The following is a 57,502-nucleotide window of genomic DNA, read 5'->3' as shown; positions in this document are numbered from 1 at the left end:
TGACCGGCAGCGGGGCCGAAAAGTCGACGAAGTTGCGATTGAGGTCGACATTCTCATGCGTGGCCCGCCGCGAGTATGAAAATCCGTACGGATTGACCGCGTGGACATACAGCACCGCGGTGTGCGCCGCATGCGTGGCGCCCAGGCCGAGCAGGCCGGTCTGGATGGCGGAACCGCAATACCCTTCCACGCCGTGGACGCCGCTGATGACGATGAGCAGGTTGCGGGCGTCGGCCGGACCATCGAGCACGACGTCCGTGGCCAGCGTCTCGCCATCGGCACCGCGGATCGGCAGTTCGAACGCCTCCGCGGCCAGGCCGCGACGCGCCGCGGCGCCGAGGAATTTTTCGCGCGCTTCCGCGTAGTTGCGGCTGAAGAGCGATCGTAGGTCGAGGATGTGCATGGATACTGCGCTGTCTACAGTGGGGTCGGGTGTTCAGATACCGGCGTCAGATACCGGCGTCAGATACCGGCGTCAGTTACCGGCACGGGCACGAGCGCGCTGCGCGCACGCTTCGCCGAACGCGGCAAAGATGCGGCGCGACAGGGCGCTGTCATCGACGCGCATTTCCGGGTGCCATTGCACGGCCAGCGTGAACTGCGGCGCTGCATCGACCGACACGGCCTCCACCAGCCCGTCGGGGGCCGTGGCTTCGACACGCAGGCCGTCGCCCAGCCGCTCGATGCCCTGGTGATGCAGGGAGTTGACCAGGCAGGAGTGGTCCGGCGCGAGCGCCTCCAGCCGGCCGCCGGGCACAACCTGGATCGCATGGCGATCCTCGTACCACTGCGCGATCGGCCGTGCGTGGTCGCCTTCCCGGTGGTCGAGCCGGCCCGGCTGGGCGTGCACGGCCCGCTCCAGGGTGCCGCCGTAGACCACGTTCAGTTCCTGGAAGCCGCGGCAGATGCCAAGGAGCGGCATGCCCGCGGCGATGAGCCGGGGCAACAGCGGCAACACCGTGGCGTCGCGGGCCGGGTCCTGCCTGGTGGTGGCCGGCAGCGGCGCAGCGCCGTAGCGCTCCGCGGCCACGTTGGACGGGCTGCCGGTCAGCAGGATGCCGTCTACCGCCTCGGTCAAGGCCTCGCTGTCCAGCGCTTCCGGGCAGGCCGGCAGCAACAGCGGCAGCGCGCCGGCCGCCGATGCCACGGCACGCACATAGCCGTCCAGTGCCGCATAGGCGACATGGTGGTGCAGTTCGATGCGGTCTGTGATGATGGCCACCACCGGTCGACGGGCGGGGCGAATATGTGCGGCTGGCATGGCTTGGCCTACAAGGGAAGACGAGCGCAGTGTAGGCAGCCGCCATACTTCTGTATATTGCAACTAAATTGACATTAGCTTGCAAGATCTGCAATTCATCATGAACACGCGGCAACTACGTCACTTCCTGGCCGTTCTCGACAACGGCTCGCTGATCGCGGCGGCGGAAACCGTTCACCTGAGCCTGCCGGCCCTGTCGCGCAGCATCCGGGCGCTGGAGGACAATCTCGGCGTACCGTTGTTCGACCGCACCGACCGGCGACTCCAGCCCACGGCGTATGCGCATGCCTATGCACCGCGCGCGCGCAGGATGGTGCTGGACGAAAAGGAAGCCATCAGGACGCTCGACCTGATGCGCACCGGTGAACTGGGGACGGTATCGATGGGGATGGGTTCGTCGCTGGCGGAGCCGGTACTGCGCCCGATGCTCGCCGAACTCCTCAGGACGGCTCCCGGGGTGCGATTGCGCAGTCTGATCGAGACTTCCGACCGCCTGCTCGATGCGCTCCTGGCAGAGCGCCTGGACTTCTTCGTCGGCGATATCCGCGTGGCGCAGGGACACCCGGAACTTGCCATCGAGCCGGTTCATCGCAGCACATTCGGCTGGTATGCCCGTACCGGCCATCCGCTGGCGGGGCGGCAGGGCATCGACAGCAGGACACTGCGCCAGTATCCGCTGATCGCGACCGGCTATGTAGAGCCATCCCTGTTGCTGAGCCTGGGGCGAGACTATGCGTTGCCGTCCCCGGTGCTCGACCACTTTTCGCTGATTACCGACGATCTGGGCACCGTCCGCGAGATCGTCGCATCCAGCGATGCGATCGTGCCGGCCACTGACATCTCCATGTTCGCCGCAGCGCGCTCGGGCGCCGTGACGGCGCTCGATGTCGCGCCGCCGCTTGCGCTGGACATGACCCTTGGCATCGTCCGGCAGGGCCAGCGGACGCTGGCCCCCGCGACCGAGAAGGCGTTCGGGCTCGTGCGCAGCCTGTTTGCCACTGCCGCAGCGGAGATTGCTGCGGTGAGGCGAGTCACGCCTCGCCCCGCGCGGGGGCGCGGCCAAGCGGCATCGGCTGCAGACCTTCGTCCGCAAGCGGGCGATTGAGGCGCGCCGGCCAGCGGCGCCGGCGTGCTAGCGCCGCCCGCCGCCACCTCGACCACCAAACCCACCGCCACGCGCGCCGCCGCCATATCCGCCACCCCGGCCTGCACCCGAACCCAGGCTCGAGTTGCCCCGGCTGACGTCGCGCTGCACGGCACCGCCGCCACCGCCCACGCCCTGGAAGCCATTGTCGCGGCCGCCGGTCGCTTCGCGCCCGCGAAAGCCGTTGCGGCCCGCCGCGCCGGCCGTGCTCCGGCCGAATTTGTCGCGCGTGGCATTGTCGCGGTAGGCAACGCCCTGGCGGTGGCGCGCGTCATGCTGCCAGCGGTCGCCCTGGAACTTGCTCGCGTCGAAGTTGCGGTCGATATTCCTGGCCTTGTGGTGCTCGACATGAACGCCGCCATTGTTCCAGTCGCAGTTGCCGAAGATCGCGGCGGCCGCGACCAGGCCGATGCCAAAGGCTATGCCGCTGCCAACGCCTGCGCCGGGATAATAGGCGCCATAAGGAGGCCAGTAGTAATACGGATAACCCGCATAGCCCCAACCGCCGTAGACAATCGCCGGATCGTAGACCGGCACGTAGATCACCTCCGGATTGGCCGGTTCGATGCGCACGATGGTCTGCGGCGCGCCGGCCGCGCCGGCCGTCTCTACGGTCACGGTCTGCTGCGGTCCCGACTCCAGGTGGCCGGCCTGCCGGGCGCGTGCGCGCAGGCGCTGCACCGCATCGAACACGTCCTTCTGCTGGGCCAGGAAAGCATCCCCGAGCTTCTGGGTCCAGTCGAGCTTGTCGTTCATCGGTTCCAGTATCTGCGGGAACGCCACCAGCGACTTCACGCTGACATCCCAAGTTTCGCCCTGCACCGCCTTGATCGCCGCGTCGCCCGTGAGGTTCGGATGCGCCTTGACCCAGCGCGCGGCGAGCGTGACTTCCAGCGGGTAAGTCGAGGCCATCAGGACCTGGGAGAGCAGGGGATCGGGGTAGAGCGCGATCGGCGCGACCATGGCCTCGATCTCTTCCGCCTTGTAGGGCGCGGGCTCACCTTGCGCCTGCGGCGCGGCCGCGCCAGGCATCGCGGGCGCCGGCCCCGTCGTGGGTGGCGCTGCGGTCTGGCATGCGCCGAGCGCAAGCACCGCGCAACACGCCGTGGTCAGGATGCGCGGCTTCATGGCGACACCTTCTTCCAGCCTGGCGCCGGATCGAAGGACTTCGTTGCCGCGGCCTTGCCCGCGCTGTCGGGGCCAAGGTCGCGCTGGTAGACCTGCCCATTGTGGTTGACGATGAAACTCATCACGCCGGTGTCGCCATAGCGGACCGGCCACGCCATGACCGCGAAGCCGCCGAACAGCCTGCCGTCGACCACGTAGTTCAACGCGCCGCCGTCGCCGTGTGGCCCTTGCGCGGTCAGCAGTTTGTACCGGTAGCCGTGGTAGCCCTCCGGGCTGGCGTTGCGCGCGCCGGCATCGCGGAAGGCGGCGCCAAGCGGGCTCGGGCGCTCGTTCTGACCGGTCGGCCAATAGAGGCCGTCATGCTTGCCGGGGGAACTGGACAACATGCTGGCATAGACCATCCGCTTCTCGTCGTCGTGGGTGGTCTGGGCGTACTCGTCTTGCGCGTCGCAGATGGCCTGCATGGTCTGGATCACGGCAAGTTCGTTGCGGCCGATGCGGCGCACGCGCATTTCGCGGGCGCCGGCCTGGGTGTCGAACTGCCATCCCCGGGCGGACTTGACCAGCGGCACGGGCAAGGTCCAGCCGTCGTTGCCCACGGCGATCGTCGCGCGCTTGCCGGATTGCTGGACGCGGTGCGAGACCGCCCAGGCACTATTGAAGCGGCTGCGGACGCCGGAGTCGACCGGCGGGATGACGTCGCGATAGTTGGCCCCCAGCAGGCCCTTCATCGCAGCTTCGTCATTGTCGCGGATCGCCTTGCCGAAGGCGTTCATGGCGGCGTCGGGCGTGTCGAAATACTGACCCGCCACGGCATGGGTCGCGGCAAGGCCAAGCACGCAGGCACAGCCCAGCGCGGCGATGGATTTCCTCAGGTTTCCCGATGGTCTTTTCATAGTCCAGTCTTTTGACGCGAAGCTCTGTCAGGCGCGGTGCGGCGCCAGCGAAGGGTGCCGGCTCAAAGCAGCAGGGGCACGCCGATCAGCAGGAAGACGACGATGTAGATGACGCCAAAGATGGCACCGAGGCGCCAGTAGTCGCCGGCCGGCAGGTAGCCGCTGCCGAAGTACACGGGGCTGGGACCGGTCCCGTACGGCGTGAGGATGCCCATGATGCCGAGCGTCAGCGCCAGCATCAGCGCGTAGGACGGCATGTGCATGCCGGGGATGGTGGTGCCGACGCTGAGCATGACCGGAAGCATCGCGGTCGCATGCGCGGTGACGCTGGCGAACATGTAGTGGGTGAAGAAGAAGATCAGCACCAGAATGATTGCCGCGGTCAACGGCGAAAAGCCGCTCATATGGGTCGACATGGTGTCGGCAAACCACTTGACGAAGCCGGTGCGGCTCAGGCCGTCGGCCAGCGCGATCAGCGTGGCGAACCAGGCCAGCGTGTTCCAGGCCTGCTTGTTGGCGAGCATGTCGTCCCAGGTCACGACGCCGGTGATCAGCATGATGCTGATGACAAGCATCGCCGCGGTGGTCGCGTTCACGTGCTTGTCCCCGAAGATCCAGAGCGCCAGCGCGATCAGGACGAGCACGGCCAGCACCAGTTCGTTGCGGCTCGGCGGCCCCATTTTCTGCAACTCTTCGGCGGCCCAGGCCGGCACCTCGTTCCCTTCCTTTACCTCCGGCGGATACAGTATGTAGGCGAGCAGCGGCACCGCCAGCAACAGCACGATCCCGACCGGCGCGAAGGCCAGGAACCACTGCATCCAGTTCAGGTCGACCTGCACCGTCTTGCGGATCAGCTCGGCCGCGAGCAGGTTGGGCGCCAGCGCGGTCAGGAACATCGAGCTTGTCACGCAGGTGCTGGCAATGGCGGTCCACATGATGTACGAGCCGATCCGCCGTGCCGAAGGATCGTTCGGCTTCGAGTCATAGAGCGGCGGCAGGTTGCGGATGACGGGGAAGATGGTGCCGCCGCTGCGCGCCGTATTGGACGGCGTGAACGGCGCCAGCAAGGCGTCGGCCATCATCACCGCGTAGCCGAGCGTGAGCGTCTTGCGCCCCATGGCGCGCACCAGCAGCAGGGCAATGCGCCTGCCCAGGCCGGTCTTCTCGTACCCGAGGGCGAACATGAAGGCTCCGAAAATCAGCCATACCGTGCTGTTGGCGAAGCCGGAAAGCGCCCACGCCAGGGAGGCATTGCCCGGATTGAACCCCGGCTTGGCGAGCTGTTCCGGACTGAAGAACACCCACTCGTCCAGGACCGCCACCAGCGTCACGGCGATCAGCCCGATGGCTGCGCCCGGAAGGGGCTCCAGCATCAGGCCGACAATCACGCCGACGAAGATCGCGAAGTAGTACCAGGCGTGCTGTGCAAGGCCCGCCGGGGCGGGAATGAGGGCGATCACGATCGCCGCGAGCACGGGTGCAAGCGGTTTCCAGTAAGCACGCATGCGACGCTCCCTTTGCAAAAGCCTCGGCTGTGCTAAGGTTTATATGACCTTTTCGGCGGAAACGCCAGTATGGCGCCGACGGCGCCTGCGACAGGGGCGAGACGATGGGACTGGTTCGCATGAGCATCGAAGGACGCCCGGTCGAGGCGCCCGCCAATTGCTCCATCCTGCAGGCGTTCCTGCATGCAGGCGAAACGCTGGTCGAAGGCGTCGGCTGCATGGGCCAGGGCGTATGCGGCTCATGCCGCGTCATGGTGCGGCGTAGCGGCGATCCCGACGTGAAGACCGCACTGGCCTGCGAGACCCTGGTCGAGGACGGCATGCAGGTCGCCTTCCTGGACTACTTCACGGAGTCGGAGCGGCACGTCTACCGCATCGAGGAGACCAGCGACAGCTGGGAGGCCATGCGGACCATCGCCGAGGTATTTCCGGAGGCGGCGCATTGCCGTCACTGCAGCGGCTGCGACCGCGCCTGCCCGAAGGGACTCGAGGTGCAGGAAGGCGTGCGCGGCGCCGTGGAAGGCAGGCTGACCGCGGCGAGCCGCGTCTTTGACGAATGCGTCATGTGCAATCTGTGCACGCTGGCCTGCCCCGAGCATATCCGCCCCAACCATCTCGGCCTGTTCGTGCGGCGCATGATCGCCGCGCAGACGCTGCGCCCGGCCAACCTGATGTTGCGCCTGCAACAGATCGAGAGCGGCCAGATGACGATCGATTTCGACGCGCCCGGCGCGCGGCCACCGGCCTGAGGGGAACGCGATCATGCCAGCGGGCATTCCTTACGAAGACGCGCGCAGCCGCTACCGCCCCGGCGTGGCGCCGAAGGTGCGCAGCGACGATATCGCCGTCGATGAACTCCTCAAGGGCTACCACCCCGATCACGGGCCCAATGCGCGCGTGGCACTGGCCGTCGGCGTCAACCGGGGCGACCCCTGCCAGCCCGATCTCGCGCGCTGCCTGCAGGCCAATGCGCTGATCGATGACGTCGACATGGCCGGCGCGCAGCTGGTCTCCACCGATGTGCTGATCATTGGCGGCGGCGGGGGCGGCTGCGCCGCGGCGCTGACCGCGGCCGGGCAGGGTGCGCGGGTGATCCTTGCCACCAAGCTGCGCCTGGGCGACAGCAATACCGTGATGGCCGAAGGCGGCATCCAGGCGGCCATCGGCGAGGACGACAGCCCTCAGCTGCATTTCGAAGACACCTTGCGCGCGGGGCACTTCTGCGGCGATCCCGAACTGGTCGCGCAGATGGTGATGGACGGGCCCGACGTGGTCCGCTGGCTGATCCGGCTGGGCATGATGTTCGACCAGGAAGAGGAGCGGCCCTTCGGCGGCAACCTGTTGCGCAAGAAGCCGGGCGGTGCCTCTGCCGCGCGCATCCTTTCCTACCGCGACTACACCGGCCTGGAGATGATGCGCGTGCTGCGCGAGGCCGTCGACATGGAACCCGGCGTCGCGGTGTGGAACCGCTGCCCGGCGGTCGAGCTGCTGTCGGATGAGCGGGGCCGCTGCGCCGGTGCCGTGGTCTACAACCTGGAGTGGCGCACCTTCGTGCTGGTGCGCGCGCGCGCCGTGATCCTGGCTACCGGTGGAGCGGGGCGCCTGCACCTGAATGCGTTCCCGACCTCCAACCACTACGGCGCCACGGCCGACGGGCTGGTGCTCGCCTACCGGCTCGGGGCGCGCCTGCGTGAACTCGACTCGTTCCAGTACCACCCGACCGGCATCGCCTATCCGCCGCACCTTGCCGGCGGCCTGATCTCGGAAGCGGCACGCTCGGCCGGCGCGAAGCTGCTCAATGGCGAGGGCGAGCGCTTTGTCGACGAACTCAAGCCGCGCGACGTGGTGGCCTCGGCAATCCTGCGCGAATGCGCGCAGGGGCGCGGCATCGTGCGCGGCGAACAGGTCGGGGTGTTCCTCGATACACCGACGCTGGAAATGGAGAATCCCGGCATCCTTGCCAAGCGCCTCGTGACGCTGCGCCACCTAGCACACAAGTGCGGGCAGGACGCCGCGCAGGAGCCGTTCCTGGTCTATCCGACCCTGCACTACCAGAATGGTGGCGTTGCCATCGACAAGACCGGCGCGACCAGCGTGCCGGGGCTGTACTGCGTCGGCGAGGTCACGGGCGGCATCCACGGCCGCAACCGGCTGATGGGCAATGCATTGCTCGACATCCTGAGCATGGGCCGGCGTGCCGGTGCCGACGCGGCGCAGGCGAAGGGGAGCCTGATGGCTGCGCGCGCGGGGATCGGCCATGTCCATGCGTGGCAGCGCGAACTGACGCTGGCCGGGCTGCCGCTGCACGTCAAGGCGCCCCGGCTGTTCCCGGGGTATGCGCATTTCGACCTGCGCGTCGACGCCGGACTGAACGCCGGCACCCGTGGCCGGGCGGTCGGCGGCACGCGGTGAACGGTCCACGGAGCGTGCCATGGATAGCGTGAATCAGGTACTTCTCAACGAGCACATCCTGGTCGGCGCGGACCTGGAGGCCTGGCTCGCACAAGGCGGCGGAGAAGGCCTGGCCGCGGCGCTGCGCGATCCGGGCGCCATCCTTGCCGTGATCGAGCAGGCGGACCTGCGCGGCATGGGCGGCGCGGGCTTCGCCACGCATCGCAAATGGGCGCCGGTGGCGGCCGCGCCCGACGGCGACAAGTACATCATCTGCAATGGCAACGAGGACGAGCCCGGCACATTCAAGGACCGGTTCCTGCTGGAGCACACGCCGCACCAGGTGATCGAGGGCGCGTTGATCGCCGCGGCCGCCACACGGGCCAACCATGTGGTGCTGTACGTCAACCCCCATCAGCCGCTGGCGCTCGCCATGGTCCGCAAGGCGGTGGAGCAGTGGCACGCGCATCCGCAGTTCGCGGAGCTTGCGCAATGGGTCGGCGGACCGGTGTCACTCAGCGTGGTGCCGAGCTCGGGTCTGTATATCGGCGGCGAGGAAACCGCGGTGATCGCGAGCGTCGAGGGCGGGTTCCCGTTCCCTCGCCGCAAGCCGCCTTTCCCCGCCCAGCACGGCGTGCACGGCGCGCCCACGGTGGTGAACAACACCGAGACGCTGGCTCATGTGCCCGGCATCCTGCGTCACGGGGCGCAGTGGTACCGGGACCTGGGGCTCGGCAATGCCGCGGGCACCAAGCTGTATTCGCTCTCGGGCGATGTCCTGCGGCCCGGCCTGTATGAACTGCCGATGGGCACCAGCCTGGAGACCCTGGTGTTTCGGCACGGCGGCGGGATGTTGCAGGGCAAGGAATTCAAGGCGGTGTTCACGGGCGGCCCGTCCAATACCCTGCTGACCAAGCGCGACCTGGACGTGGCGCTCGACTTCGACTCGGTCCGGCAGCGGCGTTCTCGGCTGGGGACCGGGGCCATGATCGTGGTCTCGGAAGGCACCAGCATCGTGCGCAAGGTGGCCGAGTACGTGAGCTTCTTCGCCCAGGGTTCATGCGGCCAGTGCCCGCCGTGCAAGGGCGGGACCTTCCAGCTGATGCGGCTGCTCAACCGGATAGATACGGGCCGCGGCGTGCGCGCGGACCTGGAAGCGCTGGAAAACCTGTGCCGCATCCTTCCCGGCAGCGGGCGCTGCGGACTGATCGACGGCGCCGTGACGGTGGTGGACAGCTCGCTCCATCAGTTCCGGGAGGAATACGACGCGCTGCTGATGGCTTAGGGAAGAGGGCAGGTTAGCGCACCGGCGGCAATCCGCGGCCGGCAGCCTGTTGCGCCAATGCAATAGCGTCTAGAATTCGCCAATCATCAGCCACGAAGCGAAGGCGGATCATGAGTCTCCTCCTCGACGCCGTGCTATTCCTTGGCGCTGCCCTGATCGCGGTGCCCATCTCGGTAAGGCTCGGGTTCGGCTCGGTGCTGGGCTATCTCGTAGCCGGCGTGGCATTGGGGCCCTCCGCTCTCGGCCTGGTCAAGGAGGTGGACCCGGTCTTCCATGTTTCCGAACTCGGTATCGTGCTGATGATGTTCGTCATCGGTATCGAAATGGACGTCCGCAAGCTGTGGAAGATGCGCCAGTCCATTTTCGGCTACGGCGGGCTCCAGGTGTTGCTGTGTGCGGCGCTGCTGGCGATTGCCTTCATCGCCTTCGGGGTGAACTGGCGCGTCGGCATTGCCGCCGGATTTGCGCTGTCCCTGTCGTCGACGGCGATGGTCATTGCGATTCTGGAGCAACAGGGCCTGATGCATACGCGCCTTGGCCAGACCAGCTTCGGGATACTGCTGTTCCAGGATATTGCCGCGATTCCGATGATCGCGCTGTTGCCCTTGCTGTCTCCGGTGCCGGCCGCCGACGCATCGAATGACGGCTGGAGCCTTGCCGTCGGCGCGCTGGCCATGCTCGCCCTGGTGATCCTTGGCGGCAGTTTCCTGTTGCGATACCTGCTGCCCTTCATCCGGCGCAGCGGCACGCGCGACACGCTGACGGTATTCGCGCTGCTCTGGGTGATTGGCATTGCACTGCTGATGCACAGTGTGCACCTTTCGATGTCGCTGGGTGCGTTTCTGGCCGGTGTGCTGCTGGCGGGTTCCGATTGCCGCGAGGAGATCGAGGCCGATATCGCGCCGTTCAAAGGCCTGCTGCTTGGCCTGTTCTTCATGGCGGTCGGCATGTCCATCGATTTTGGCGTGCTGGCAAGAAACCCGCTGCTGGTCGCGGTACTGGTTTTCCTGCTCGTCGGCACCAAGCTGGCGGCCTTGCTGTACCTGGCAAAGCGGTTCCAGGTGCCGCAGCGGGAACGCCTGTATTTCGCGATCCTGATCTCCCAGGGCGGGGAGTTTGCGTTTGTCGTCATGGCTGCCGCCGAGGGCGCGCGCCTGGTCAACAGCGAGCAGTTGTCGATCGTGACCGCCGTGGTGGCGCTATCGATGGCCGCCACGCCACTCCTGCTGATGGCCCAGCGCGGCATGGCGCGACGCAGACCGGGCGAGCCCTACCTGCCCGCGGAGAGCCCGCCCAACGAAGCCCGCGATGCTGATTTGCATTGATACAGCGGGCTGCCGCGGGCAGACGCGTGAGGCCTGAGACGCGACTGTTCGCAACGGACTACGCTCCGGAAGGGGGCGTAGTCCACAAGAGCGCTCTCAGGCAGTCAGCACGGCGGAGGGATCCACGTAGGCGTAGCCAAGATCCTGCGCGACTTCCCGGCAGGTCACCCGGCCGAGCGCCACGTTCAGGCCGTTCGCCAGATGGGCGTTATCGGAAAGGGCTGCCTTCCATCCCTTGTCGGCGATCTGCAATGCAAACGGCAGCGTGGCGTTGTTCAGTGCATAGGTAGAGGTACGCGGAACCGCGCCCGGCATATTGGCCACGCAGTAGTGCAAGACCTTGCCAACGGTGTAGGTCGGCTCCGCGTGCGTGGTGGCGTGCGCCGTTTCACAACATCCGCCCTGGTCGATGGCGACGTCGACGATCACCGCGCCCGGCTTCATGGCGTCGACCATCGCGCTGGTGACCAGCTTGGGTGCCGCGGCACCGGGCACCAGCACGCCGCCGATCACCAGGTCCGCCGACAGTACGTGGCGCTCCAGGTTGTCCTGATTGGAATATACCGTCATGACGCGCGCGCCCAGCAGGCGGTCCATGCGGCGCAGCACGTCGATGCTGCGATCGATGACAACCACCTGCGCGCCCGTGCCAACGGCGATCTGCGCGGCGTTCGAGCCGACCACGCCGCCACCCAGGATCACGATCTTGGCCGGTTCCACGCCCGCGACGCCGCCCAGCAGGATGCCCATGCCGCCGCGTGCCTTCTCCAGGCAATGCGCACCGGCCTGCACCGACATGCGTCCCGCCACCTCCGACATGGGCGCGAGCAGGGGCAGGCCGCCGCCAGCCTGCGTCACGGTCTCGTAGGCAATGCAGATCGCGCCGCTGCTGACCAGGTCGGCGCATTGGTCGGGATCTGGCGCGAGGTGCAGGTAGGTGAAGAGGATCTGCCCCTCGCGCAGCATGGCACGCTCCGCCGCCTGGGGCTCCTTGACCTTGACGATCATTTCCGCCCTGGCAAATATCTCGGACGCGGACCCGACGATGGTGGCGCCTGCCTTGCGGTAGTCGGCATCGCCGGCGCCGATGCCGGCCCCGGCACCGGTTTCGACAAGCACGGTGTGGCCGTGTGCCGCGATTTCCCGAACCGACGAGGGCGTCAGGCCCACCCGGTACTCATGGTTCTTGACTTCCCTGGGTACTCCGATTTTCACGATGTCTCCTTGTCCTTGTCCTTGCCCTGTTCCGAGTCGGGTTGCTGCGCCGCTTACCAGGGCAGCGAGTAGGTCTTGGTGTTGGTGAAGCTCTTCATCGCCTCGAGCACGCCTTCCTTGTAGCCCAGGCCGGAATCCTTGATGCCGCCGAACGGGGTCAGCTCCAGCCGGTAGCCAGGCACCTCGCGCACATTGACGCTGCCCACCTTGAGTTCGCGCACGAAGCGCGTGATGTAGTCGAGCCGGTTGGTGCAGACCGACGATGACAGGCCGTAGGCCGTACCGTTGGAAATCCGGATGGCGTCGTCGATGTCCCTGAAGCGGATCACCGGCGAGACCGGCCCGAAGGTCTCGTGCTTCACCACGGTCATCTCCGGGTCGACATGGTCCAGCACCGTGGGCGAGTACAGCGCGCCGCGGCGGATATTTCCGTAGCGCAGCGTCGCGCCCGCGGCGATGGCCTCGTTGACCACCTGCTCGAACTGGATCGCCGCGGCCTCGTCGATCACCGTGCCGATGTCGACGCTCGGGTCCATGGGGTCGCCATACCTGACGGCCTCGGTCTTCGCCACCAGCAGGTCGACAAAGCGCTCGGCCACGGACTCATGCACCAGCATGCGCTTGATCGCGGTGCAGCGCTGGCCCGAGTTCTTGTAAGAGCCGCTGGCGGCGAGCGTGGCGGCTTCTTCCAGGTCGGCGTCCTCCATCACGATGATGGGATCGTTGCCGCCCAGTTCCAGCACCTGGCGCTTGTAGGTAGCCTTGGCGGCGATGTACTTGCCGATCGGCACGCCACCGGTAAAGGTCACCAGATCGACGTCGGGGTGCGTGAGCATTTCGTCGGCGATCTCGCGCGGATCGCCCGTGATGACCGACAGCATCTGCGGCGGCAGGCCGGCCTCGTACAGGATGTCGGCCAGCATGAAGGCCGCCAGCGGCGTCTTCTCGCTGGGCTTGAGCACCATGCGGTTGTTGGTGGCCACCGCCGGCGCGACCTTGTGGATGACCTGGTTGAGCGGATGGTTGAACGGCGTGATCGCGGTGATCACGCCCATCAGCGGCTCGCGCAGCGTATAGACCTTGCGGCTCTTGCCGTGGTGCGTGAGGTCGCACGAGAACACCTGCCCGTCGTCGACCAGTGCCTGGTTGGCGGCGAACAGCAGCACGTCGGAGGCGCGGCCGACCTCGTACAGCGAGTCCTTGCGGCACAGACCCGATTCCAGCGTGATGGTGCGCGAGATTTCGTCCAGCCGCGACGCGATGATCTCGCCGGCGCGCATCAGGATCTTGTAGCGCTCGTAGCGCGTCAGCGTGGGCTGGTAGTCGCGCGCGATGCGGTAGGCGCGGCGCACGTCGTCCAGCGTAGCCCTGGGCACGGTGGCGATGACGTCCCCGGTGTACGGGTAGGTCACTTCAATGACATCGTCGCGGTAGATCTTCTCGTCGGCGAGGCGCAGGGCTTCCCGCCGCACGCCGGCATGTTCCGGTGCGTTCATGGTGTCTCCAGTCGATTGGGCCGGGCGGCAGGCCGCCCGCTGGGTGGGAACTCAGTGCGCGTGGTTCAGCGCAAGGTCGAAGGCATCGAAGTTGCGCAGCCGGCGCGCCGGGTCCAGCCCGGCGAGCGGGCGGTTGCAGACCAGCGGCACGACCTGCTCCGAAACGCCGCCGTGCGAGCGCAGCGGCGCGTCCAGGCCGGTCAGGTCGTGGCGCTCGCGGCAGGTGCCGATGACCACGTCGCGACGCGATACCGCGATGATGTCGCCGATGCGGTCGGCCGGCAGCTCGTAGCGCTGCGCGGCCTGCGCGCGTGTCAGGACGGCCTCCATGCCGTCAAGCTCGGCAATGCGGGGGATCCAGCGGGCGGCCGACTCGGCATCGGGCGTGTAGACGGTGGCGAACGATCCGAGCGCCCCGTGGTGGACCACGTACGGATCGGTGATCGGCAGGATGACGCGGGCCGCGCCGGCGCCGTACCAGCGGTCGAGCTGGTCCTGCAGGTAGATGACGCGCGGCTCGCCGTCCGGGCCGTGCTTGTCGTTCATGCCGTGGTCGGCGGTCAGCACGATGGTGGCACCCATGGCGTCGAGCTGGCCCAGGTAGCGGTCCATCATCGCGTAGAAGGCATTGGCGGTGTCGCTGCCCGGGGCCGCCTTATGCTGGATGTAGTCGGTCGTGGACAGGTACATCAGGTCGGGGCGCACGCGTTCCATCAGCTTGACGCCGGCCGCGAAGACGAATTCGGACAGTTCGGCGCTATATACCGATGGCACCGGCATGCCGACCATCGAAACCACGTCGGTGATGCCGTTTTCGGCCTCGGTGGCTTCATCGGCCTTCTCCGACGAGAAGCAGATGCCATGCAGTTCGTGGCCGAGCAGCTTGCGCAGCTTGTCCTTGGCGGTCACCACGGCCACGCGCGCGCCCTGGTCGGCAAAGGCTGCGAGCAGGGTAGGGGCACGCAGGTAGCGCGGGTCGTTCATCATGACCTCGCGGCCCGCATCGCGGTCAAAAAAGTAATTGCCGCAGATGCCGTGCACCGCCGGCGGCACGCCGGTGACGATGGAGAGGTTGTTCGGGTTGGTGAAGGACGGCACCACGCAATCGCCAAGGAGGCTGGCGCCATGCGCCATCATGCGCGTCAGGTGCGGTGCTACGCCTGCGGCGGAGGCTGCGTGCAGGTATTCCGGTGCACAGCCATCCACGCATACCACCACGACCGGAGCTTCGCCGCGGCGATATCCCCTGCCATTCACTTCGATCTTCCTCGTTGCCATCTGTCGCTCCCGTTGGAGAAGAAATTACGGCGATTGGCTGCCGGCCTGCGTCTGTTGCCGGTGTGCCTTCAACATCCGCGCGCGGCTTGCCGCCACGTGCTTGCGCAACGCGGCGCCCGCGCTCGCGGGGTCGCCGGACGCGATCGCAGCCAGGATCGAGCGGTGCTCGTCGGCGGATACGTCCAGCCCGCCGCCCTTGGTCAGGGCCTGCATCCGGAACAGGTGCAGTTCCTTGACCAGGCGGCGGTAAGTCTCGGTCAGCTTGCGGCTGCCGGCGGCTTCCAGCAGCCGCTCGTGGAACCGCAGGTTCAGCGCCGCGTACTGTCCGGCATCCTTCTGCGCGCTGGCGTCTTCCATCGCGCCCACCAGCTCTTCGAGCTGCTGGAGCAGCGTGGGGTCCAGGCGCTCGGCCACGCGGCGGCCGATGATTTCTTCCAGTGCTTCGCGCAGTTCATAGATCTCCTCGGCTTCGTCGAGCTGGATCTCGCGCACGAATACGCCGCGGTTCTTTTCGTTGCGTACCAGGCCGGTCTCCTCGAGCGCGCGCAGCGCCTCGCGGACCGGTCCGCGGCTGGTGCCGAAGCCGGCAGCCACGTCGCTTTCGTTGATGCGCATACCCGGCGCCAGTTCGCCGGTCATGATCATTCGCTCGATCTCGTCCTGGACGAGCATCGGCAGCGAACTGGAGCGCACGAGCTGAAGGGCAGAGGTCATTTCCATGGTCCCCATTAAAGGTGATGGATTGTGAATTGTCAACAGTTTGCAATCTACGTTTGACAGTCGGCGTTCGACGGTCTACATTGATTTCCATCTTACCCCATGCGCCGATTCGATCGCAGAGGCGAGATCACAAGTCGGGCCCAGACCTGCACATAGAACCGGAGACCTCATGAAAAACGCTTCCCTGCGCCATTCAGCTGCCGTAGCCGCGTCGTTATGCGCACTTGCCTGTGCGTTTACGAGCACGACCGCCAACGCCCAGCAAAAGACTTCCCTCAGTGTCTACACCGCGCTCGAAACCGATGCGATGCGCTTATACAAGGAGGCCTTCGAGAAGGCCAATCCCGACATAGAGGTGCGTTGGGTAAGGGATTCGACCGGTATCGTCACCGCGCGCCTGCTGGCCGAAAAGGCGAATCCGCAGGCGGATGTGGTGGCGGGCCTGGCTGCCAGCAGCCTTGAGCTGCTGAAGCAGGAGGGCATGCTGCAGGCGTATGAGCCCAAGGGCTTTGCCACGCTCAATGCCGGCTACTCGGACACCGCGCGGCCACCCAGCTGGGTCGGCATGGACGTCTGGGCGGCGACGATCTGCTTCAACCGCGTGGAAGCGCAGAAGCTGGGGCTGCCCAAGCCGGAAACCTGGAAGGACCTGACCAAGCCGGTCTACAAGGGCCGCATTTCGATGCCGCACCCGGCTTCGAGCGGTACCGGCTATCTCGATGTCACCGCGTGGCTGCAGATGTGGGGCGAGTCCGACGGCTGGAAATTCATGGACGCACTCCACCAGAACGTGGCCCAGTATGTGCACTCCGGCTCCAAGCCCTGCCAGCAGGCGGCCACCGGCGAGTTCCCCATCGGCATCTCGTTCGAGTTCCGCGCGCACCAGGTACGCAAGGCCGGCGCGCCGGTGGACCTGATTTTCCCGAAGGAAGGGCTGGGCTGGGATGTCGAAGCCACCGGCATCATGAAGACCACAAAGAAGCCGGCTGAAGCCAGGCGCTTCGCGGACTGGATGGCGAGCCGCGAGGCCAACCAGATCCATGCCAACTGGTGGGCCGTGGTCGCCTATCCGGGCGTGGCGAAGAAGCTCGACGGCATCCCCGACGACTACGAACAGCGCTTCGCCAGGAACGACTTCAACTGGTCGGCCAAGAACCGCGCGCGCATCCTGGCCGAGTGGAGCAGTCGTTACGAAAGCAAGGTGGCGGGCCGCTGACCGGGCCTTCCGTTCCGGCACCGTCGCTCGCAGCGGTGCTCCAGGCTGTTTTCGACTTCGGACAGATCATGGATATGAGCAGCATCCAAGGCGCCGTACATGGGGCCGGCATGCCGCCGGCCCTCGAGATCATCGGGGTACGCAAGGAGTTTGAGTCATTCTGCGCATTGCGCAGCGTCGACCTGACGGTCCACCAGGGGGAGATGCTTTGCCTGCTGGGCCCGTCGGGTTGCGGCAAGACCACGCTATTGCGGATCATTGCGGGGCTGGAGGCGCAGACCGCGGGGACCATCAGCCAGAGCGGCCGCGACATCTCGCGGCTGCCGCCGTCGCGGCGCGACTATGGCATCGTGTTCCAGTCCTATGCGCTGTTCCCGAACCTGACCATTGCCGATAACGTCGGCTATGGCCTGGTGAACCGGCGCACCGCGCGCGCCGAGGTCGACGCACGCGTGTCGCGGCTGCTGGCGCTGGTCGGCCTGCCGACTTCGGGCCACAAATATCCAAGCCAGCTGTCCGGCGGGCAGCAGCAGCGCGTGGCGCTGGCGCGGGCCCTGGCGACCAATCCCAAGCTGCTGCTGCTCGACGAGCCATTGTCCGCGCTGGACGCGCTCGAGCGCGTGCGCCTGCGTGGCGAGATCCGCCGGCTGCAGCAACAGGTGGGCGTCACCACCATCATGGTCACGCACGACCAGGAAGAGGCGCTGTCCATGGCTGACCGCATCGTGGTCATGAACCACGGCGCGATCGAGCAGATCGGCACGCCGCTCGAGGTCTATGAACGTCCGGCGTCGCCGTTCGTGGCGGACTTTGTCGGCAAGGTCAATGTGCTGCCGGGCGTCGCGCTGGGCGGGCAGCGGTACCGCGTCGGCAAGATGGAACTGCAGTGCGACGGCTGCGCAAAGGACTTCGTCCCCGGGACGGCGGTCAACCTCTACCTGCGCCCGGAAGACCGGAAGATCGGCAACCTCGAGCCGCAGACGCCGAACCAGATCCACGCGCACGTCGACAAGGTGGAATTCCTGGGCGACTCGTGCATTGCCGACGTCCGGTGCGATGACCTGCCGGGGCATACGCTGTCGCTGAAATTCACCCTCGACCAGTTCCACGATTTCGAGGTCAGGCCAGGGCGCTCGCTTCACCTTGCGCTGCGGGCCAACCGGATTCAGGCCTTCGCGGCCGCCACTGCCTAGGAGAGCGCAATGAATGACCTGGCCTTGCCACGCCAACGCACTGCGCGGACGCCGCTGGCGCGCGTCAACTGGGACGACTGGATCGCGCGGGGCATACTGGCTGCGGTGCTGCTGGCGCTGGTGCTGTTCCTGCTGGCGCCGCTGTGCGCCATCCTCGTCAACGCCGTGCTCGATCGACAAGGAAAATTCGTCGGCCTGGCTCACTTTGTCACCTACCTGCACACGCCATACCTGCTTCAGTCGGCACGCAATTCGGTGCTGCTGGCGCTGGGCGTCACCATCATTTCAGTACCTGCCGCGTTCGTGTTTGCCTATGCGCTCACCCGCAGCACGCTGCCGGGACCGCTGAAGGCCGCATTCAGGCTGATTGCGCTGATACCGCTCCTGGCGCCGTCGCTGCTGTCGGCGATCTCTTTCGTGCAGTGGTTCGGCAACCAGGGCGTGCTGAAGTGGCTGCTGGGCAATGTCTCGATCTACGGTGCGCCGGGCATCATCATCGCCGAGGTCTACAACACCTTCCCGCATGCGCTGATGATCCTGGTCACCGCGCTGTCGCTGGCCGACGGCCGGCTGTATGAAGCGGCCAGCGCACTGGGGACGACCAACTTCAGGAAGTTCACCACGATCACGCTGCCGTCGTGCAAGTACGGCCTGATCAGCGCGGCCACCGTGACCTTCACCTATGTGATCTCGGATTTCGGCGCGCCGAAAGTCATCGGCGGCGACTTCAACGTGCTCTCGATCGATGTCTTCAAGCAGGTCATCGGCCAGCAGAACTTCTCGATGGGCGCGGTGGTCGGCATGCTGCTGCTGATCCCGTCGGTGATCTCGTTCCTGATCGACTCGGTGGTGCGGCGCAAGCTGCGCGCGCAACTGACGGCGCGCTCCGTGCCCTATGTGCCCAAGCGTAACCCGTGGGCCGACTTCCTGCTGGGAGCCTACAGCACGTTGGTCTGCGTGCTGCTGCTGGCAGTGGTGGGCATGGCGGTGTACACATCGCTGATCAAGCTCTGGCCCTACGACCTGACGCTGTCGCTGCACAATTACCACACGGTGCTGTTCGAGAGCGACATGGCCCAGGCGTACCGCAACAGCCTGGTGCTGGCGACCACCACCGCGTTCTCTGGCGCGCTGATCGTTTTCGCGGGCGCCTACCTGATCGAGAAAACCCGCAACCTGGGCTTCATGCGGCCGGCCATGCAATTCCTGGCAGTGCTGTCGATGGCCGTGCCGGGCCTGGTGCTGGGCCTGGGCTATGTGGTGTTCTTCAACCACCCGTCCAATCCGCTGAACGTCCTCTACAACACGATGATCATCGTCATCCAGTCGACGATCATTCACTACTACACCTCCAGCCACCTGACCGCGGTGACGGCGCTCAAGCAGATCGACAACGAATTCGAAGCGGTATCGGCGTCGTTGAAGGTGCCGTTCTACAAGACGTTCTTCCGGGTCACGCTGCCGGTCTGCCTGCCGGCGGTGCTCGATATCGCGCGCTACTACTTTGTCGTCTCGATGGCCACCTTGTCTTGCGTGATCTTCCTTTACACGCCGGAGACCATCGTCGCCTCGGTGGCCATTATGCACCTGGACGATGCCGGCGACGTCGGAGCGGCAGCTGCACTGGCCAGCCTGATCGTGCTGACCTCCACGGTGGTCTGCATCCTCTACGCACTATGCACGCGTGTGCTGCTGGCCCGGACCCAGGGCTGGCGCACGCTCGGCAGGCACTGAATCCATCACCGGCAAAACTGCAAGGAGACCTCCCATGACCACGCCCATCCTGCTGACCCCGGGGCCGCTGACCACTTCCGACCGCACGCGCGAAGCCATGCTGCGTGACTGGGGTTCCTGGGATAGCGACTTCAATGCCATCACCGGCCGCATCCGCAAGCAGATTCTTGCCATCGTGCACGGCGAGGGCACCCATGAATGCGTGCCGATGCAAGGCAGCGGTACTTTCTCGGTGGAGGCGGCAATCGGCACCATGGTGCCGCGCGATGGACATGTGCTGGTGCCGGTCAATGGCGCCTACTGCCAGCGCATTGCGCGCATCTGCCGCACGATGGGCCGCCGGCTGTCCACCCTGAACTATCCGGAGGACCGGATCATGCAACCGGCGGACATCGACGCCGCCCTGGAGCAAGACAAAACCATCACGCACGTCGCGGTGGTCCACTGCGAGACCGGTACCGGCGTACTCAACCCGCTCGAAGCCATTGCAGCGGTGGTCGCCAGGCATGGCCGCGGTCTCATTGTCGATGCGATGAGTTCGTTTGGCGCCATCGACATCGATGCGCGCAAGATCCGTTTCGACGCGGTCGTTGCCGCATCGGGAAAATGCCTGGAAGGGGTGCCCGGGATGGGCTTCGTCATCGCGCGCCGGGAAGCCCTGGCCGCGACGGAGGGCAACAGCCAGTCCCTTGCGCTGGATCTCCATGACCAGTGGCAGTACATGGAAAAAACCACGCAGTGGCGCTTCACGCCGCCCACGCACGTAGTCGCCGCGCTCGACCAGGCTTTGCAGCAATACATGGAGGAGGGCGGGCTTGCGGCGCGCGGCGCACGCTACGCACGCAATTGCCAAATGCTGATCGATGGCATGGCGGCACTCGGGGTGCGCAGCTATCTCGAGCGCTCGGTACAAGCGCCGATCATCGTGACATTCCATGCGCCGGACGATCCGCACTATGACTTCAAGACCTTCTACCAGAAGGTGAAGGCGCGCGGCTATATCCTTTATCCGGGCAAGCTGACCGAGGTCGAAACGTTCCGTGTGGGATGCATTGGCCATTTCGGCGACGCGGGGATTCCGGGTGCCGTGAAGGTGATTGCCGAGGTGTTCACGGAAATGGGGGTGCAGGCGGCTGCCTGCGCCGCCTGAGGGGACATGGCGTGGTGGCTGGAGGCGGGCAACCGGAATCAGCCACACGCCATCGTCAAGCCTATGCATGGTGGCGGTTTGCGACGCGCCGTAGATTGCCGTTACGCCCGGTGACGGCGTGGTCAGCGAAAAGCCAAAGCCGGCGCCTTCCGTGGGTGCTTGAAAGTCTGCTTCATCCAAACTTTAAGACGTGACCAAAAATGAAGGCGGACCGTGTCTAAAAAGTACGAGATTTGGCGGGCAATTTCCGAAGATGGGTCTGCGGAGATGGGACTCCGCTGGGATATCCACAGCATCGAGGAGGAGGTCGCTCGTGGCTTGTGGGAGGGCCCCCCTGTTCTCCTAGCCACCTTTGAGGCTGACAGCTACGAAGAGGCCTGTCAGAAATACAACGATCATTTCGGCTGGGGAAAATACCATCCCATGGATTGAAAGCGTCTAGCGTCAGGAGGGTCGGCGCCTTGGCAGCACTGTGTATTGCATTCAGCCTGGGCAACCCTCCGGGCGGTTGTCGAGCGGCTCAGCGAGGCCAGCGCGACCGTAGCGGGTGTGGCTGCAGGCGTCTATCGTCAGGCGCAGATCCTCTCGCAGAACAGCCCTCCATGTAAGCCATCTTTTGACTTCCTTACCGATGACACCCAAGTTGAAACTGCTGGTCTCGGAGCAACTTGTGGTTCTGTTTAAGGCGGTCCATCTCCTGCCACGCGTTGATCTGGCGCATATTGATTTCGGTGGAACGAAGTTGCCCATCTATGGACTGGCATAAGCTGCGCTGGTTGTTGGCGGCGGCATATTCTTGCTGCTGTTGCCGTGCGATTTGCGCCTCGTAGTGCTGGCTATCAGCCGCTCGACCAGCTAGAAACTGTTGTTCTTGCTGCTGTACGCTTGCTGACTTTCCGACGGTCGAGACAGATCCACCAGAGCCGGAGGTAATGTCGGTGTAGCCGGCCGGGCAGTATTGATCCTGGGTGTAGAGAATTTTCCCTTGATTGCGGCACTTGGCGGCTTGGGCTAATGGAGAGGCGGCAATAGCCAGGGCAAGGATGGTTGGCTTAAGCATGATGGCGATCATTAGGCAGGTCGACACCATCTGATGGTCGGCTTGATGCGTCAACCCCTCTGATGTGCGAGGCAAGCTTCGCTTGGACGTCGCCACACATCTGTTGCCACGCATTTTTACCCCCCGGCGCGGGGGCTTGACGCGTTACATAACACCGATTTCTGAAGCAACTTAAAAATTCGATTAGACACGCATAATAAGCCTTATGTTAAATGGTGGAGCCGCCAGCCAACCTTGTATTTCCAGACTCTTCCGTCCTCACTTCTCCCTTTTGCCATAGACGGGCTCGCGGGACATACCGCAAGCCATTCTCCAAGGCCCCTGTCTTCAACGGGCCATTTCCCGAGTCTTTAGACCATAAACTCCGGTCCAAGCAGAAACTGGCTGATTAGAAGAATCCCTTATGCTCGACACGCGCTCTCCCGGCCGGAGCGCACAAATGTTACTCTCGCCACGGCAAATAACGGGTAGTCATTGCTTGACTGGCTACCTTTCCGGCAGATCTACGAGCCACGACCGAGAAAGCCGGTTGGTCGTTCATTCCGTTTGGGGAGCGGGCATGGTGAAGGATCAGTTGATTGGGGATCTCTACGAGTCCGCCATCCGGCAAGATGATTTCCTGGAGGTGCTGCAAAGCACTACGGAGGCCGTCGGCGCAAACATGTTCCACATGTTCAGCTGGGATGCGGCAAACAATTGCCCGCGATTTTCCGTTTATTCCGCCGGCTTTAATTGGGAACCGATTATCGCCACTTATGAGCGGTACTACGCCATTCTCGATCCGCGCCGGGATCTGGTTGCACGCGCGCCGGAAGGCACGCTTGTGGCTTGCCAGGACTACATCAGCGACCGTGACGTCGAGCGAAGCGAGTTTTACCAGGACTACCAGCTCCCGACCGCCGGACTACGCTATCTCATGGGGGCACGCCTGACCAGGCCGGGCAGCAGCGAAACCCTGCTGGGCCTGCTGCGCGCCTCGGGGCGTCCGCCCTTTTCCGACCGTGACCGGGAGACGGCCACCAGCCTGATTCCACACCTGCACCGGGCCATCAACCTCTGGCAGGATGCCAAGGTGCTTCACCAGGACGCCGCGCTCGGAAACGAATTGATGGAGCAGCTGGGGCTCGCGGTTTTCGGGCTGGACAAGGAGGGGCGTGTCGCTTACGCCAACCAGGCCGGGGAGGCGCTCCTGCGCGCTGGTTCCTCGCTCAAGATCAAGCACGGCAGGCTGGCTGCGACGAACAGCGCAGATCATGATGCCCTGCACTCGGCCATCCTTCGGGTGGCAAAATCGCGACGCGGCGAAAGCCTTGCGCTGCAGGCTCCGTCCGGCACGCATCATGAATTGTTCCTGAGCATTGCGAAAAACCCCTGCCAGTCGCCAAATCCTTTCAACACGTCCGCGATCCTGATCACGGTCCGGCGCCGCGCAGGCAGCCCGCTGGTTACCGCAAGCCAGTTGCAGCGGGCCTTCGGACTGACTCCCGCGGAGGCCGCGGTGGCCGAGGCGCTGATAGAAGGCACCGCCCCGGAGGATTATGCGGATGCCAGGGGAATCTCGCCCAATACGGTCCGGACCCAGGTTCGGGCCATCCTCTCGAAAACCAATTCGAGATCGCAGGTCAAGGCTGTGAGCACGATGGTGTGGTTGCTCTCGCAACGAAAAAGTGAATAGGTAATCGGGGCCGGCCACCACGGAAAAGTGTCCCGGGCAGAATGTGCCCGCGCCAATACGGCCGCCCTGCTTCAGTACTCGGGCAAGCAGTGAAGTCAGCCTGCCAGCGCCATGCTCAAAGGCCTCCCGCACATGCTGAATACGAGTGCGTGCTTGCAAGGTATGAAGGGTGGTCGTAACCTGATTCAGGTCAGCGACGCACGGCATTGCATGTCTCGATGCGTGGCAAATCGTGAAGCGAATTGTTCGGCACAGGAGCAATGCGATGGCCCACGACAGTGGTATGACGGCCGATAAGGTCTACCTGGAAGACCTGTCCGAAGGCATGGTGTACCAAAGCCCCGAGTACACAGTCGATGCGGCGCAGATCCAGGCGTTCGCGCGCGAGTTCGACCCGCAGCCGTTCCACCTGGATGACGACACCGCGCGCGGGACCTTCTTCGGCGGGCTCGCGGCAAGCGGCTGGCACACGGCGGCCATCACGATGAATCTGCTGGTGCGCAGCCTGCCATTGGCCGGCGGCATCATCGGCACGGGTGGCGAGATCGCATGGCCGCGCCCTACCCGGCCTGGTGACGTCCTGCGCGTGGTCAGTACGGTCCTGAGCGTTGTGCCCTCCGGGTCCAAACCCGACCGTGGCATCGTCACCGTGCAAAGCGAAACGACGAACCAGCGTGGTGACGTATGCCAGCGACTCGTCGCACGCCTGCTTGTGTTCAGGCGTGCCGTCCTGGGACAGCGCGCATGAGGTGGCTGTCCGCGAAGGCATGAGGCCTGCAGCTTTCTCCAGGAGCCAGCACGATGCGCAATCTCGACGAAGAGACCATCACCCAGGCGGTGCTGGCACGCAATGCCGATATGAAGGACCTTCGTCTCAAGGAGGTCATGACCAGCCTGATCCGGCACCTGCACGCCTTTGCGCGCGAGATCAGGCTCACCGAGGAAGAATGGGCCGCGGGCATCCAGTTTCTGACCGAGGTCGGCCACACCTGCAACCCCAGCCGGCAGGAATTCATCCTGTTGTCCGACACGCTGGGCTTGTCCACGCTGGTGACGGCCCAGAACCACCGGAAGCCGCGCGGCTGCACCGAGGCGACGGTGTTCGGCCCCTTCTACGTGGACGACGCGCCCGAGTATGCGCTTGGCGACGATGTCGGCAACGGCATGCGCGGCGAACCTTGCTACGTCAGCGGCCAGGTGCGGAGCATCACGGGCGAGCCCGTGCCGGGCGCGAAGATCGAAGTCTGGCAGGCTGACGCCGACGGCTTCTACGACGTGCAGAACCCGGACCGCACCAGCGCGCAGGGCCGCGGCACGCTGAAGGCCGATGAAGCCGGCCACTTCCGCTTCCGGTCGATCGTGGCCGAGTGCTATCCGATCCCGCATGACGGCCCGGTCGGCCGCATGCTCGACGCCATGGGTCGGCATCCGTGGCGCCCTGCCCACCTGCATTTCATGATCTCGGCGCCGGGCTACGAGACGCTGGTGACGCACGTGTTCCGCAACGGCAGCGAGTACCTCGATTCGGACGCGGTATTCGGCGTGCGTTCGTCGCTGGTGGCGGATTGGATCCGTCACGAGGCGGGCCGCACGCCGGACGGCGGCGAAAGCGCCGTGCCCTTCTACACGCTCGACTACAACTTCGTGCTGAATCCGGCCGCGCCGTCGTGAAGACTGGCTTGCCCGCCATCTGAGCCGACAGCACCGGCAATCTCCCCATCGGCAGCGAATCCGTGCCACTGCCTTTGCGTGTTGCGCCCAGCGTTGAGGTCAGGCCTTGATTTCGTTGGTCAACGCCAGGCCGGACTCGAATTCGGTCACGCTGCGCAAGGTCGTCTGGCAGATCGTGGACACGGCTTCGCGCGTGAGGAAGGCCTGATGCCCGGTCACGATCACGTTGGGAAACGAGACCAGCCGCTGCATCACGTCGTCGGCGACGATGGTGCTCGACAGATCGCGGAAGAACAGGTCGGCTTCCTGCTCGTACACATCCAGGGCCAGTCCACCGAGCTGCCGGTTCTGCAGCGCATCGATCGCGGCCTCGGTATCGAGCAGCCCGCCACGGCTGGTGTTGACGAGCAGCGCACCCGGCTTTGCGCGTGCGAGCGCATCGGCGTCGATGATGTGGTACGTCTGCGGCGTCAGCGGACAGTGCAGGGAAATGATGTCTGCGCTGGCGCCGATCTCGCCGGGCTGGGCGTAGCGGCCGCCCAGGGCCTCGAATTCGGGCGTGGGAAACGCGTCATAGCCGATCACTTCGCAGCCGAAACCAAGCATGATGCGGGCAAACACGCGGCCGATCTTGCCAGTTCCGACCACGGCGACGGTCTTGCCGCAAAAGTCAAACCCCATCAGGCCATCGAGGGAAAAATTGAAGTCCCGGGTGCGGTTGTAGGCGCGGTGGATCTTGCGGTTGACGGCCAGCAGCAAGGCCACGGCATGCTCCGCCACCGAATTGGGCGAGTAGGTCACGACGCGGACCACCTTCATGCCGAGACTGGCGGCGGCACCAAGATCGACGTTGTTGAATCCGGTGCAGCGCAGGGCGACCAGCGACGTTCCGCCAGCCCTGAGTTCATTGAGCACGGCGGCATCCGCGACATCGTTCACGAAGATGCAGACGGCGCCATGCCCGGCGGCCAGGCCGACCGTGTCGGTATCCAGCGGGACATCGAAGAAGTCGAGCTGATGGCCCTCGGCAACATTGGCGGCATGCAGATACTCGCGGTCGTAGGGCTTGGCGCTGAATACGGCGACTTTCATCGCTTGTCTCCCGGGAAAGGTGCGGGCCTGGGCTTCGTGCGGAAACGCCTGGCGGGCCTACCCGCGGGCCAGGGCCATGGCGATCTCCACGAACAGGATCTTGGCGATCGTCATCGAAGGAAAGATCATGGCGTAGCCGATGTCCGGCTGCTCCGTGGGCGCTACGCGATTGGCAAAGGCCAGGATCGCCGGATTCCCTGTCGCTCCGCAGATGACGCCCGCGGCCACATCGAAGGGCATCCTGAAGATCCACAGGCAGACCAGTGCCGTGACCAGCACAAGTGCCAGGACAACCAGCAGGCTGTAGAGCAGGAACGAAGCCCCGGTCGTGGCGATCGTCGCGAAGAACTTGGGCCCCGATGATATGCCCACCTGTGCCAGGAAGATGGTGAGCCCGAAATTCCTCAACACCAGATTGGCCGAAAGCGGCATGGTCCAGACGAACGGGCCGGAACGGCGGATCTTGCCGAGACAGAGCGCGATCAGCAGCAAGGCGGCCAGCCCGAGGGTCAGCTTGCCGACGCCCGGTATCGGCAGCGGGATCATGCCCGCCAACAGGCCCGCTGCCGCGCCGATGCCAATCGAAATGAAGCTCAGCTCGGCGGTGCCCTTGATGGAATCGCCAAATAACTGACGCAACGCCTTGAGATGGGCACGATTCGCGAGCAGCCCGACCCGATCCCCTACTTCGAGGATGAGCTCGGGGCTGGGCAGCATGTCGGCGTCGCCCCTGCGCACCTGGACGATCGAGCTGGCGATGCCATCGGGAAAGCGGATGTCGCGCAGCGCAAGCCCGACCACCGCGCGGCTTGAGGCAAACACCCGGACATAGTCGAGATCCTCCCGATGACTGCTCATCCGGCCGGGCTGCAACTCTCCCAGCAGGGCAGCGGCTTCGCGAAGCCGTGCCGGGTCGGTGGAGGTCGCGAGCAGGACATCGTCCATGCGCAGGACAAGGTCTTCTTCCGGTAGCTGGTTGTGGTGCTCCCGACGTACCGCGGCAATGGTCAGGCCCGCTGGCAATTGCACCTTCAGCTGGGAGAACCTGAGCCCGATGAGCGCGGGATTGCGCAGGGAAATCTCGGCCATCTCGATGACCTTTGCCGCCGGCGCCTCGATCTTCGCCTTCAGCGCCGCACCCAGCACATAAAGGAGCAGGATCGGCCCCGCGACCCCAAAGGGATAGGCCACGCTGTAGCCAACCGCGGCGCCGTCGCCCTTCATGGCCGCGATGACTGCCTGCAAGGTCGCCGTACTGGTCCCGGCGCCGGCGAAGATCCCCAGCGACTCATCGAGCTTCAGGCCGAACATCGGCACCAGCGCCAGCGACACGATGCCAGCGCCGAGAACGCCCAGGACGGCCGCGGCGTTGGCCTTCAGCCCCCTGGTACTGGTCAGGCCGTCGAAAAACTGGGCGCCGTACTGGATGCCGATGCCATAGAGGAACAGGAGCAGGCCGAGGGTCCCGACCAGCGCGGGTGGCGCCGCCTTGGGGGCAAAGCCACCGATGGCCAGTCCGACGAACAGAACGGCTCCGGAACCGAGCGAAACACCCTTGATATTGATTTCGCCGACCACGTAGCCCAGTGCAACCGTGAGAAGCAAGGTGAACAAGGGCTGGGTTTCGAACAGCACCCTGACTGCATCCATTGCCGGCTCCTTTTTGCCAGACGATCGGCAATACAGGCCGGTCTCGCCCGCGCAAATGGTGCGAGGAGGCGGCGCATGCACTCCCTGTCGTGCCTGAGTCTGCAGAGTAGGCGAATTGCGCCGGACTTCAAATCGATTCCGCGGCCGGACCCATGGCGGGAACCGCTGGCCTGGGCGGCTCCGGAGAGGCTGCGCGCCGCGCGGGACCGGTCAGCAAAGTGCAGGAAGCTGACCGGCCCAGGCCCGGGGGCTGTCCTGCCCTACTCCGCGCGAATGTCCGCCCGCGCCGCTACCGCCCGCATCTCGGGCAGTTCCTTTTCGACGCGCGCCCTGACTGCCGCGCCATTGCCATAGGCCGGTGTCAGGCCCAACTCGACCATGCGGGCCCGGGTCGCCGGCGCGCTGGCCACTTCCGCCAGTGCCTTCTCCAGCTTCTGCTGCACCGGCGCAGGCAGGCCAGCCGGCGCCATCAACGCGAACCACGTGCCCATCTGGAAGCCCGGGTAGCCGCTTTCTGCCACCGTGGGCACTTGCGGCAAGGCGGGCAGGCGCTGTGCCGACAGCACCGCCAGCGGCTTGATCTTGCCGCCCTTGATCAACGGCAGGCTCGCGACCACGGTGTCCACCGCGACCTGGACCTGGCCGCCGGCCAGCGCGGTCAGGCTGGGCGCGCTGCCATTGAACGGCACATGGACCATGCGCGCGCCGGTGGCCGACTTCAGCATCTCGCCGCCGAAATGGACCGACGAGCCCGCGCCAAAGGAGCCATAGGAGAACTTGTCCGGATTCGCCTTTGCCTGCGCCACGAGGTCCTTCAGCGAATTGACGCGGATCTCGGGGTTGGCCACCAGCACCAGGCTCATGTCCGCCACCAGTCCCAGCGGCGCAAAGCTCTTGAGCGGGTCGTACGCCAGGTTGTGCCGGATCGCCGGGTTCAGTGTCAGCGTGGTGCTGGCGGCGAGCAGCAGCGTGTAACCGTCCGGCGTGGCCTTGGCCACCTGCGTGGCGCCGATGACCGTGCTGGCGCCGGGCTTGTTTTCCACGACCACGGTCTGGCCGAGCTTTTCGCCAAGGCCGACCGCCAGCAAGCGGCCCAGCACGTCGGTCGCCCCGCCGGCCGCAAAGGGCACCACCAGCCGGATCGGGTGGTCCGGCCAGGACGGTCCCTGCGCCGCGGCCGGCGCAGTCGTCAGCGCGGCAGCCAGCGCAGCGGCCAGGCCGGCGCATGCAAGGAAAGGTTTCGTGGGCGTTGCGGTCATCGGTTCGACTCCTGCCTGCGGCTTTTGGGGAAACGGGGGAAAGCGAGGGGAAAGCGAGGGGAAAGCGAGAGATAAGCGAAGCCATGCGGGCGGTCCGGCGCCCGCGGGACAAAGGCGATGATCCGGTGCCTACGCCAGCCAGGGGCTGCGCACGCCCGAGAAACCGCCCGCCTGGTCGTAGGCATGGCCGAGTTGCAGCACCGCGGCATCGGCTTGCGCGGGTCCGATGATCTGGATGCCGGCTGGCAGCCCCTCCCGGCCGAAGCCCGCCGGCGCGGCCAGTGCGGGCAGGCCCGCCATCGTCGCCGGCACCACGGCCTGCATCCAGCGGTGATAGGTGTCCATGTCGCGGCCGTCGATGGCGTGCGGCCAGTCCAGCCCGGCATCGAACGGGAAGACCTGCGCCGCCGGCATGACCAGGTAGTCGAAGCGCTCGAACAGCACGCGCAGTGCCTGGTACCACGCGCTGCGCACGCTCATGGCCTCGTACACACGTGGACCCGACAGGGCCAGCCCGCGTTCGATCTCCCAGACGGCCTCCGGCTTGAGCTGGGCGCGCCTGGCGGGATCGCGGTAGAGCGCGTGGTTGGCGCCCGCGACGGCGAAGCTGCGCAGGTCGATCCATGCCTGCCACAGGCGTTCCAGGTCAAAGTCCGGCAGTGCGGCGTCGATCGTGCAGCCGAGCGCACGCAGGTGACCGAGCGCCATGACGCACGTGTCAAGCAGGCCGGCGTCGGTCGGCAGATGGCCGCCGAGGTCGCCGAGCCAGCCGATGCGAACGCCGGTCCAGTCTCTCTCCGGCGGCAGGACGAAGCTGCCCGGGGCCTCGGCACGGCGCGTCAGCGGCAGGCGCGCATCGAAACCGGCCTGCACCGACAGCAATAACGCCAGGTCTGGCACGTTACGCGCCATCGGCCCGGCCACGCTGAACTGCTGGAAGAAGACCTCCTCGGTGGGCCCGTGCGGCACGCAGCCGAACGAGGTGCGCAGGCCATAGACATGGTTGAACGCGGCCGGCGTGCGCAGCGATCCCATCATGTCGGAGCCATCGGCCACCGGCAGCATGCGCAGCGCCACGGCCACGGCCGCCCCGCCGCTGCTGCCCCCGGCCGAGCGCGCCGGGTCCCAGGCGTTGCGGGTGGTGCCATAGACCGGGTTGTAGGTGTGGCCGCCCAGGCCGAACTCGGGCGAGTTGGTGCGGCCGACGAAGAGCGCGCCGCCGGCGCGCATGCGCTCGAAGATCACGGCATCGGCCTGGCTGACCTGCCCGGCGAAGATCGGCGAGCCCTTGGTGGTGATCATGCCGGCGGCCGGCATGATGTCCTTGGGGGCCTGCGGAAAGCCATGCAAGGGGCCGCGGCTGGCGCCCCGGGCGAGTTCGCCGTCAAGGTCGGCCGCGTCCTTGCGCAGACGGTCCCGGTCGACCGGCGCCACGATGGCATTGACGCGAGGGTTATGGCGGTCGATCTGCGCCAGGCAGGCGTCGAGCACCTCCACGCACGACACCTCGCGCGCATGGATGGCCCGTGACAGGCCAACGGCGTCGAGCTCGAGGATGGAATCGGTCGGGGTGCTGGCGGGGGTGCCCGCGGGAGTGCCCATTGTCGCGTTCATGGAAGCCTGTCTCCTCTCTTCTGTCGTGTCAGGAAAGAGCATAGGGGCGGCATGGGTTTCCCACAATCGATGATTTTTTCAAATACCCTTGCGGAAAACGCAAACCTCCACGCATACCCCGACCCCAGCCACACGGAGCCCCGACCGATGCTGTCGCACCGCCTGCAGGACACCTCGCTGCGCTATTTCCTGGAAGTCGTCCGCACCGGGTCGCTGACCGAGGCAGCGCAGCGGCTCAATGTCACGGTGTCCGCGGTCAGCCGCCAGGTGGCGGCACTCGAAGGATTGCTGGGCGTGCCGCTGTTCGACCGCCGGCCGCGCGGCATGGTGGCCAGCGCCGCGGGCGAACTGCTGGCCGCCTATGCGCTGCGCAATGCGCTGGAGGCCGATCGGGTGGTGACGGAGATTGCCGCGCTGCAGGGGCTGCGGCGCGGGCGCGTGCGGGTGGCCAGCTCGGCGGGTTTCGCCATCGAATTCCTGCCGCGCGCCATTGCCGAGTTCCGCGAGCGCTACCCGGGGCTGCATTTCCATGTGCGCGTGGCGCCGCCGGCCGAGGTCACGGGCATCGTGCTGCATGGCGATGCCGATATCGGCATCACCTACAGCCGGGCCGCCGAGCAAGGCATCCGCGTGGAACACCGCCAGGCGGCGCCCGTGATCGCGATCATGCGGCCCGATCATCCGCTGGCGCGGTTTCGCAGCATCACGCTGGCACAGATGCAGCCATATCCGCTGGCACTGCCGGAAAGCGACAACACCGTGCGCCAGCTCTTCGACATTGCCTGCAGCGAACGCGGCATGGCGTTCGAGCCGGTGCTGGTCAGCAACCAGTTCGAGACCCTGACCAGCTTCGTGCTGCACGGCGGCGGGCTGTCGATCTCGGGCGGCGTTACGGTTGGCGACCGCCTGCGCCGCGGCGAACTGCACGCCGCGGCCATCCGCGAGCGCGGCATGAAAAGCCGTGCCATCGAACTGCAAACGCTGTCCGGACGTACCTTGCCCGATGGCGTGCGCACCTTCCTGAGCTTCGTGCGTGACCGGCTGGTGGACGAAAGCGGGATCGCCTCCTGAGGGCGTCCCGCCGCTGCCAGCTTACTTGGCGAACAGCGAGGACATGTCGGCAAACGCCTTCAGTTCCAGCGCATTGCCCGACGGGTCCAGGAAGAACATGGTGGCCTGCTCGCCCACCTCGCCCTTGAAGCGGATATGCGGCTCGATGACGAATTCCACGCCGGCCGCGCGGAGCCGGTCGGCCGCGGCTTGCCAGGCTTCCATCGACAGCACCGCGCCGAAGTGGCGCACGGGCACGGCATGGCCGTCCACGGCGCTGGTGCCGTGGTGGCCGCATTCATCGGGCGCCAGGTGCGCCACGATCTGGTGGCCGTAGAAGTTGAAGTCGATCCACGCGTCCGAGCTGCGGCCTTCGGGGCAGCCAAGCAATTCGCCATAGAACTCGCGCGCGCTGGCAAGGTTGTGGACCGGGAAGGCCAGGTGGAACGGGGGCAGGACGGCGGCGGGTGCGCTCATGGTGGGGGCTCTCGAGGATTGGGGAACGTGGCGATGACGCTGGCCCGGCGACGGGCCCGCATCCACAGGGGCCAAGTCTATGCATGACGACTGATGATGAAAAGCGATATATTTTCACGCTGAGCAACATCAAATTCGATCAATCGGCATGCTGCGAGAGCTACGCACCTTTATCGCCGTCGCCCGCCAGGGTACCTTTGCCGGCGCTGGCGCCCGGATTGGCCTGACCCAGTCGGCCGTCAGCGCGCAGATCCACCGGCTGGAAGAGGAGCTGGGCTTTCCGCTGTTCGACCGCACCGGGCGCTCGGCCCGGCTCAACGCGGCCGGGCGGGACACGCTGGCGCTGGCCGAGGAGCTGGTCGCGCTGTATGAACGCATCGGCCACCAGGGGCCCGATGCGCAAGGCGGCATGGTGCGCATCGGCGCGATTGCGTCGGCGCAGGTGACATTCCTGCCCGATGCCATTGCCCGCTTCCGTGCCGATCTGCCGGGCTGCCGCGTGCGCATGGTGCCGGGCGTCTCGCTCAGCCTGCTGGGCCAGGTCGATGCCGGCGATGTCGATATCGCGGTGCTGATCCGCCCGCCCTATGCGTTGCCGGCCGAACTGGACTGGCGTCCGCTGCTGCGCGAGCCCTTTGAGCTGCTGGTGCCGGCCGCCATGGCCGCCCGCCACTGGCGTGAAGCCATCGAGTCGGCACCGTTCATCCGCTACGACCGCGGCTCGTTCGGGGGCCGGCTGGTCGACCAGTTCCTGCGCCAGCACCGCGTGGCGGTGCAGGAAGCGATCGAACTCGATGAACTGGAAGGAATCGCGCAGCTCGTGGCGCGCGGGCTGGGCGTCGGGCTGTCGCCGCGCACGTTTGCCACGACGCAATGGCCGCCGGGCGTCGTGGCGCTGCCGCTGGGCGCGGACACCTTCTATCGCGAAGTCGGCCTGGTCGAGCGTGCGCCCCACAGCCGCCAGCCCGTTGCCAGCCGGCTGGCGGAGCGTATTGCCGAAGCCGCGCGGGCGCTGGCCGGATAGCGTGATCGCGTGATCGCTTGATCGCTTGATCGCGTTACAGCCCCAGTGCAGCCCCCCGGCTGCGCTTGAGCTGGAACGCCACCGACACGCGATCGGCCGGATAGATGGTGTCGGTGATCTCCAGGATCTTGCCGGAGCCGTCCTTGTAGTGGCGGATCAGCCGCAACCCCGCCGATCCGGCCGGCACGCCGAGCTGCGCGGCCAGCGGCGCCTCGATCAGGGTGGCGGTGACCACCTGCCGGATCTCGGCAATGGCGGTCGCGCGTTCGCGCTCGATCAGCGCGCTGACCAGGGTCTGGGGATGGCTGCGGATGGCCTCGACCAGCCCCGCCAGCGACGCATCGATATAGATATCGGCCTGCGCCACCGGCGTGCTGCCCTTGCGCGCGTCCACGCGGGTGCCGCTGAGCAGCACCCACGCGCTGCCCACCGGCGCTTCGAGCCGGCGCGCCAGCGCGCGGTCCAGCGTGACATCGCGCACGTCATCGATCGCGCGCACCTCGGTCGCCGCCACGCGCACCAGGTCTTCGGCGGTGCCGAAAGACTGCGTGTAGGCCGCGTTCGGGTTGGCGGTCTCGACAATGGTGCCGACGGCCTTCTTGCGCGAGATATAGCCCAGGTCCTGCAGCATGCGCAGCGAGGCGCGCACGGTGTGGCGGCTCACGCCGTGCTGCTCGGCCAGTTCATGCTCCGTCGGCAGCAGGCTGCCCACCACGCGGCGCCCTTCCACGATGTCCTTCACCAGCATGCTGGCGAGTTCGGCATATCGGGTGGGCGCGCCCGGCGTATCGGTCTTGCTGTCCTTCAGGGTCGCGGTCATGGCGGCAGGCGGTGCGGAAAGTCGGAGAGTGCGCGCATTTTACGATGCTGCTGCCGCGCCCTCCTCCTCTGTCTTTCGCGAATCGGTTCGCGAATCAGTTTGCGAAAAAGCGTCGCTCCGCCTCGGCGGGCAGCGCCATGCCGGTGACCTTCGCCTTCTGCAGCACCTCCCAGAAATAGCGGTAGGTGGCGCGGTCGTGCAGTTCGCCCTTGTACTGGATCGGGCCCCAGTCCGCGTCCTGCGCCGCCACCAGGATGCCGGCGGCGTCTTCGACTTCGGTGAAGTCCGGGCGCATGGCGTTGACGATCGGCTGGATCTGCGCCGGGTAGATGCTCCACATGCGCAGGAAGCCGAATTCATTGCGTGCGCGGCGCGCGTCGCCGGCGATCACGTCGGCATCCTTCAGGTTCAGGCACACGTTGTGCGCGGGCACGATGCCGTTGGCCAGCGCCGCCGCGACCATGTCGGCCTTGGCGCGCGCCAGCAGCGCGTGTTCGAACTGGCCCGGGCTGCGCATGGCGGCGGCCGGGATCGCGCCGTGGTGGCCGCTGACGAAGTCCATCAGGCCGAAGTCGAGCACTTCGATGTTCGGCAGCTCGGCGATCTGGAACACGTCGCGCAGCGCGCCGTGGGTCTCGATCAGCACATGGACCGGCACGGGCTTGTCCAGGCCGGCCTTCTTGGCAGCGTCGCCGATGTAGCGGATCACCTCGGCGACCTGCCCGCTGTTGGTGGCCTTGGGCACGGTGATATAGGCCAGGCGGCTGCCGGCGCTGCCCACGATGATGTCCACGTCCTGGCGCCAGGCCGGATGCGACGGGTCATGGATGCGCGCGCCGGCGCGGTCGAAGCGGTTGCGGTCGGAGGCGATCATGCGCGCCACCATTTCGGCGTGCTCGCGCTCCTGGCCGGCGGCGGCGCCGTCCTCGCAGTCGCAGGTCACGTCGAAGACCGGGCCGTATTCGACCTGCAGGTCCATGGCCTTGCCGATCAGCTTCTCGCTGCCGGCGAAGTGTTCGCACGCGGCCAGCACGGGAAATGCCTTTTCGCCGGCAAAGAGCGCGTCGTTCGGATGTGTTGCGGTGGTCATGTCTGGTCTCGCTGAATGGTTGGATGCAATGGGGCTGCCCACGCGCGGGGCTTAGCGCTGGCGTTTCGGCATGGCGATGGTGTAGTCGAGGTCGAGCACCACGTTGGACGGGTGCGCCGGCCGGCCTTCGCCCGGCTCCGGGAAGGCAATGGACGCGGCGCCGGCGTTCTTCACGCCGATCATGCGCAGGCGCAGGCCGCCGACGTGATCCTGGCCCAGGTCGACTTTGTCCAGCACCTGGGTGGCACAGGCGATGGTGTCGCCGGCATGGCTCGGGTTCACATGGCTGCCGCCGTTGATGGCCAGCATCGACAGGCCGTTTTCCAGCCCGTCATAGGCCAGCGCGCGGCATACCGAGATGATGTGGCCGCCGTAGACCAGGCGCTGGCCGCCGTTCGCCGCCATGGCATGGCCGTCGAAGTGCGCGCGCGCCGTGTTCTGGTACAGGCGCGTGGCCAGGCTGTGGTCGCTGTCATTGATCGTCATCGCGCCCGGGTGGTCGATGCGCTCGCCCACGGCGTAGTCCTCCCACAGGTCGTCAAAGCCCGTCATGGCGGTGATCTCGCGCACGCGCGCCGTGTAGTCGCTGCGGCGCAGGCGCTCGGCCGGCACCGCCGCCTCGGTGGCAGGCACCATCGCCTCGCCGCAGGCGGCGCCGTGGTCGCGCTTGTGCACCATCACCCAGCGCACCCAGCTCAGCACCTCGCGGCCATGCTGGTTGCGGGCGGTGGAGCGCACGTAGACCACCCCGCTCTTGCGGCTGGAGTTCTCCTTCAGGCCGATGACTTCGGTGTCGACGGCCAGCGTATCGCCCGGATACACGTGCGAAATGAAGCGCACTTCCGCGTAACCGAGGTTCGCCACGGCATTGAGCGAGATATCCGGCACGGTCTTGCCGAACGCGGTGTTGAACACCAGCAGGTCTTCCAGCGGCCGGTGCTCGAAGCCGAGCTGCCGGGCATTGGTCTCGGCCGTGCACAGCGCCGCGCGGCTGCCGGTCAGCCCGATATACAGGCTGCGGTCGCCCTCGGTCAGCGTGCGCGGCGTGGCATGGCTGATCCGCATGCCGACGCGGAAGTCCTCGAAATAGTTGCCGCTGCGGTCCTTCTTCATATCCGTTTCCTTGTCCCTCTGGCGCGGGTCGTCGCGCTTTCGCATCGACCCGCCATTGCGTCTTTATGTCCGTACATATTGATTCGTCAGATTCGGCCTGTCAACTGGAATCAACCAGAAGTCTGACCGCTATGGCGAAGAAACCGCCGGAAAAACCCCACCCGATTTGGGTGGGTATCGGCGATAAGGCTTGCCACCCACCCGGACTTTCCCCTTACTATGTACGTACATAAACATCGCCATCCAAGCGAATCACAGGCTACCGCCAGGAGTGCAAGGTGCAAAAACTGACCGAAGAGCGGCGCATGATCCAGGAGGCCGCGCGCCAGTTCACGATGGAACGCGTGCTGCCCATCGCCAACAAGCTGGACCCGGAGAAGGGCCAGATCCCGCGCGAGCTGATCGACGAGATGGCCGAACTCGGCTACTTCGGCATCCTGATTCCCGAGGAGTACGGCGGCCTGGGCCTGGGCGCCTACGAGTACTGCCTGGTGGCCGAGCAGCTTTCGCGTGGCTGGATGAGCGTGGGCAGCCTGATCGCCCGCGGCAACGGCCTGATCGGCGCGCTCAAGGGCCTGTCGCCCGAGAAGAAGGCCGAGTACCTGCCGCGCATGGCGCGTGGCGAATTTCTCGGTGCGTTCTCGCTGTCCGAACCCAATGCCGGCTCCGACGTGGCCAACATCTCCTGCCGCGCTGTCCGTGACGGCGACGACTGGGTCATCACCGGCAGCAAGTACTGGTGCACGTTTGCCGACGAGGCCGACTTCATCCTCGTGATCTGCCGCACCGATCCGGAGGTCGACCCCAAGGCACGCCACAAGGGCCTGTCCGCCTTCATGGTCGAGAAGCCGCGCGGAGAACTGCCAGAAGGCGTCAAGGGCAGCATCATTCCCAAGATCGGCTACCACGGCTGGACCACCTGGGAACTGGCCTTCGACGGCTGCCGCGTGCCGCATTCGAAGATGGTCGGCGAGGAAGGCAAGGCGTTCTATCTGGCCACGGCCGGACTCGAAACGGCGCGTGCCCATACGGCCGCGCGCTCCATCGGCCTGGCACAGGGCAGTCTGGAGGATTCGATCCAGTACGCGAAGGACCGCGCCCAGTTCGGCTCGCCCATCGGCAACTTCCAGGCGATCCGCTTCAAGCTGGCCGATATGGCGACCCAGATCGAGGCTTCGCGCGCTCTGCTCTACGCCGTGTGCGAGAAGATCGACGAAGGCATGCGCGCCGACACCGAGGCGTCGATGGTCAAGCTGTTCGCCAGCGAGATGTGCGAACGCGTGACCAGCGAAGGCCTGCAGATCCACGGCGGCGCGGGCTACACCACGCATTTCGCGGCCGAGCGCTACTGGCGCGACGCGCGCCTGACCAAGATCTTCGAGGGCACGTCCGAGATCCAGATGCGCATCATCTCCGATGCGATGCTGGGCAAGGTCGCCGCCTGAGCCGGGGGCAAGCCATGACGCAAGCCACCTCGCCCCCCGCCGGTATCACCGCGCGTGCCGCCAGCCTGGCGGTTGACGATTCACTGCGGTTTTCCGCGGACGCGCTCGCAATCGCCCGGCTGTCCATCTATGACTGCCTGGCCGTGGCGATCGCCGGCGCGCAGGAACCGGTCAGCCGGACCGTGCGCGAAATGGTGCGCAGCGAGGCCGGCGCACCGCAGGCCAGCGCCTTCGGCCTGGCGCAGCGCATTCCCGCCCGAGCCGCCGCGCTGCTCAACGGGGCAACCGCGCATGCGCTCGACTACGACGACACGCACTTCGATTTTGTCGGCCACCCGAGCGTGGCCGTGATGCCGGCCGCGCTGGCGGTGGCCGAACAGCGGCAGGCCAGTGGCCGCGCGCTGCTGGAGGCCTTCCTGACCGGGGTCGAGGTGACCTGCCGCGTCGGCGGCTGGCTGGGCCGGGCGCACTACAACGCCGGTTTCCACCAGACCGCCACCTCCGGGGCCTTTGGCGCCGCGGCGGCAGCGGCGCGCCTGCTTGGCCTCGACGCGAAGCAGGCCGCCCATGCCCTGGGCCTCGCCGCGACGCGCGCGTCCGGCCTGAAGTGCCAGTTCGGCACCATGGCCAAGCCATTCCACGCGGGCATGGCAGCGTCGACCGGCGTAGAAGCCGCCACGCTGGCGTCGCTGGGCTTTGTCGCGCGGCCTGATGCGATCGAATGCGCCGCCGGGTTTGCCGCGACGCATGGCGCCGGGCAAGGTTGCATGGACGATCCGTTCGCCGGCCTGCCCGAAACGTTCCGCTTTGTCGACGTCCAGCACAAGTTCCACGCCTGCTGCCACGGCACCCACCCGGCGCTGGAAGCGCTGAAGACCTTGCGCGCCCGCCACGGACTGCAGGCGCGGGACATCGGCGCGATCACGCTGGCCATCGCACCGCAGTGGCTGCCGGTCTGCTGTATTGCCGAGCCGGCAACGGGGCTGGAAGCGAAGTTTAGCCTGTCGCTGACGGCCGCGATGGTGCTGGCCGGTGTCGACACGGCCGCGCTCGCGTCGTTCTCCGATGCCAGCTGTCGGGTTCCGGCACTGATGGAACTGGCGCGTCGCGTCGGGATCCGCCCCGACCCGGCCGTTGCCGATACCGCCTGCCGGGCCACCGTCGTGACGACCTCCGGCGCGTCGCTGAGCTGCAGCGTCGAACTCGGCGATCCGATGCCCTACGCCACCCGCGCCACCAGGCTGCGCGGCAAGGTCGAGGCCCTGCTTGGCACGCAGCCGGCGCAGGCGCTGTGGGATTTCGTCGAAACCCTGGACACGCAGCCGGCATCGGACCTGTATCCGCGCCTGCACGCGTGGATGGCCGGCGATGCCGCCTGACCAGCCAATGTTGGAGTCAACCATGCAGCCTCACGCCCCGTCCCACGCCCCGTCCCACTGCAAATCCACCGGCGCCCTCGCCGGCCTGCGCGTGGTCGACCTCACCCAGATGCTGGCCGGCCCGTTCTGCACGCAGATCCTGGCCGACCATGGCGCCGACGTGATCAAGGTCGAGGCCATGACCGGCGACGGCACGCGCGTCACCGGCCCGTTCCGCGCCGACGACACGCTGAAGGACTTCGGCGGCTATTTCCAGAGCGTCAACCGCAACAAGCGCTCGATCGCGCTGGACCTGAAGACCGGCACCGGGCGCGAGATCCTGCGCAGGCTGATCGACGACGCCGACGTGGTGGTGGAGAACTTCCGCGCCGGCGTGATGGAGCGCCTGGGCCTTTCCTACGAAACCCTGCGCGAGACCAACCCGCGCCTGGTCTACGGCACCGTGCGCGGCTTCGGCGACCCGCGCAGCGGCGCAAGCCCGTATGCGCAGTGGCCGGCGTATGACGTGGTCTCGCAGGCCATGGGCGGGATGATGGGCATCACGGGTCCCGACCGCGACACGCCGACCAAGATCGGTCCCGGCGTGGGCGACACCGTGCCGGCGCTGATGCTGTGCATCGGCATCCTGGCCGCGGTGAGCCGCGCGCGCGCGACCGGCCAGGGCCAGTTCGTCGACGTCGCCATGACCGACGCGGTGCTGGCCATGTGCGAGCGCATCGTCTACCAGACCTCCTACACCGGTGCGGTGCCCGCGCCGGAGGGCAACCGCCACCCGCTGCTGTGCCCGTTCGGACTGTTCCGCGCGCGCGATGGCCATGTGTCGATTGCCTGCGCGACCGACGCCTTCTGGGAAAAGCTGGCCGACGCCATCGGCCGCCCGGAGCTGGCGCAGGACCCCGCCTTCGCCACCAACGCTGCGCGCGTGCGGCACCAGCAGCTGGTGATCGACGCCATCGAGGCCTTCACCGCGGTACGCAGCAAGGAGGAAATCGCCGAAGCACTGGGCGGCAAGGTGCCGTTCGGTCCGGTCTACACGTCCGCCGAAATCTTCGCGGACAGGCACTACGCGGTCCGCGAAATGCTGGTGGATGTCGAGCAACCGGGCTCGGCCACCCCGGTGAAGATCGCCGGGGTGCCGATCAAGCTGAGCGATACCCCGGGCGCCGTGCGGCGCCGCGCCCCCCTGCTGGGCGAGCACACCGACGAGATCCTGGGCGGGATCGGCCTTGCCGAAGACCGGATCCGGGCGCTGAAGGCGCAGCGTGTGGTGGCCTAACGCCCTGCCGAAAGCAAGCCATGAACCGCCACGCTGCCCTCCGCGCAGCGCGGAAAACCAGGGAGACAAGCATGAAAAGATGGATCGTCGCCGGCGTGCTGGGTGCGCTGGCAAGCCTTGCCGGCGCATCTGACAACTACCCGTCGCGGCCGGTCAGGCTCATCGTCGGCTACGCGGCGGGCGGCCCCGTCGACAGCGCGGCGCGGGTCTATGCGCAGCATCTCGGCACTGCGCTGGGACAGCCGGTCGTGGTCGACAACCGCGCCGGCGCCGGCGGTGCCATTGCCGCGGCGCTCACCGCCAAGGCAAGCCCGGACGGCTACACGCTGTTCTTCGTCGGCAGCCCGACGCTGACCATGGCGCCGCTGGTGCAGAAGACAGCCACCTACAAGCCGCTGCAGGACTTCACGCTCGTGGGCCTGCTCAATACCTATACCAACGTGCTGCTGGTCGCGAACGATTCCCCGCTGCACAGCGTGAACGACCTGGTCGGCTATGCGAAGGCGCATCCCGAGGGGCTGGCCTTCGGTTCGGCGGGCGTTGGCGCATCGAATCACCTGGCGGCCGAACTGCTGGCCCAGCGCAGCGGCGTGCGCTTCCTCCATGTGCCGTACAAGGGCAATTCCCCGGCCGTCACCGACCTGATCGGCGGCAAGATCGGCTTCATGTTCGACGTCACGGGCACCGCGATCGGATACGTGCAGGGCGGCAAGCTGCGCGCGCTGGCCGTGACCTCGCCGGTGCGCAACGCTGCCCTGCCCGGCGTGCCTACCGTTGCCGAGTCCGGGATCAAGGGCTTCGACGTCAGCGGCTGGTTTGGCCTGATCGGCCCGCCGGGCCTGCCGCCGGCGGTGGTGGACCGGCTAGTGGCGGCGAACCGCGAGCTGGGCAGCAACGCCGCCTTCCGGCAGAGCCTGGCGCGTGCCGGCTATGCCCCCAGCATCAGCAGCCCGGCCCAATTCACCGAGCGCCTGCGGCAAGACCTGGCGCTCTGGACCGACGTCATCACGAAGGCAAGGATCGAGGCGCAATGAACGCCATGCGGGCGGCATCCCGCCGCCGGCCAAACCAGACCACAGGAGCAGGAACATGAGTGCAACGATGCAGGACAAGGTAGTACTGGTCACGGGCGCAGGCGGCGGCATCGGCCGCGGGATCGCGCTGGCGATGGCGGCCGCCGGGGCCAGGGTCGTGGTCAACGACCTGGGCGTGTCGATGTCCGGCGATGGCGCCGATGCCGGCCCCGCGCAGCGCGTGGCCGAAGAAATCCGCGCCGCCGGCGGGCAGGCCGTGGCGAACACCGACAGCGTGTCGAGCTGGAACGGTGCCCACAAGATCGTCCAGTGCGCGCTCGACAATTTTGGGCGCATCGACGCCGTGGTCAACAACGCCGGCAACCTGCGCGACCGCATGTTCTTCAAGATGAACGAAGAAGAATGGCGCGCGGTCATCGACGTGCACCTGCACGGCACCTTCTTCGTGAGCCGTGCGGCGGCCAATTACTTCAAGGACCAGGAAGGCGGCGCCTATGTCCACATGACTTCCACCTCGGGCCTGATCGGCAACCTGGGCCAGGCCAACTATTCGGCCGCCAAGCTCGGGATTGTCGCCCTGTCGAAGTCGATCGCGCTGGACATGCAGCGCTTCAACGTGCGTTCGAACTGCATCGCGCCGTTCGCATGGAGCCGCATGACCAGCTCGATCCCGTCCGAGACGCCGGAAGAAAAGGCGCGCGTGGCCAAGCTGCAGAAGATGGAAGCCGGCAAGATCGCGCCCATGGCGGTGTTCCTGGCCAGCGATGCCGCGCGTGAGGTCAGTGGCCAGATCTTCGCCGTGCGTGCGAACGAGATCCTGCTGATGAGCCATTCGCGCCCGGTGCGCTCGGTGCACATGAGCGAAGGCTGGACGCCGGAAGCCATCGGCGAGGTCGCGATGCCGGCCATGCGCAACAGCTTCTTCAAGCTGGAGCGCTCGCCCGACGTGATCGGCTGGGACCCTATCTGAGAGCGCTGCCATGACCATCAAAGGCAAGGCCTATATCGTCGGGGCCTACGAGCACCCGACCCGCAAGGCGCCGGACAAGAGCGTGGCGCAACTGCACGCCGAGAGCGCGCGCGGCGCACTCGCGGACGCCGGCCTGTCGCTGTCCGATGTCGACGGCTACTTCTGCGCGGGCGACGCGCCGGGGCTGGGTGCCGTCAACATGATCGACTACCTCGGCCTCAGGGTCCGCCATGTCGACTCCACCGATACCGGCGGCTCCGCCTACCTGGTGCACGTCTCGCACGCCGCGCAGGCGATTGCGGCCGGCAAGTGCAATGTGGCGCTGATCACGCTGGCCGGGCGCCCGCGCTCGGAAGGCTCCAGCGGCACGCAGGCGCGCAACTGGGGCGCCAACCTGCCCGACGCGCCGTTCGAGGCGCCGTTCAATGCGGTCACGGTGAACCTCTATGGCATGGTGGCCATGCGCCATATGCACGAGTTCGGCACCACGCCCGAGCAGCTCGCGTGGATCAAGGTGGCGGCGTCGCACCATGCGCGGCACAACCCGCATGCGATGCTGCGCGACGTGGTCACGGTGGAAGACGTGCTGAATTCCCCGATGATCTCCGACCCGCTGCACAAGCTCGACTGCTGCGTGGTATCCGACGGCGGCGGCGCGCTGATCGTCGCGCGTCCGGAGATCGCGGCAAGGCTGAAGCGCCCGAAGGTCCGCATCCTCGGCGCCGGCGAGCACGTGAAAGGCCAGCTTGGCGGCGAAGTGGACCTGAGCTGGTCGGGCGCGCGCGTGTCGGGCGCGGCGGCTTTCGCCGAAGCGGGCGTCACGCCGGCCGACATCAAGTACGCGTCGATCTACGACAGCTTCACCATCACCGTGCTGATGCAGCTCGAAGACCTGGGCTTCTGCAAGAAGGGCGAAGGCGGCCGCTTCGTGGCGGACGGCAACCTGATCTCGGGCGTGGGCAGGCTGCCGGTCAATACCGACGGCGGCGGGCTGTGCAACAACCATCCGGCCAACCGCGGCGGCATCACCAAGGTGATCGAAGCCGTGCGCCAGTTGCGCGGCGAGGCCCACCCCGCCGTGCAGGTGCCCAACTGCGACCTGGCGCTGGCGCAAGGCACCGGCGGCTACCTGGGCAGCCGCCACGGCAGCGCCACCCTGATCCTGGAACGCGAGCAATGATTCAAGCAGCGGGAGCTATCCGATGACCACCCCTCATGTCCCCCTGGCCTACAAGGCGCCGGACGAACAGCCGGACAACGCCGCGTTCTGGCAGGCTGCGCGCGCAGGCCGCCTGCTGGTGAAGGTCTGCGAAGCCTGCGGCAAGCCGCACTGGTACCCGCGCGTGCTGTGCCCGTTCTGCATGGGCGACACCGCCTGGAAGGAAGCCAGCGGGCGCGGCACGATCTACGCCTTCAGCGTGACGCGCCGCGCCGGGCCGAACCCGTTCTGCATCGCCTACGTGACGCTGGAGGAAGGCGTCTCGATGATGACGCATATCGTCGACTGCGACCTCGACAGCGTGCGCATCGGCCAGAAGGTGCGGGTCAGGTTCTCGCCGAGCGACGGCGGCGCACCGGTTCCGACCTTCACGCTGGCCTGACGCCCTCTCCCAGACAAACCCGATCTCCGCTGATCCCATGACCACTCCTGTCTTGCCCGACATCCTGCTCAATCCCCGTTCGGTCGCCGTCATCGGCGCGTCGGACGACCCTGCCCGCATCGGCGGCCGTCCGATCGCCGCCATGCTCCAGCTCGGCTTCGCCGGGCGCATCCTGCCCGTCAACCCGAACCGGCGCGAAGTCCAGGGCCTGCCCGCGTATCCGGCCGTGGCCGACCTGCCCGAGGTGCCCGATGTCGCGATCGTGGCGGTGCCCGCTGCGCAAGTGCTTGACGTCGTGACGGCGCTGGGCGAACGCGGCACCCGCGCGGCGATCCTGTTCAGCGCGGGCTTTGCCGAGGTGGGCGGCGACGGCGTGGCCCGCCAGGACGAACTGCTGGCCGTGGCGCGCCGCACCGGCATGCGCCTGCTGGGGCCGAACGCGCTGGGCCTGATCAACGTCCATAGCGGCTTTGTCGGCAGCTTTGCCTCCAGCATCGCGCTGGGTCCGGTGCGTGCGGGCGGCGTCGGCATTGTCAGCCAGTCCGGCGCCTATGGCGGCCACCTGGTCATGGCGGCACAGGCGGCCGACATCGGCCTGTCGAGCATCGTCATGACCGGCAACGAGGCCGATATCTCGCTGGGCGAAGTGGTGCGCCTGCTGGTGGAGGATCCGCGCACCGGCGTGATCGCGCTGTACTCCGAAGGCATCCACGATGGCGATGGCCTGGTCGCCGCCCTGCAGGCCGCGCGCCAGGCGCGCAAGCCGGTGGTGATGATGAAGGTCGGGCGCAGCGAAGTCGGCGGCGCGGCGGCACGCTCGCACACCGCCTCGATCGCCGGCGACGACGCCGTGGTCGACACCGTGCTGGCCGAGCTTGGCGTGGTGCGCGCGCGCAGCACCGAAGAGATGCTGGATATCGTGCGGCTGGCCACGCGCGGGATCTATCCCGCCGACAACACGCTCGGCGTGATTACTGTCAGCGGCGGTGCCGGCGTGATCGTCTCCGACGCGGCCGAGGAACTGGGCCTGCCGATGCCCGCGATGCCGGCCGCCACGCAGGCGCGCCTGCTCGAACTGCTGCCGATCTGCGCGCCGCGCAACCCGGTCGATACCACGGCGCAATTCGTCAACGACCTGTCACTGATCCGGCCCTTTACCGAGGCCATGGTCAGCGACGGCGGCTACCGCTCGGTGCTGGGCTTCTTCACCTATGCCGGGGCCACCCCGGCCGTGGCCCCCACCCTGCGCGAGCAGCTCTCGCGGGTGCGGGAACGCTACCCGGACCGGCTCTACGTGCTCGTGCTGCAAGGCCCGCGCGAGGTGCTGCGCACCTATGAAGAGGCGGGCTTCACGGTGTTCGAGGACCCCACCCGCGCGGTGACCGCAATTGCCGCGATGGGCCGCTTCGGCCGCGCCTTTGCCGCGCGGGATGTCCTGCCTCCCCCGGCCGTTCGCGCAGTCTCGCTGCCGGCCGCGACACCGAGCGAAGCGCAGGCCAAGCAGATCCTTGCCGAAGCCGGCATCGCCTGCGTGCCCGAGCGCGCCTGTGAGCTGGCGGAAAGCGCCGTGCTGGCGGCGCGCGAGTTCGGCTTCCCGGTCGTCCTGAAGATCCTGTCGCCGGACATCCTGCACAAGTCCGAGATCGGCGGCGTGCTGCTCGACGTGCGGGACGAGGACGCCGTGCGCGAAGGCTTCGCGATACTGACGGCGCGTGCGCGCCAGGCCGTGCCCGGCGCGCGCATCGAAGGCGTGCTGGTCGCGCGCCAGGTCAGCGGTGGCGTGGAATGCATCATGGGCATCAAGCGCGATCCGGTGTTCGGGCCCATCGCCATGTTCGGGCTCGGCGGCGTGTTCGTCGAAGTGCTCCGGGATGTGGTGTTTCACCGCTGCCCGTTCGGCGAGGACGTGGCCGAAAAGCTCATCCGCTCGATCAGGGGTGCGCCGCTGCTGCTGGGCGCGCGCGGCCGGCCGGTGGCGGACATCGCCGCGCTGGCGTCCACGCTGTCGCGCTTGTCGGCCTTTGCCGTGGCGGCCGGGCCGCGCCTGCAGGCGGTGGACCTGAACCCGGTCTTTGCCATGCCTGCCGGCCAGGGCGCTTTCGCTGCGGATGCGGTGATCGAGGTCGATCCGCTCCCGTCGGCATCCCGCTAACCCCCTAATCCGCTAACAGATAAGACGCCGGGCCCCGCAGGTGCCGGGCCTGGACAGAACAAGGAGACTTGCCCCATGAATTTCGAGATCCCCAGCGAATGGGTTGAATTCGGCGATGCCCTCATCAAGTTCGTCGACCGCGAAGTGGCGGCGCTCGAGAAAGAGCACCGCGCACTGCTGGCCAGCGAGCGCACCGTCTACACCGAGGACGGCCGCTATGCGCCCGAAGTCCTCGCGCTGCGCCGCCAGGTCCGCATGCGTTCGGCCGAACTGGGCTTCTACACCGCGCTGTCGGCCGAATCGCTCGGCGGCGGCGGGCTGGGACCGCAGGCCGCGGTCTATATCCAGGAACGGCTGAATGCCCATTGCGGGCCCGACCGCCACCTGGTGCAGACCGTGGTGCTGCCGTCGCCCTTCACCAACGGGCTGTCCCCGGTGCTGAAGCACCTCGACCCGGCTGTGCTGGAAGCGGTGCACGAGGCACTGGCCAGCGGCGACAAGACCATGTGCTTCGGCCTGTCCGAGCCTGACGCCGGCTCCGACGTGTTCGGCATGCGCACCCGCGCCGTGCGCGACGGGGACCACTGGGTGCTCAACGGCACCAAGCAGTGGATCACCAATGCGCCGTATGCCGACTACGCCATGATCTTCGCCGTCACGGACGAGGAGAAGGCACGATCCGGCAAGGGCGGCAAGGGCGGCATCACCGGTTTCTTCCTGCCCACCCAAACCGCCGGTTTCTCCGTACCGAGCGTGATCCCGACCATGGGCCACCTGGGCGCGGACATCGGCATCGTCACGCTGGAGAATGTGCGCGTGCCGGACACCCATCGCCTGGGTCCGGTGGACCGTGGCCTGACGGTCGCGCTCGATGGCGTGAACGCCGGCCGCCTGAGCATGGCCGCCAGCTGCCTGGGCCTGGCCGAATGGGCGCTGGAGCAGGCCGTCGCCTATGCCAAAGTGCGCAAGACCTTCGGCCAGCCGATCGGCGCGCACCAGGCGGTGCAGATCATGCTGGCCGAGTGCGCCATGGACATCTACGCCACCAAGTCGATGGTGCGCCATTGCGCGTGGCTGGTGGACAACAACCTGCCGGCGACCAAGGAAGTGTCCATCGTCAAGGCCTCGGCCACGGAGATGGCGTGCCGGGTGTTCGACCGCGCCATGCAGGTCCACGGCGGCATGGGGCTGACCAATGAGTTGCGGCTCGAAGCCGGCTACCGGTTCGTGCGTACCATGCGGATTCCGGACGGTACATCCGAGATCCAGCGCCGCACCATTGCGCGCCGGCTGCTCGACGGCGACACGGCATTCTGAAACACCCCCTGATCCCTTGCCTGCCATGACCATGACTCCCTACCTTCCCGGCCCGGGCGATGCGGTTGCTTACCCCAGCGGCATGCTGTGCGTGGACAAGTCCGTGACGCTGGGCCCGGTGCCCTACGGCTTCCACGTGCCGCAGACGACCCTCTTCGAGAACCTGGAGATCTCGGCGCGCCGCTTTCCGGGCAAGACCGCAATCCAGTTCTACGGCAACGCGATCTCCTACGCGGCGCTGCTGGACGAGGTCGAACGGCTGGCCGGCTACCTGCAGCAGGCCTGCGGTGTCGGCCGCGGCGACCGCGTGGTGCTGTTCAGCCAGAACAGCCCGCAGTTCATCGCGGCTTACTTCGCCATCCTGCGCGCCGATGCCGTGGTGGTGCCGGCCAACGCCATGCTGCTGGAGGACGAGTTGCGCCACATCGTCACCGACAGCGGTGCCGTGGCGGCGTTTGCCGCCAGCGAGCTGCTCGGCCAGATCGCTCCGCTGGTCGGCACCACGCCGCTGCGGCAGGTCATCGCCCACAGCTATGGGGACGCGCTCACCGAGGAAGACCTGGGCGGCGGCGCCCGCCTGGCCATCCCCGACTGGGCCCGGCAGCGCGCCCGGGATGTCCCGCTGCCCGCCGGCGTGGTCCACTGGCTGCAGGCCGTGGCCGCAGCGCACCGGCCCATGCCCCACCGCAGCACGCCGGACGACCTGTGCATGCTGCCCTATACCTCCGGCACCACCGGCGCGCCCAAGGCCTGCATGCATACGCACCGCACCGTCATGGCGTCGGTGGCGGGCTCGCAGTTGTGGCGGTGTTCGCATGCCGAGTCGAGCTTCCTGGCGGTGGCGCCGATGTTCCATCTGCTCGGCCTGCAGAACGGCATCAATGGCCCGGTCTACGTCGGCGGCACCATCGTGCTGCTGCCGCGCTGGGACCGCCGCACCGCCGCCGAGCTGATCGCGCGCCACCGGGTCACCTTCTGGGCGGCGCCGCCGCCGATGCTGGTGGAATTCTTCGCGCAGCCCGGCATCGAGTCGTTCGACCTGAGCAGCCTCGGCTGCGTGGTGGGCGGCGGCGCGGCCATTCCGGAAGGCACGGCGCGGCTGATGAAGGAGCGCTACGGGCTGACCTTTGTCGAGGGCTACGGCCTGACCGAAACGGCGTCGTTCATCATTGCCAATCCGCTCGCGGCGCCCCGCAACGGCCATCTCGGCGTGCGCACATACGGCGTGGACGCGCGCGTGATCGACCCTGCCACGCTGGAGGAGGTGCCGCCCGGCGAAGTCGGCGAGATCGCCGTGCACGGCGCCCAGGTCATGCTGGGCTACTGGAACCAGCCGCAGGCCAATGCCGAGAGCTTCATCGTCATCGACGGCAAGCGCTTCTTCCGCACCGGCGACCTGGCCAGCGTCGATGCCGACGGCTACTTCGTCATGCGCGACCGGCTCAAGCGCATGGTCAACGCGTCGGGCTACAAGGTCTGGCCGGCGGAAGTCGAGGCCATGCTCCACACCCATCCGGCGATCCTCGAAGCGTGCGTGATCGCGGCGCGCGACCCGCATCGCGGCGAGACCGTCAAGGCTGTCATTGTGCTGCGCCCGGACGCCGGTTCCGTCGGCGCGGACGAGATCCTCGGCTGGTGCCGAAGCCATATGGCGACCTACAAGGCGCCGAGGATCGTCGAGATCGTCGAGCGCCTGCCGCGCTCGGCCACCGGGAAGATTGCGTGGAGGGAGTTGCAGGAGAAGGAGATGGAGGGAGGGGCGTTGCCGAACCTGAAGGGATAGGAGCCACTTTTTAACGGGGATTGAGGGGGTGTGGTTCCCGGCGGGCGCCAATGGTGGACAATATGGGGACGCCCCACCGGGCAAGACCTGGCCGGCGAGGCAACGCAACAGAACCACGCAACCGAACGAAGGGACCTCAACCATGACCACACAATCCGAAATCGCCCTCCTGGCCGGCGGCTGCTTCTGGGGCATGCAGGACCTGCTGCGGCGGTATCCAGGCGTGCTGGCCACGCGCGTGGGCTACACCGGCGGCGACGTGCCCGATGCCACCTACCGCAACCACGGCAGCCACGCGGAGGCGATCGAGATCATGTTCGACCCGCGGCAGATCAGCTATCGCCAGATCCTGGAGTTCTTCTTCCAGATCCACGATCCGACCACGAGGAACCGCCAGGGCAACGACACCGGCACCAGCTACCGGTCGGCCATCTTCTACCGGGACGACACCCAGAAGCTGGTGGCGCAAGACACGATTGCCGACGTCGATGCATCCGGACTCTGGCCGGGCAAGGTAGTGACCGAGGTCGCGCCCGCCGGCCCGTTCTGGGAAGCGGAGCCGGAGCACCAGGACTACCTGGAACGCTATCCCAACGGATACACCTGCCATTTCATCCGGCCAGGCTGGAAACTGCCCAAGCGCGGGTGACGGCGAACTGGCGTGCGGAGCTCACGGCGATCCCAGGCGACCTAAGCCACACGTGTGTTGAGCGAAGTCCCCCGCCGCCACGCTAGCGCGACAGCGTCCACCTGTAGCTGAAACGGTCACCCCGGAAATAGAGCTCGGCGCAGCACAAGGGGTGGCCCTCGATATCGTAGGGCGTGCTGCGGATGCGCAGCAGCGGGAACCCTTCGGGCACGTCGAGCCGCCGGGCGACCTCGCCGCTGGCGGCAACGGCCGTCGATTCGCAGGACAGCTCCTTCAGGCGGAAACCGAGCTGCGTTTCCAGCAGCGTCATGATGTCGTTGGTTTCCAGGTCCTCTTCCGCCAGGCGCCGCATGCGCGCTTCCGGGCCCATGACCTGGAAGTACCCGACCGGCACATCGTCCCAGAACCGCAGCGTGCTGACGCAGAACACGCGCTCGCCCGCCTCCAGCCCGAGCGCCGACACGGCAAAAGCCGGTGCCTTGGCCATGCGCGCCGATACCAGCCTGCCATAGGCAAGCTTGCCCCTCGCCCGGCCCGCTTCGTAGAAGCCGCTCAGCGGCCCCAGGTCCGGCCGTTCCGAGGGCCGCCTGACGAAGCTGCCCTTGCCGTTGACCTTCTCGATCAGGCCCGCATTGTGCAGCCCGGCAAGCGCCTGGCGCACCGTGATGCGGCTGACGGCAAACTCCGTCGTGAGCTCGGACTCCGAAGGCAGCTTCGCGCCCGGCGGCCACTGGCTGTCAATGATCCGCTGGCGAAGCTCCTGTTCGATCTCCTTGAATCTGGGCAGCGTCACGGGCAATCCTCGGGTTGGTGCGGCGGTGGCGAATAGGTGCTCAGGGATTATACCTATCATGACAGGTTCTCCGGAAAATCGGTTGACCTGTCATAACAGGTAATGTCACTATCCTGTGGCCGCGCGTTGAAACGGAGAAGCATCCCGGCATCGCGCAAGGACCCAGGAGACCGCAAGTGAGCAGCAACGCAGCAATCGGCCGTGAAGCGGCGGCCGCAGAATTCGACTACATCGTGGTGGGCGCCGGATCGGCGGGATGCGCCGTGGCGGGCCGACTGGCAGAGGACCCATCCGTTACCGTGGCCTTGCTGGAAGCGGGCCCCGACGATCACCACTACACGGTGTGGACGCCGATCGCGCTGGCCAGGACGGCGATGAACGCCGGGCCGCGCAACTACGCCTATTACTCGGTACCGCAGGCCGGCCTGAACGGCCGGCGTTCCTACCAGCCGCGCGGGCGCGGACTGGGCGGCAGTTCGTCGATCAACGGCATGGTCTATATCCGCGGGCACCGCCATGACTACGACCAGTGGCAACAACTCGGCTGCGAAGGCTGGGGCTATGACGATGTCCTGCCCTACTTCCGCCGCAGTGAAACCAACCAGCGCAGCACGATGGGCCACGCGGACCCGCTGCGCGGCGACAGCGGCCCTCTGCATGTCGGCGACCTGCGCAGCCCCAACGTCTTCTCGCGCCGCTTCGTCGATGCGGCCCGGCAGGCCGGCCTGCCGCTGAACCATGACTTCAACGGCGCGCAGCAGGACGGGGCCGGCCTCTACCAGGTGACGCAGCACAACGGCGAGCGCTGGAACAGCGCGCGCGCCTACCTGCACCGTGGCGATGCGAGCGGCCGCGGCCTGAATGGCGGCCGCAAGGGACTGGTGGTGCTGACCGGCGCGCAGGCCCTGGGCATCGAGTTCACCGGCCGTCGCGCCACCGGCGTGCGCGTGGTGCGCGGCGGCGTGGAGCAGAGCCTGCGCGCGCGCCGCGAAGTGATCATCAGCGCGGGCGCCTTCAATTCTCCGCAGCTGCTGATGGCCTCCGGCATCGGGCCCGCGGAGCATCTCCGCAGCATCGGGGTCCAGGTCGTGCACGACCTGCCGGGCGTAGGCGAGAACCTGCAGGACCACCTGGACGTCACCATCCAGAAGGCGGTGAACTCCACCGACCTGTTCGGCTATACGCTGCGCGGCGCCGCGCGCATGGTGTCGGAAATCGTGCGCTACCGGCGCCACCGCACCGGCATGGTCAGCTCCAACATCGTCGAGGCCGGCGCCTTCTTCCGCAGCCGCCCGGACCTGGCCGAACCCGATGTGCAGCTCGCTTTCGCACTGGCGCTGGTCGGCAACCGCGGCAGTGCCAAAGCGCGGCCCGGCCATGGCTATAGCTGCCACGCCTGCGTGCTGCGGCCGGAAAGCCGCGGCCATGTGCGCCTGGGCTCCGCCGACATGCGCGACGCGCCGCTGATAGACCCGCGTTTCCTGTCGGCCGAAGCCGACATGGAGGGCATGGTCGCCGGCGTCCGCATGATCCGCCGCATCTATGCGCAGGACGCGTTGATGCAGGCCGGCGGCAAGGAACTGAAGACCGATGCGTTCGGCCCTGGCGAAGGCGACGAAAGCGCGATCCGTGACTTCGTGCGGGACAACGCCGACAGCATCTTCCACCCCGTGGGCACCTGCAAGATGGGGGTCGACGAGATGGCCGTGGTCGACCCGAGCCTGCGCGTGCGCGGCGTGGAAGGACTGCGCGTGGCGGACGCCTCGATCATGCCGACGCTGGTCGGCGGCAATACCAATGCGCCAGCCATCATGATCGGCGAGAAGGCCGCCGACCTGATCCGCGCCAGCGCCTGACAAACACGATTCCAAGAGAACCATAGGTGCATCTCATGCTCTCCTCATCCCGCCTGAACCTTCGCCCGCTCGTGGCGGCGCTGGCGCTTGCCGCCACGGCCGCGGTCGCCGCGCCTGCCGGCCCGGTGCCCAATCCCTACCTCGCGCAGTCCTACAACAATCAGACGCACTGGAACGACGGGGCGACCGACAGCGTGGAATTCGCGGTGCCGCGCGGGCATTTCGAGGTCACGCCCGAATCCGTGCAGGTGGTCGCGAACGAGTCGGCTAGCCTGCCGCTGGTGGCCGACCGCGTTGCCGGGAAGGATATCTACTGGTGGTGGGCCGGGTTTTCGCTGCGCAAACTGGCCGTGGAAGACGGCAAGCTCGTTGAACTGGGCCGCTCCGACCTTCCGGTACGCCTGCCCGGCTATACGCCGATCGGCACGCAGCAGCGGCACGAGCAGGCGCAGGCGGTCAGGCGCTTCCTGGACGCCCGCGACGAGCAGGGCCTGCTCGACTACCTGAAGTCGCAGCCGAACCGCCTGATGACCTCGACCGAGGACCAGGGCGTCAACGGTTCGGTCTATGCGGTGCTGGGGCGCGACGATACCTTCTATGGCTGCAACGGCCGCCAGGTCTTCCGCATCGCCCAGAGCCATCCGGGCGACCCGGCTTCCGCCATGGCGGCGCCGGTCGCGGTCACGCTGCCCGCCACGCTGTTCGACAACGACAAGGCGCGCAAGGGCACGCGCCTGCCGGCCGACATCCTGTTCGGCATGGGCATGACCTACAACGGCTATCTGGTCGTCAACACGGCTTCCGGCAAGGTCATCACGCTGAACCGCGAGACGCTGGCGCCGGTCGATGTCTTTACCGTGGCCGGCAGCGACGAGCAGTTCCTGAACAGCTTCGCGACCGGGCCGGAAGCCGGCGGCGGCGCGGTCTACGTGGCGTCCAACACCACCATGTATCGCCTGGTGGTGGACAAGGACGGCAGGATCCACAGCGACGAAGGCAGCGGCGCGTGGCAGGCGGGCTATGACCGCGGCGTGCGCATGCCGGCGCCCAAGCTCGGCGATGGCACCGGCTCGACGCCGACGCTGATGGGCTTCGGGCCGGATGAAGACAAGCTGGTGGTCATTACCGACGGCGCGCGCAAGATGCGCATGGTGGCGTTCTGGCGCGACCAGCTTCCGGCGGGCTGGAAGCAGAAGCCGGGCACCTCGTCACCGCGCGTCGCGGACCAGACCGAAGTGGACATGGGCCCCGAACTCGAATCCGTCCAGTCCGAGCAGTCCGTGTCCGCTTATGGTGACTACGCCTTCGTCGTCAACAACATCCCGAGCCGCGATGCCCCGCAGCTCAGCCCCGCCAGCTTCTACGTGTCGCTGATCAACGGCGCGACCCGGCCCGGCCCCGCGGGCGCCGCCGCGCTGAAGTGGCAGCAGAAGACCCATCGCTGGGAACGCCTGTGGACCCGTCCGGACGTGTCGTCCATCTCCGTGGTGCCGATGATCAGCGGCGCCGGGCGCATGGCCATCGTGGATGGCTACTTCGTTGGCCGGTGGAATGACCGCTACCACATCGGCCTGGACCTGGACACCGGCAAGACCGTCATGACCATCCGCACCGGCAGCGACCCGACCTTCAACGGCCTGTATTCGCCGGTGAAGGTCGATCCGCAGGGCCACATCTTCTACAGCGGCGCGTTCGGCCTGATGCGGCTGGATACCGCGAAGATGAAGCAGGTTCCGTTTCAGGACGGCACGCTGACAGCGCGCCAGCGCTGAGACCCATCGGCCGGGCCGCGGGGCCCGGGCCGCATCAAGACCAGCTCACAGAGCGAAGGAGACTAGCCATGCAAGCCGAAGCCGCCACGGCCACACGCGCCGCGCACACTGAACCCTGGCCCTTCACCGTCAGCCCCTGCACGCCTGCCATCGGCGCCGAAGTCGACGGGGTCGATCTGGGCCACCTGGACGACGCAAGCTATCGCGCGCTGCGCGACGCGCTGCTGAAGTACAAGGTGCTGTTCTTCCGCGACCAGGACATCACGCCCGCGCAGCACGTGGCCGCCGCGCGCCGCTTCGGCGAGCTGGAGGTCCACCCGATGATCCCGCACCACGCGGACCATCCCGAGCTGGTGGTGTTCGGCCGTGGCGGCGAAAGCCGCGGCCGCGAGAACCTGTACCACTCCGACGTGTCGTGGCGCGAGGCCCCCTCGATGGGATCGATGCTGCGCTGCCTGGAATGCCCCGACATCGGCGGCGACACCATCTGGGTCAATATGGTCGCTGCCTATGCGGCATTGCCTGACGACATGAAGGCGCGCATTGCCGAACTCCAGGCCGTGCATGACGCCATGCCGACCTTCGGGCAGAGCGTGACCGGCGCCAGGTACGACGAGATGCGCAAGCGGTATCCGCCGATGGCTCACCCGGTGGTACGCACCCATCCTGAAACCGGCGAGAAGATCCTCTACGTCAACGAAGGCTTCACCACGCATTTCGCCAACTACGCGCGCGTGCAGCCTTATCGCATCGGCTCCGACTTCCGCATGGCCGAGATGGACCTGATGCAGTACCTGTTCCGGCAGGCCGCCGCCCCCGAGTACCAGGTGCGCCTGCGCTGGCGCGCGAACACGGTGGCGCTGTGGGACAACCGCGCCACCCAGCACTACGCGGTGCAGGATTACTTCCCGGCCGTGCGCCACATGAACCGGGCAACCATCATCGGCGACCGTCCGGTGTGACCGCCAGCGGAGATCTACCCCATGAAGACACTCAACCAGTTCTATATCGACGGCCAGTGGGTCGACCCGGCACCGGGCGCCACGGAAATGGACATCGTCAATCCGGCCACGGAAGCGTTGGCCGGCAAGGTCATGCTCGGCACGGCCGCCGACGTGGACCGGGCCGTGGCCGCCGCGCGCGCGGCGTTTCCGGCGTGGTCGCAGACCAGCCGCGAGACCCGCATCGCGCTGCTCGAACGCATCACCGGGCTGTACAAGGCGCGCATGGCCGACATTGCCGACGCGGTGCGCACGGAGATCGGCGCGCCGGTCGCGTTGTGCCAAGCGCTGCAGGCCCCGATCGGGCTGGCGCACCTGGCCGCCGCCACCGAAACGCTGCGCAAGTTCGAGTTCGAGACTGCCTACGGCAACAACTACGTCAGGCATGAAGCCATCGGCGTGGCCGCGCTGGTCACCGCATGGAACTGGCCGCTGAGCCTGATCTGCGCCAAGACCGCCGCTGCGCTGGCAGCCGGCTGTACGGTGGTCCTCAAGCCCTCGGAAATCGCCCCGCTCGACGCCGCGATCTTCGCCGAAATCATGCACGAGGCCGATACCCCGCCCGGCGTCTTCAACATGCTCTATGGCGAAGGCAAGACCGTGGGCGCGCGCCTGTCGTCGCACCCGGACGTGGACGTGATCTCCATCACCGGCTCCACCCGCGCGGGCGTGGAGGTGGCACTGAGCGCGGCGCCGACCGTCAAGCGCGTGCACCAGGAACTGGGCGGCAAGTCGCCGCTGCTGATCCTCGACGATGCCGACCTGCCGGCGGCCGTGACCACCGGCGTGACGCAGGTCATGATGAATTCCGGCCAGACCTGCATCGCCCCGACGCGCATGCTGGTCCCGCGCGAGCGCTACGCCGAGGCGGTCGCGGTGGCGGCTGCGGTCGCCAACGCGATTCCCGTCGGCGATCCGGCCGATCCGGCCACGAAGATGGGGCCGATCTCCAACCGTGCCCAGTACGAGAAGGTGCAACGCCTGATCGGCGCGGGCATGGAGGAAGGCGCACGCGTGGTCGCCGGCGGAACCGGGCGGCCCGAGGGCGTCGAGCGCGGCTTCTATGCGCGCCCGACGGTCTTCGCCGATGTGCACAACGGCATGGCCATCGCGCGCGAGGAAGTCTTCGGTCCGGTACTGGCGATGATTCCGTATGACGGTGAAGAGGACGGCATTGCCATCGCCAACGATACGCCGTACGGACTGGCCGCCTACGTGGCTTCGGGCGACACGGCGCGCGCCCGCCGCGTCGCCGCGCGGCTGCGCGCGGGCTCGGTGCGCATCAACGCCGCCCAGGTCGACCTGGCCATGCCGTTCGGCGGCTACAAGGCATCGGGAAACGGACGGGAAAACGGCGCCCACGGCCTGACCGAATTCCTTGAATGCAAGTCTGTGATGCTCTGATGGCATCGGGATCGGCCCGGATGTTTTGGGGTTTTCGCCGGATTGCGGGGAATGAGTGATGATGGGGTGTCGTGCTTGGCAGGCGCTGCCGTTTCGCCGGCGTAGCCGGCAGGGGTTTGATTGGTGTGTCGTGCTTGGCATGCGCTGCCGTTTCGCCGGCGTAGCCGGCGACCTACTTATATGAACGCGCTCCGGTTTGCAAGGCAAGTTGAGCATGAGGCATCGAACGGTTGGTTGCAGACTTATATCCGGCCTTGTGTGGCAGGCAAAGCCTGCAGGCCCTGATGGTATTCGCCGGGAACGTCCCTCGCTTTTGGGCGTGCTTGTTACGCACCAGTAGGTCGTCGGGTTTCGGCTCCCGCGGTCTAACCTGTTTTGCCATCACTCTCCACTTACCGTCGCAACCTGTGGACGGATTTCCTGCTTGCTAGCTCGGCCTGCCGCTAGGCAGGCCTGACCGAGACGTAGTCGCGATCATAAGTCCGGTTGTGGGCCAACACGGCCCAGGCCGTGCGCGCCATCTTGTTGGCCATGGCAA

At 66.9% G+C, this 57,502-nt stretch carries 48 protein-coding genes (1 of these 48 cut by a window edge); 29 read left to right on the top strand and 19 right to left on the bottom strand.

Annotation, left to right across the window (positions count from 1 at the left end):
- Both KHO22_RS06430 and KHO22_RS06425 read right to left on the bottom strand, forming a co-directional pair.
- Positions 1-403: the beginning of a M14 family metallopeptidase gene (locus tag KHO22_RS06430; protein WP_211946286.1), read on the bottom strand. It extends 695 nt beyond the left edge of the window; 403 of the gene's 1,098 nt are visible here — the first part of the coding sequence; it begins with the start codon at positions 401-403; the stop codon falls past the left edge of the window.
- A gap of 72 nt (positions 404-475) precedes the next feature.
- On the bottom strand, positions 476-1,261 hold the full coding sequence (locus tag KHO22_RS06425) for a gamma-glutamyl-gamma-aminobutyrate hydrolase family protein (protein ID WP_211946285.1): 786 nt from the start codon (positions 1,259-1,261) through the stop codon (positions 476-478).
- A gap of 79 nt (positions 1,262-1,340) precedes the next feature.
- Here KHO22_RS06425 and KHO22_RS06420 point away from each other — a divergent pair, with 79 nt between their 5' ends.
- On the top strand, positions 1,341-2,366 hold the full coding sequence (locus KHO22_RS06420) for a LysR family transcriptional regulator (RefSeq protein WP_230426755.1): 1,026 nt from the start codon (positions 1,341-1,343) through the stop codon (positions 2,364-2,366).
- A gap of 27 nt (positions 2,367-2,393) precedes the next feature.
- Here KHO22_RS06420 and KHO22_RS06415 read toward each other — a convergent pair whose 3' ends face one another.
- From KHO22_RS06415 to KHO22_RS06405, 3 genes are all read right to left on the bottom strand, one after another.
- The gene (locus KHO22_RS06415; RefSeq protein WP_211946284.1) at positions 2,394-3,533 is read right to left on the bottom strand and encodes a DUF3300 domain-containing protein; all 1,140 of its coding nucleotides are present in this window, start codon (positions 3,531-3,533) and stop codon (positions 2,394-2,396) included.
- Positions 3,530-4,429 carry a DUF2950 domain-containing protein gene (locus KHO22_RS06410; protein ID WP_211946283.1) on the bottom strand — a complete coding sequence of 300 codons (900 nt, stop codon included), beginning with the start codon at positions 4,427-4,429 and terminating at the stop codon, positions 3,530-3,532. Before KHO22_RS06410 ends, KHO22_RS06415 begins: the two co-directional genes overlap by 4 nt.
- 62 nt (positions 4,430-4,491) lie before the next feature.
- Complete coding sequence (locus KHO22_RS06405; RefSeq protein WP_211946282.1) at positions 4,492-5,934, bottom strand: anion permease; 1,443 nt, start codon at positions 5,932-5,934, stop codon at positions 4,492-4,494.
- 110 nt (positions 5,935-6,044) lie between these two features.
- Here KHO22_RS06405 and KHO22_RS06400 point away from each other — a divergent pair, with 110 nt between their 5' ends.
- From KHO22_RS06400 to KHO22_RS06385, 4 genes are all read left to right on the top strand, one after another.
- Positions 6,045-6,683, top strand: coding sequence for a 2Fe-2S iron-sulfur cluster-binding protein (locus KHO22_RS06400; protein ID WP_211946550.1), 639 nt, complete (start codon positions 6,045-6,047; stop codon positions 6,681-6,683).
- Positions 6,684-6,696: 13 nt separating this feature from the next.
- A complete protein-coding gene (locus tag KHO22_RS06395; protein ID WP_211946281.1) occupies positions 6,697-8,346 on the top strand; it encodes an FAD-binding protein in 1,650 nt (549 codons plus the stop codon).
- Between the two features lie 19 nt (positions 8,347-8,365).
- On the top strand, positions 8,366-9,610 hold the full coding sequence (locus tag KHO22_RS06390) for a complex I 51 kDa subunit family protein (RefSeq protein WP_211946280.1): 1,245 nt from the start codon (positions 8,366-8,368) through the stop codon (positions 9,608-9,610).
- A gap of 110 nt (positions 9,611-9,720) precedes the next feature.
- The gene (locus KHO22_RS06385) at positions 9,721-10,935 is read left to right on the top strand and encodes a monovalent cation:proton antiporter-2 (CPA2) family protein (RefSeq protein WP_211946279.1); all 1,215 of its coding nucleotides are present in this window, start codon (positions 9,721-9,723) and stop codon (positions 10,933-10,935) included.
- Between the two features lie 96 nt (positions 10,936-11,031).
- Here the strand turns inward: KHO22_RS06385 and ald are convergent, their stop codons facing one another.
- From ald to KHO22_RS06365, 4 genes are read right to left on the bottom strand one after another with little or no spacing between them, the layout of a single operon-like run.
- Positions 11,032-12,150, bottom strand: coding sequence for an alanine dehydrogenase (ald, locus tag KHO22_RS06380; RefSeq protein WP_211946278.1), 1,119 nt, complete (start codon positions 12,148-12,150; stop codon positions 11,032-11,034).
- A 53-nt stretch (positions 12,151-12,203) separates the two neighbouring features.
- Positions 12,204-13,646, bottom strand: coding sequence for a phosphonoacetaldehyde dehydrogenase (gene phnY, locus KHO22_RS06375; RefSeq protein ID WP_211946277.1), 1,443 nt, complete (start codon positions 13,644-13,646; stop codon positions 12,204-12,206).
- A gap of 51 nt (positions 13,647-13,697) precedes the next feature.
- Positions 13,698-14,924, bottom strand: coding sequence for a phosphonoacetate hydrolase (gene phnA / locus KHO22_RS06370; RefSeq protein ID WP_211946276.1), 1,227 nt, complete (start codon positions 14,922-14,924; stop codon positions 13,698-13,700).
- Positions 14,925-14,948: 24 nt separating this feature from the next.
- Positions 14,949-15,638: a phosphonate utilization associated transcriptional regulator gene (locus KHO22_RS06365; RefSeq protein ID WP_230426754.1), complete on the bottom strand. Its 690-nt coding sequence runs from the start codon at positions 15,636-15,638 to the stop codon at positions 14,949-14,951.
- Positions 15,639-15,813: 175 nt separating this feature from the next.
- On the opposite strand from KHO22_RS06365, the gene KHO22_RS06360 reads away from it, so the two are divergent.
- The 4 genes from KHO22_RS06360 (at position 15,814) to KHO22_RS06345 (ending at position 20,937) form a co-directional block, all read left to right on the top strand.
- A complete protein-coding gene (locus KHO22_RS06360) occupies positions 15,814-16,860 on the top strand; it encodes a putative 2-aminoethylphosphonate ABC transporter substrate-binding protein (RefSeq protein ID WP_211946274.1) in 1,047 nt (348 codons plus the stop codon).
- Positions 16,861-16,928: 68 nt separating this feature from the next.
- Positions 16,929-18,053, top strand: a complete 1,125-nt coding sequence (locus KHO22_RS06355) for a putative 2-aminoethylphosphonate ABC transporter ATP-binding protein (protein WP_211946273.1) — start codon at positions 16,929-16,931, stop codon at positions 18,051-18,053.
- A 9-nt stretch (positions 18,054-18,062) separates the two neighbouring features.
- Positions 18,063-19,787 (top strand): putative 2-aminoethylphosphonate ABC transporter permease subunit, encoded by a 1,725-nt coding sequence (locus tag KHO22_RS06350; RefSeq protein ID WP_211946272.1) that lies wholly within the window; start codon positions 18,063-18,065, stop codon positions 19,785-19,787.
- 34 nt (positions 19,788-19,821) lie between these two features.
- Positions 19,822-20,937 (top strand): 2-aminoethylphosphonate--pyruvate transaminase, encoded by a 1,116-nt coding sequence (locus tag KHO22_RS06345; protein WP_211946271.1) that lies wholly within the window; start codon positions 19,822-19,824, stop codon positions 20,935-20,937.
- Between the two features lie 625 nt (positions 20,938-21,562).
- Here the strand turns inward: KHO22_RS06345 and KHO22_RS06340 are convergent.
- The gene (locus KHO22_RS06340; protein ID WP_211946270.1) at positions 21,563-22,009 is read right to left on the bottom strand and encodes a hypothetical protein; all 447 of its coding nucleotides are present in this window, start codon (positions 22,007-22,009) and stop codon (positions 21,563-21,565) included.
- 547 nt (positions 22,010-22,556) lie between these two features.
- On the opposite strand from KHO22_RS06340, the gene KHO22_RS06335 reads away from it, so the two are divergent.
- The 3 genes from KHO22_RS06335 (at position 22,557) to KHO22_RS06325 (ending at position 25,343) form a co-directional block, all read left to right on the top strand.
- Complete coding sequence (locus KHO22_RS06335) at positions 22,557-23,672, top strand: helix-turn-helix transcriptional regulator (protein ID WP_211946269.1); 1,116 nt, start codon at positions 22,557-22,559, stop codon at positions 23,670-23,672.
- Between the two features lie 283 nt (positions 23,673-23,955).
- Complete coding sequence (locus KHO22_RS06330; RefSeq protein ID WP_230426753.1) at positions 23,956-24,420, top strand: MaoC family dehydratase; 465 nt, start codon at positions 23,956-23,958, stop codon at positions 24,418-24,420.
- Positions 24,421-24,473: 53 nt separating this feature from the next.
- Entirely contained in the window at positions 24,474-25,343 is an 870-nt protein-coding gene (locus tag KHO22_RS06325) for an intradiol ring-cleavage dioxygenase (protein WP_211946267.1), read from the top strand.
- 99 nt (positions 25,344-25,442) lie between these two features.
- On the opposite strand, the gene KHO22_RS06320 is transcribed toward KHO22_RS06325, so the two are convergent.
- The 4 genes from KHO22_RS06320 to KHO22_RS06305 form a co-directional block, all read right to left on the bottom strand.
- Complete coding sequence (locus tag KHO22_RS06320) at positions 25,443-26,435, bottom strand: 2-hydroxyacid dehydrogenase (protein ID WP_211946266.1); 993 nt, start codon at positions 26,433-26,435, stop codon at positions 25,443-25,445.
- A gap of 57 nt (positions 26,436-26,492) precedes the next feature.
- A complete protein-coding gene (locus KHO22_RS06315) occupies positions 26,493-28,085 on the bottom strand; it encodes an aspartate:alanine exchanger family transporter (RefSeq protein ID WP_211946549.1) in 1,593 nt (530 codons plus the stop codon).
- Between the two features lie 260 nt (positions 28,086-28,345).
- Positions 28,346-29,344, bottom strand: coding sequence for a Bug family tripartite tricarboxylate transporter substrate binding protein (locus KHO22_RS06310; RefSeq protein ID WP_211946265.1), 999 nt, complete (start codon positions 29,342-29,344; stop codon positions 28,346-28,348).
- Between the two features lie 129 nt (positions 29,345-29,473).
- Positions 29,474-30,946, bottom strand: coding sequence for an amidase (locus KHO22_RS06305; protein WP_211946548.1), 1,473 nt, complete (start codon positions 30,944-30,946; stop codon positions 29,474-29,476).
- A 159-nt stretch (positions 30,947-31,105) separates the two neighbouring features.
- Between KHO22_RS06305 and KHO22_RS06300 the strand changes: the two genes are divergently transcribed.
- Complete coding sequence (locus tag KHO22_RS06300) at positions 31,106-32,029, top strand: LysR family transcriptional regulator (protein WP_211946264.1); 924 nt, start codon at positions 31,106-31,108, stop codon at positions 32,027-32,029.
- Between the two features lie 21 nt (positions 32,030-32,050).
- Here the strand turns inward: KHO22_RS06300 and KHO22_RS06295 are convergent, their stop codons facing one another.
- Positions 32,051-32,485, bottom strand: a complete 435-nt coding sequence (locus KHO22_RS06295) for a VOC family protein (protein WP_211946263.1) — start codon at positions 32,483-32,485, stop codon at positions 32,051-32,053.
- A 148-nt stretch (positions 32,486-32,633) separates the two neighbouring features.
- Here KHO22_RS06295 and KHO22_RS06290 point away from each other — a divergent pair, with 148 nt between their 5' ends.
- Positions 32,634-33,509: a LysR family transcriptional regulator gene (locus tag KHO22_RS06290; RefSeq protein WP_211946262.1), complete on the top strand. Its 876-nt coding sequence runs from the start codon at positions 32,634-32,636 to the stop codon at positions 33,507-33,509.
- Positions 33,510-33,543: 34 nt separating this feature from the next.
- Here the strand turns inward: KHO22_RS06290 and KHO22_RS06285 are convergent, their stop codons facing one another.
- The 3 genes from KHO22_RS06285 to KHO22_RS06275 all read right to left on the bottom strand — a co-directional run bounded on the left by KHO22_RS06285 (position 33,544) and on the right by KHO22_RS06275 (position 36,532).
- On the bottom strand, positions 33,544-34,329 hold the full coding sequence (locus KHO22_RS06285) for a GntR family transcriptional regulator (protein WP_211946261.1): 786 nt from the start codon (positions 34,327-34,329) through the stop codon (positions 33,544-33,546).
- A gap of 94 nt (positions 34,330-34,423) precedes the next feature.
- Entirely contained in the window at positions 34,424-35,419 is a 996-nt protein-coding gene (locus tag KHO22_RS06280) for an HpcH/HpaI aldolase/citrate lyase family protein (protein ID WP_211946260.1), read from the bottom strand.
- A 51-nt stretch (positions 35,420-35,470) separates the two neighbouring features.
- Positions 35,471-36,532, bottom strand: a complete 1,062-nt coding sequence (locus KHO22_RS06275) for a MaoC family dehydratase (protein WP_211946259.1) — start codon at positions 36,530-36,532, stop codon at positions 35,471-35,473.
- A 278-nt stretch (positions 36,533-36,810) separates the two neighbouring features.
- On the opposite strand from KHO22_RS06275, the gene KHO22_RS06270 reads away from it, so the two are divergent.
- The 11 genes from KHO22_RS06270 (at position 36,811) to msrA (ending at position 50,138) form a co-directional block, all read left to right on the top strand.
- Positions 36,811-37,977: an acyl-CoA dehydrogenase family protein gene (locus KHO22_RS06270; RefSeq protein WP_211946258.1), complete on the top strand. Its 1,167-nt coding sequence runs from the start codon at positions 36,811-36,813 to the stop codon at positions 37,975-37,977.
- 14 nt (positions 37,978-37,991) lie between these two features.
- Positions 37,992-39,356 carry an MmgE/PrpD family protein gene (locus KHO22_RS06265; RefSeq protein WP_211946257.1) on the top strand — a complete coding sequence of 455 codons (1,365 nt, stop codon included), beginning with the start codon at positions 37,992-37,994 and terminating at the stop codon, positions 39,354-39,356.
- Positions 39,357-39,378: 22 nt separating this feature from the next.
- The gene (locus tag KHO22_RS06260; protein ID WP_211946256.1) at positions 39,379-40,632 is read left to right on the top strand and encodes a CaiB/BaiF CoA transferase family protein; all 1,254 of its coding nucleotides are present in this window, start codon (positions 39,379-39,381) and stop codon (positions 40,630-40,632) included.
- Between the two features lie 71 nt (positions 40,633-40,703).
- Positions 40,704-41,666, top strand: a complete 963-nt coding sequence (locus tag KHO22_RS06255) for a Bug family tripartite tricarboxylate transporter substrate binding protein (RefSeq protein WP_211946255.1) — start codon at positions 40,704-40,706, stop codon at positions 41,664-41,666.
- Positions 41,667-41,721: 55 nt separating this feature from the next.
- Positions 41,722-42,636, top strand: a complete 915-nt coding sequence (locus KHO22_RS06250; RefSeq protein ID WP_211946254.1) for an SDR family NAD(P)-dependent oxidoreductase — start codon at positions 41,722-41,724, stop codon at positions 42,634-42,636.
- Between the two features lie 10 nt (positions 42,637-42,646).
- On the top strand, positions 42,647-43,816 hold the full coding sequence (locus tag KHO22_RS06245; protein ID WP_211946253.1) for a thiolase domain-containing protein: 1,170 nt from the start codon (positions 42,647-42,649) through the stop codon (positions 43,814-43,816).
- Positions 43,817-43,838: 22 nt separating this feature from the next.
- Positions 43,839-44,237, top strand: coding sequence for a Zn-ribbon domain-containing OB-fold protein (locus KHO22_RS06240; RefSeq protein ID WP_211946252.1), 399 nt, complete (start codon positions 43,839-43,841; stop codon positions 44,235-44,237).
- Positions 44,238-44,274: 37 nt separating this feature from the next.
- Complete coding sequence (locus tag KHO22_RS06235; RefSeq protein WP_211946251.1) at positions 44,275-46,389, top strand: acetate--CoA ligase family protein; 2,115 nt, start codon at positions 44,275-44,277, stop codon at positions 46,387-46,389.
- 75 nt (positions 46,390-46,464) lie between these two features.
- Entirely contained in the window at positions 46,465-47,706 is a 1,242-nt protein-coding gene (locus KHO22_RS06230) for an acyl-CoA dehydrogenase family protein (RefSeq protein WP_211946250.1), read from the top strand.
- A 25-nt stretch (positions 47,707-47,731) separates the two neighbouring features.
- Complete coding sequence (locus KHO22_RS06225) at positions 47,732-49,489, top strand: long-chain fatty acid--CoA ligase (RefSeq protein ID WP_211946249.1); 1,758 nt, start codon at positions 47,732-47,734, stop codon at positions 49,487-49,489.
- A gap of 142 nt (positions 49,490-49,631) precedes the next feature.
- Entirely contained in the window at positions 49,632-50,138 is a 507-nt protein-coding gene (gene msrA, locus KHO22_RS06220) for a peptide-methionine (S)-S-oxide reductase MsrA (protein ID WP_211946248.1), read from the top strand.
- Between the two features lie 82 nt (positions 50,139-50,220).
- On the opposite strand, the gene KHO22_RS06215 is transcribed toward msrA, so the two are convergent.
- The gene (locus KHO22_RS06215) at positions 50,221-50,931 is read right to left on the bottom strand and encodes a GntR family transcriptional regulator (RefSeq protein ID WP_230426752.1); all 711 of its coding nucleotides are present in this window, start codon (positions 50,929-50,931) and stop codon (positions 50,221-50,223) included.
- A 176-nt stretch (positions 50,932-51,107) separates the two neighbouring features.
- Between KHO22_RS06215 and KHO22_RS06210 the strand changes: the two genes are divergently transcribed.
- The 4 genes from KHO22_RS06210 to KHO22_RS06195 all read left to right on the top strand — a co-directional run bounded on the left by KHO22_RS06210 (position 51,108) and on the right by KHO22_RS06195 (position 56,964).
- Positions 51,108-52,787: a GMC family oxidoreductase gene (locus tag KHO22_RS06210; protein WP_211946246.1), complete on the top strand. Its 1,680-nt coding sequence runs from the start codon at positions 51,108-51,110 to the stop codon at positions 52,785-52,787.
- A gap of 35 nt (positions 52,788-52,822) precedes the next feature.
- A complete protein-coding gene (locus KHO22_RS06205; protein WP_211946245.1) occupies positions 52,823-54,559 on the top strand; it encodes a hypothetical protein in 1,737 nt (578 codons plus the stop codon).
- A gap of 68 nt (positions 54,560-54,627) precedes the next feature.
- Positions 54,628-55,521 carry a TauD/TfdA dioxygenase family protein gene (locus KHO22_RS06200; RefSeq protein WP_211946244.1) on the top strand — a complete coding sequence of 298 codons (894 nt, stop codon included), beginning with the start codon at positions 54,628-54,630 and terminating at the stop codon, positions 55,519-55,521.
- 21 nt (positions 55,522-55,542) lie between these two features.
- Positions 55,543-56,964, top strand: coding sequence for an aldehyde dehydrogenase family protein (locus tag KHO22_RS06195; RefSeq protein ID WP_211946243.1), 1,422 nt, complete (start codon positions 55,543-55,545; stop codon positions 56,962-56,964).
- The last annotated feature ends 538 nt before the right edge of the window (positions 56,965-57,502 follow it).

Origin of the sequence: Cupriavidus yeoncheonensis (assembly GCF_905397275.1) — a bacterium.
GTDB classification, from domain to species: domain Bacteria; phylum Pseudomonadota; class Gammaproteobacteria; order Burkholderiales; family Burkholderiaceae; genus Cupriavidus; species Cupriavidus yeoncheonensis.
The sequence above is the reverse complement of the archived record's forward strand: the minus strand, read 5'-3'. Positions and strand labels throughout refer to the sequence as shown.

Excerpts from the sequence above, each read along its gene's own strand:
- KHO22_RS06425 (WP_211946285.1), bottom strand. The coding sequence starts at position 1,261 with ATGCCAGCCGCACATATTCGCCCCGCCCGTCGACCGGTGGTGGCCATC.
- KHO22_RS06415 (WP_211946284.1), bottom strand. The coding sequence starts at position 3,533 with ATGAAGCCGCGCATCCTGACCACGGCGTGTTGCGCGGTGCTTGCGCTC.
- KHO22_RS06410 (WP_211946283.1), bottom strand. The coding sequence starts at position 4,429 with ATGAAAAGACCATCGGGAAACCTGAGGAAATCCATCGCCGCGCTGGGC.
- KHO22_RS06405 (WP_211946282.1), bottom strand. The coding sequence starts at position 5,934 with ATGCGTGCTTACTGGAAACCGCTTGCACCCGTGCTCGCGGCGATCGTG.
- KHO22_RS06395 (WP_211946281.1), top strand. The coding sequence starts at position 6,697 with ATGCCAGCGGGCATTCCTTACGAAGACGCGCGCAGCCGCTACCGCCCC.
- KHO22_RS06390 (WP_211946280.1), top strand. The coding sequence starts at position 8,366 with ATGGATAGCGTGAATCAGGTACTTCTCAACGAGCACATCCTGGTCGGC.
- KHO22_RS06385 (WP_211946279.1), top strand. The coding sequence starts at position 9,721 with ATGAGTCTCCTCCTCGACGCCGTGCTATTCCTTGGCGCTGCCCTGATC.
- phnY (WP_211946277.1), bottom strand. The coding sequence starts at position 13,646 with ATGAACGCACCGGAACATGCCGGCGTGCGGCGGGAAGCCCTGCGCCTC.
- phnA (WP_211946276.1), bottom strand. The coding sequence starts at position 14,924 with ATGGCAACGAGGAAGATCGAAGTGAATGGCAGGGGATATCGCCGCGGC.
- KHO22_RS06365 (WP_230426754.1), bottom strand. The coding sequence starts at position 15,638 with ATGACCTCTGCCCTTCAGCTCGTGCGCTCCAGTTCGCTGCCGATGCTC.
- KHO22_RS06360 (WP_211946274.1), top strand. The coding sequence starts at position 15,814 with ATGAAAAACGCTTCCCTGCGCCATTCAGCTGCCGTAGCCGCGTCGTTA.
- KHO22_RS06355 (WP_211946273.1), top strand. The coding sequence starts at position 16,929 with ATGGATATGAGCAGCATCCAAGGCGCCGTACATGGGGCCGGCATGCCG.
- KHO22_RS06350 (WP_211946272.1), top strand. The coding sequence starts at position 18,063 with ATGAATGACCTGGCCTTGCCACGCCAACGCACTGCGCGGACGCCGCTG.
- KHO22_RS06345 (WP_211946271.1), top strand. The coding sequence starts at position 19,822 with ATGACCACGCCCATCCTGCTGACCCCGGGGCCGCTGACCACTTCCGAC.
- KHO22_RS06340 (WP_211946270.1), bottom strand. The coding sequence starts at position 22,009 with ATGATCGCCATCATGCTTAAGCCAACCATCCTTGCCCTGGCTATTGCC.
- KHO22_RS06335 (WP_211946269.1), top strand. The coding sequence starts at position 22,557 with ATGGTGAAGGATCAGTTGATTGGGGATCTCTACGAGTCCGCCATCCGG.
- KHO22_RS06330 (WP_230426753.1), top strand. The coding sequence starts at position 23,956 with ATGACGGCCGATAAGGTCTACCTGGAAGACCTGTCCGAAGGCATGGTG.
- KHO22_RS06325 (WP_211946267.1), top strand. The coding sequence starts at position 24,474 with ATGCGCAATCTCGACGAAGAGACCATCACCCAGGCGGTGCTGGCACGC.
- KHO22_RS06320 (WP_211946266.1), bottom strand. The coding sequence starts at position 26,435 with ATGAAAGTCGCCGTATTCAGCGCCAAGCCCTACGACCGCGAGTATCTG.
- KHO22_RS06315 (WP_211946549.1), bottom strand. The coding sequence starts at position 28,085 with ATGGATGCAGTCAGGGTGCTGTTCGAAACCCAGCCCTTGTTCACCTTG.
- KHO22_RS06310 (WP_211946265.1), bottom strand. The coding sequence starts at position 29,344 with ATGACCGCAACGCCCACGAAACCTTTCCTTGCATGCGCCGGCCTGGCC.
- KHO22_RS06305 (WP_211946548.1), bottom strand. The coding sequence starts at position 30,946 with ATGGGCACTCCCGCGGGCACCCCCGCCAGCACCCCGACCGATTCCATC.
- KHO22_RS06300 (WP_211946264.1), top strand. The coding sequence starts at position 31,106 with ATGCTGTCGCACCGCCTGCAGGACACCTCGCTGCGCTATTTCCTGGAA.
- KHO22_RS06295 (WP_211946263.1), bottom strand. The coding sequence starts at position 32,485 with ATGAGCGCACCCGCCGCCGTCCTGCCCCCGTTCCACCTGGCCTTCCCG.
- KHO22_RS06290 (WP_211946262.1), top strand. The coding sequence starts at position 32,634 with ATGCTGCGAGAGCTACGCACCTTTATCGCCGTCGCCCGCCAGGGTACC.
- KHO22_RS06285 (WP_211946261.1), bottom strand. The coding sequence starts at position 34,329 with ATGACCGCGACCCTGAAGGACAGCAAGACCGATACGCCGGGCGCGCCC.
- KHO22_RS06280 (WP_211946260.1), bottom strand. The coding sequence starts at position 35,419 with ATGACCACCGCAACACATCCGAACGACGCGCTCTTTGCCGGCGAAAAG.
- KHO22_RS06275 (WP_211946259.1), bottom strand. The coding sequence starts at position 36,532 with ATGAAGAAGGACCGCAGCGGCAACTATTTCGAGGACTTCCGCGTCGGC.
- KHO22_RS06265 (WP_211946257.1), top strand. The coding sequence starts at position 37,992 with ATGACGCAAGCCACCTCGCCCCCCGCCGGTATCACCGCGCGTGCCGCC.
- KHO22_RS06260 (WP_211946256.1), top strand. The coding sequence starts at position 39,379 with ATGCAGCCTCACGCCCCGTCCCACGCCCCGTCCCACTGCAAATCCACC.
- KHO22_RS06255 (WP_211946255.1), top strand. The coding sequence starts at position 40,704 with ATGAAAAGATGGATCGTCGCCGGCGTGCTGGGTGCGCTGGCAAGCCTT.
- KHO22_RS06250 (WP_211946254.1), top strand. The coding sequence starts at position 41,722 with ATGAGTGCAACGATGCAGGACAAGGTAGTACTGGTCACGGGCGCAGGC.
- KHO22_RS06245 (WP_211946253.1), top strand. The coding sequence starts at position 42,647 with ATGACCATCAAAGGCAAGGCCTATATCGTCGGGGCCTACGAGCACCCG.
- KHO22_RS06240 (WP_211946252.1), top strand. The coding sequence starts at position 43,839 with ATGACCACCCCTCATGTCCCCCTGGCCTACAAGGCGCCGGACGAACAG.
- KHO22_RS06235 (WP_211946251.1), top strand. The coding sequence starts at position 44,275 with ATGACCACTCCTGTCTTGCCCGACATCCTGCTCAATCCCCGTTCGGTC.
- KHO22_RS06230 (WP_211946250.1), top strand. The coding sequence starts at position 46,465 with ATGAATTTCGAGATCCCCAGCGAATGGGTTGAATTCGGCGATGCCCTC.
- KHO22_RS06225 (WP_211946249.1), top strand. The coding sequence starts at position 47,732 with ATGACCATGACTCCCTACCTTCCCGGCCCGGGCGATGCGGTTGCTTAC.
- msrA (WP_211946248.1), top strand. The coding sequence starts at position 49,632 with ATGACCACACAATCCGAAATCGCCCTCCTGGCCGGCGGCTGCTTCTGG.
- KHO22_RS06205 (WP_211946245.1), top strand. The coding sequence starts at position 52,823 with ATGCTCTCCTCATCCCGCCTGAACCTTCGCCCGCTCGTGGCGGCGCTG.
- KHO22_RS06200 (WP_211946244.1), top strand. The coding sequence starts at position 54,628 with ATGCAAGCCGAAGCCGCCACGGCCACACGCGCCGCGCACACTGAACCC.
- KHO22_RS06195 (WP_211946243.1), top strand. The coding sequence starts at position 55,543 with ATGAAGACACTCAACCAGTTCTATATCGACGGCCAGTGGGTCGACCCG.